46 protein-coding genes and 2 pseudogenes (2 of these 48 running past the window's edge) are annotated in these 57,671 nt (G+C 52.5%); 24 read left to right on the forward strand and 24 right to left on the reverse strand.

Annotated features, from left to right (window positions below):
• On the forward strand, positions 1-1,992 hold the 3' portion of the coding sequence (locus tag ACG1VR_RS15110; protein WP_395489206.1) for a molybdopterin-dependent oxidoreductase. 315 nt of this gene lie to the left of the window's left edge; only the last 1,992 of its 2,307 coding nucleotides appear in the window; its start codon lies beyond the left edge, outside the window; the stop codon is at positions 1,990-1,992.
• Between the two features lies 1 nt (position 1,993).
• On the opposite strand, the gene ACG1VR_RS15115 is transcribed toward ACG1VR_RS15110, so the two are convergent.
• On the reverse strand, positions 1,994-2,188 hold the full coding sequence (locus tag ACG1VR_RS15115; protein WP_395489207.1) for a hypothetical protein: 195 nt from the start codon (positions 2,186-2,188) through the stop codon (positions 1,994-1,996).
• Positions 2,189-2,399: 211 nt separating this feature from the next.
• On the opposite strand from ACG1VR_RS15115, the gene ACG1VR_RS15120 reads away from it, so the two are divergent.
• The 11 genes from ACG1VR_RS15120 (at position 2,400) to ACG1VR_RS15170 (ending at position 13,322) form a co-directional block, all read left to right on the forward strand.
• Positions 2,400-3,857 (forward strand): PLP-dependent aminotransferase family protein, encoded by a 1,458-nt coding sequence (locus tag ACG1VR_RS15120; protein ID WP_395489208.1) that lies wholly within the window; start codon positions 2,400-2,402, stop codon positions 3,855-3,857.
• Positions 3,858-4,395: 538 nt separating this feature from the next.
• On the forward strand, positions 4,396-4,923 hold the full coding sequence (locus tag ACG1VR_RS15125) for a fimbrial protein (RefSeq protein ID WP_395489209.1): 528 nt from the start codon (positions 4,396-4,398) through the stop codon (positions 4,921-4,923).
• A 202-nt stretch (positions 4,924-5,125) separates the two neighbouring features.
• Positions 5,126-7,645 (forward strand): outer membrane usher protein, encoded by a 2,520-nt coding sequence (locus ACG1VR_RS15130; protein WP_395489210.1) that lies wholly within the window; start codon positions 5,126-5,128, stop codon positions 7,643-7,645.
• 13 nt (positions 7,646-7,658) lie between these two features.
• A complete protein-coding gene (locus tag ACG1VR_RS15135) occupies positions 7,659-8,399 on the forward strand; it encodes a fimbria/pilus periplasmic chaperone (protein WP_395489211.1) in 741 nt (246 codons plus the stop codon).
• A gap of 61 nt (positions 8,400-8,460) precedes the next feature.
• On the forward strand, positions 8,461-8,922 hold the full coding sequence (locus ACG1VR_RS15140) for a fimbrial protein (RefSeq protein ID WP_395489212.1): 462 nt from the start codon (positions 8,461-8,463) through the stop codon (positions 8,920-8,922).
• Positions 8,923-8,927: 5 nt separating this feature from the next.
• A complete protein-coding gene (locus tag ACG1VR_RS15145; RefSeq protein ID WP_016535738.1) occupies positions 8,928-9,431 on the forward strand; it encodes a fimbrial protein in 504 nt (167 codons plus the stop codon).
• A gap of 10 nt (positions 9,432-9,441) precedes the next feature.
• The gene (locus tag ACG1VR_RS15150) at positions 9,442-9,972 is read left to right on the forward strand and encodes a fimbrial protein (RefSeq protein ID WP_172567897.1); all 531 of its coding nucleotides are present in this window, start codon (positions 9,442-9,444) and stop codon (positions 9,970-9,972) included.
• A 20-nt stretch (positions 9,973-9,992) separates the two neighbouring features.
• A complete protein-coding gene (locus tag ACG1VR_RS15155; protein ID WP_172567898.1) occupies positions 9,993-10,604 on the forward strand; it encodes a hypothetical protein in 612 nt (203 codons plus the stop codon).
• The gene (locus ACG1VR_RS15160) at positions 10,597-11,814 is read left to right on the forward strand and encodes a phosphoadenosine phosphosulfate reductase (protein ID WP_395491118.1); all 1,218 of its coding nucleotides are present in this window, start codon (positions 10,597-10,599) and stop codon (positions 11,812-11,814) included. The genes ACG1VR_RS15155 and ACG1VR_RS15160 overlap by 8 nt, the downstream gene beginning before the upstream one ends.
• The gene (locus ACG1VR_RS15165; RefSeq protein ID WP_395489213.1) at positions 11,811-12,440 is read left to right on the forward strand and encodes an IbrB-like domain-containing protein; all 630 of its coding nucleotides are present in this window, start codon (positions 11,811-11,813) and stop codon (positions 12,438-12,440) included. Before ACG1VR_RS15160 ends, ACG1VR_RS15165 begins: the two co-directional genes overlap by 4 nt.
• A gap of 33 nt (positions 12,441-12,473) precedes the next feature.
• Complete coding sequence (locus tag ACG1VR_RS15170; RefSeq protein WP_395489214.1) at positions 12,474-13,322, forward strand: hypothetical protein; 849 nt, start codon at positions 12,474-12,476, stop codon at positions 13,320-13,322.
• A gap of 12 nt (positions 13,323-13,334) precedes the next feature.
• Here the strand turns inward: ACG1VR_RS15170 and ACG1VR_RS15175 are convergent, their stop codons facing one another.
• The 3 genes from ACG1VR_RS15175 to ACG1VR_RS15185 form a co-directional block, all read right to left on the reverse strand.
• The gene (locus ACG1VR_RS15175) at positions 13,335-14,990 is read right to left on the reverse strand and encodes an SgrR family transcriptional regulator (RefSeq protein ID WP_395489215.1); all 1,656 of its coding nucleotides are present in this window, start codon (positions 14,988-14,990) and stop codon (positions 13,335-13,337) included.
• 248 nt (positions 14,991-15,238) lie between these two features.
• Positions 15,239-16,420, reverse strand: coding sequence for a sensor histidine kinase (locus ACG1VR_RS15180; RefSeq protein WP_395489216.1), 1,182 nt, complete (start codon positions 16,418-16,420; stop codon positions 15,239-15,241).
• Positions 16,417-17,115, reverse strand: coding sequence for a response regulator (locus ACG1VR_RS15185; protein ID WP_395489217.1), 699 nt, complete (start codon positions 17,113-17,115; stop codon positions 16,417-16,419). The genes ACG1VR_RS15180 and ACG1VR_RS15185 overlap by 4 nt, the downstream gene beginning before the upstream one ends.
• A 125-nt stretch (positions 17,116-17,240) precedes the next feature.
• Here ACG1VR_RS15185 and ACG1VR_RS15190 point away from each other — a divergent pair, with 125 nt between their 5' ends.
• The 5 genes from ACG1VR_RS15190 to galU all read left to right on the forward strand — a co-directional run bounded on the left by ACG1VR_RS15190 (position 17,241) and on the right by galU (position 23,399).
• On the forward strand, positions 17,241-18,029 hold the full coding sequence (locus tag ACG1VR_RS15190) for a MipA/OmpV family protein (protein WP_395491119.1): 789 nt from the start codon (positions 17,241-17,243) through the stop codon (positions 18,027-18,029).
• Between the two features lie 252 nt (positions 18,030-18,281).
• Positions 18,282-18,623 carry a RamA family antibiotic efflux transcriptional regulator gene (locus tag ACG1VR_RS15195; RefSeq protein ID WP_172567906.1) on the forward strand — a complete coding sequence of 114 codons (342 nt, stop codon included), beginning with the start codon at positions 18,282-18,284 and terminating at the stop codon, positions 18,621-18,623.
• A gap of 149 nt (positions 18,624-18,772) precedes the next feature.
• Positions 18,773-19,789, forward strand: coding sequence for a GGDEF domain-containing protein (locus ACG1VR_RS15200; RefSeq protein WP_016535726.1), 1,017 nt, complete (start codon positions 18,773-18,775; stop codon positions 19,787-19,789).
• On the forward strand, positions 19,786-22,368 hold the full coding sequence (locus tag ACG1VR_RS15205) for an EAL domain-containing protein (protein WP_016535725.1): 2,583 nt from the start codon (positions 19,786-19,788) through the stop codon (positions 22,366-22,368). The genes ACG1VR_RS15200 and ACG1VR_RS15205 overlap by 4 nt, the downstream gene beginning before the upstream one ends.
• Positions 22,369-22,517: 149 nt before the next feature.
• The gene (galU, locus tag ACG1VR_RS15210) at positions 22,518-23,399 is read left to right on the forward strand and encodes a UTP--glucose-1-phosphate uridylyltransferase GalU (RefSeq protein WP_395489218.1); all 882 of its coding nucleotides are present in this window, start codon (positions 22,518-22,520) and stop codon (positions 23,397-23,399) included.
• Positions 23,400-23,432: 33 nt separating this feature from the next.
• On the opposite strand, the gene ACG1VR_RS15215 is transcribed toward galU, so the two are convergent.
• Both ACG1VR_RS15215 and ACG1VR_RS15220 read right to left on the reverse strand, forming a co-directional pair.
• Positions 23,433-23,918: a hypothetical protein gene (locus tag ACG1VR_RS15215; protein ID WP_016535723.1), complete on the reverse strand. Its 486-nt coding sequence runs from the start codon at positions 23,916-23,918 to the stop codon at positions 23,433-23,435.
• A 12-nt stretch (positions 23,919-23,930) separates the two neighbouring features.
• Positions 23,931-24,740 carry a transcriptional regulator gene (locus ACG1VR_RS15220; protein WP_395489219.1) on the reverse strand — a complete coding sequence of 270 codons (810 nt, stop codon included), beginning with the start codon at positions 24,738-24,740 and terminating at the stop codon, positions 23,931-23,933.
• Positions 24,741-25,368: 628 nt separating this feature from the next.
• On the opposite strand from ACG1VR_RS15220, the gene ACG1VR_RS15225 reads away from it, so the two are divergent.
• The 7 genes from ACG1VR_RS15225 to ACG1VR_RS15255 are packed head-to-tail and all read left to right on the forward strand — an operon-like array spanning position 25,369 to position 36,492.
• The gene (locus ACG1VR_RS15225; RefSeq protein ID WP_395489220.1) at positions 25,369-25,845 is read left to right on the forward strand and encodes a hypothetical protein; all 477 of its coding nucleotides are present in this window, start codon (positions 25,369-25,371) and stop codon (positions 25,843-25,845) included.
• Positions 25,836-26,624, forward strand: coding sequence for a cellulose biosynthesis protein BcsQ (bcsQ, locus tag ACG1VR_RS15230; protein ID WP_016535720.1), 789 nt, complete (start codon positions 25,836-25,838; stop codon positions 26,622-26,624). The genes ACG1VR_RS15225 and bcsQ overlap by 10 nt, the downstream gene beginning before the upstream one ends.
• A 10-nt stretch (positions 26,625-26,634) precedes the next feature.
• On the forward strand, positions 26,635-28,749 hold the full coding sequence (bcsA, locus tag ACG1VR_RS15235) for a UDP-forming cellulose synthase catalytic subunit (RefSeq protein WP_395489221.1): 2,115 nt from the start codon (positions 26,635-26,637) through the stop codon (positions 28,747-28,749).
• Complete coding sequence (gene bcsB / locus ACG1VR_RS15240) at positions 28,746-31,136, forward strand: cellulose biosynthesis cyclic di-GMP-binding regulatory protein BcsB (protein WP_395489222.1); 2,391 nt, start codon at positions 28,746-28,748, stop codon at positions 31,134-31,136. Before bcsA ends, bcsB begins: the two co-directional genes overlap by 4 nt.
• 4 nt (positions 31,137-31,140) lie before the next feature.
• Positions 31,141-34,968 carry a cellulose synthase subunit BcsC-related outer membrane protein gene (locus ACG1VR_RS15245; RefSeq protein WP_395489223.1) on the forward strand — a complete coding sequence of 1,276 codons (3,828 nt, stop codon included), beginning with the start codon at positions 31,141-31,143 and terminating at the stop codon, positions 34,966-34,968.
• Between the two features lie 8 nt (positions 34,969-34,976).
• On the forward strand, positions 34,977-35,447 hold the full coding sequence (gene bcsD / locus ACG1VR_RS15250) for a cellulose biosynthesis protein BcsD (protein WP_016535716.1): 471 nt from the start codon (positions 34,977-34,979) through the stop codon (positions 35,445-35,447).
• 34 nt (positions 35,448-35,481) lie between these two features.
• A complete protein-coding gene (locus ACG1VR_RS15255; RefSeq protein ID WP_395489224.1) occupies positions 35,482-36,492 on the forward strand; it encodes a glycosyl hydrolase family 8 in 1,011 nt (336 codons plus the stop codon).
• Between the two features lie 465 nt (positions 36,493-36,957).
• Here ACG1VR_RS15255 and ACG1VR_RS15260 read toward each other — a convergent pair.
• From ACG1VR_RS15260 to ACG1VR_RS15345, 18 genes and pseudogenes are all read right to left on the reverse strand, one after another.
• Positions 36,958-37,887 (reverse strand): annotated as a pseudogene (locus ACG1VR_RS15260) (Imm72 family immunity protein); the annotation flags it as partial.
• 769 nt (positions 37,888-38,656) lie between these two features.
• Positions 38,657-38,853 (reverse strand): annotated as a pseudogene (locus tag ACG1VR_RS15265) (type VI secretion system tip protein VgrG); the annotation flags it as partial.
• A 50-nt stretch (positions 38,854-38,903) separates the two neighbouring features.
• A complete protein-coding gene (locus tag ACG1VR_RS15270; protein WP_395489225.1) occupies positions 38,904-40,688 on the reverse strand; it encodes a hypothetical protein in 1,785 nt (594 codons plus the stop codon).
• 5 nt (positions 40,689-40,693) lie between these two features.
• Complete coding sequence (locus ACG1VR_RS15275) at positions 40,694-41,227, reverse strand: hypothetical protein (protein ID WP_395489226.1); 534 nt, start codon at positions 41,225-41,227, stop codon at positions 40,694-40,696.
• A gap of 45 nt (positions 41,228-41,272) precedes the next feature.
• Positions 41,273-42,100 (reverse strand): DUF4123 domain-containing protein, encoded by an 828-nt coding sequence (locus tag ACG1VR_RS15280; protein WP_395489227.1) that lies wholly within the window; start codon positions 42,098-42,100, stop codon positions 41,273-41,275.
• A gap of 2 nt (positions 42,101-42,102) precedes the next feature.
• Positions 42,103-42,567 carry a hypothetical protein gene (locus tag ACG1VR_RS15285; protein WP_395489228.1) on the reverse strand — a complete coding sequence of 155 codons (465 nt, stop codon included), beginning with the start codon at positions 42,565-42,567 and terminating at the stop codon, positions 42,103-42,105.
• A gap of 75 nt (positions 42,568-42,642) precedes the next feature.
• On the reverse strand, positions 42,643-43,725 hold the full coding sequence (locus tag ACG1VR_RS15290; RefSeq protein WP_395489229.1) for a type VI secretion protein ImpA: 1,083 nt from the start codon (positions 43,723-43,725) through the stop codon (positions 42,643-42,645).
• On the reverse strand, positions 43,725-45,182 hold the full coding sequence (locus ACG1VR_RS15295; protein WP_395489230.1) for a hypothetical protein: 1,458 nt from the start codon (positions 45,180-45,182) through the stop codon (positions 43,725-43,727). Before ACG1VR_RS15295 ends, ACG1VR_RS15290 begins: the two co-directional genes overlap by 1 nt.
• Positions 45,179-47,698 (reverse strand): type VI secretion system Vgr family protein, encoded by a 2,520-nt coding sequence (locus ACG1VR_RS15300; RefSeq protein WP_395489231.1) that lies wholly within the window; start codon positions 47,696-47,698, stop codon positions 45,179-45,181. Before ACG1VR_RS15300 ends, ACG1VR_RS15295 begins: the two co-directional genes overlap by 4 nt.
• A 4-nt stretch (positions 47,699-47,702) precedes the next feature.
• Complete coding sequence (gene tssJ / locus ACG1VR_RS15305) at positions 47,703-48,230, reverse strand: type VI secretion system lipoprotein TssJ (protein ID WP_395489232.1); 528 nt, start codon at positions 48,228-48,230, stop codon at positions 47,703-47,705.
• Between the two features lie 69 nt (positions 48,231-48,299).
• Positions 48,300-49,379, reverse strand: coding sequence for a type VI secretion system baseplate subunit TssG (gene tssG / locus ACG1VR_RS15310; protein ID WP_395489233.1), 1,080 nt, complete (start codon positions 49,377-49,379; stop codon positions 48,300-48,302).
• A complete protein-coding gene (gene tssF, locus ACG1VR_RS15315; RefSeq protein ID WP_395489234.1) occupies positions 49,343-51,112 on the reverse strand; it encodes a type VI secretion system baseplate subunit TssF in 1,770 nt (589 codons plus the stop codon). The genes tssG and tssF overlap by 37 nt, the downstream gene beginning before the upstream one ends.
• 98 nt (positions 51,113-51,210) lie before the next feature.
• A complete protein-coding gene (locus ACG1VR_RS15320) occupies positions 51,211-54,582 on the reverse strand; it encodes an ImcF-related family protein (protein WP_395489235.1) in 3,372 nt (1,123 codons plus the stop codon).
• Positions 54,583-54,608: 26 nt separating this feature from the next.
• A complete protein-coding gene (locus tag ACG1VR_RS15325; protein WP_395489236.1) occupies positions 54,609-55,769 on the reverse strand; it encodes a hypothetical protein in 1,161 nt (386 codons plus the stop codon).
• A gap of 2 nt (positions 55,770-55,771) precedes the next feature.
• Positions 55,772-56,029: a PAAR domain-containing protein gene (locus ACG1VR_RS15330; protein ID WP_395489237.1), complete on the reverse strand. Its 258-nt coding sequence runs from the start codon at positions 56,027-56,029 to the stop codon at positions 55,772-55,774.
• 151 nt (positions 56,030-56,180) lie between these two features.
• On the reverse strand, positions 56,181-56,465 hold the full coding sequence (locus ACG1VR_RS15335) for a hypothetical protein (protein WP_395489238.1): 285 nt from the start codon (positions 56,463-56,465) through the stop codon (positions 56,181-56,183).
• Between the two features lie 381 nt (positions 56,466-56,846).
• Positions 56,847-57,035: a hypothetical protein gene (locus tag ACG1VR_RS15340; RefSeq protein ID WP_395489239.1), complete on the reverse strand. Its 189-nt coding sequence runs from the start codon at positions 57,033-57,035 to the stop codon at positions 56,847-56,849.
• Between the two features lie 140 nt (positions 57,036-57,175).
• Positions 57,176-57,671, reverse strand: the 3' portion of a protein-coding gene (locus tag ACG1VR_RS15345) for a hypothetical protein (protein WP_395489240.1). The gene runs 356 nt beyond the window's last position; only the last 496 of its 852 coding nucleotides appear in the window; the start codon falls outside the window, past its right edge; its stop codon occupies positions 57,176-57,178.

Consider the following 57,671-nt stretch of genomic DNA (forward strand, 5'->3'; position numbering starts at 1 on the left):
ATTTTCGGCGGCTCCTACGGCTGGGCCAGCGCAGGACGTTTTCACCACGCTCAAAGCCAGCTGCACCGCTTTCTTAAAGGGTTTGGCGGCTATACTGCCAGCACGAATACCTACAGCAGCGCGGCGGGCGAACGCATCCTGCCGCACATTCTCGGCCCGCTAAGTCCTCTGCATAAGCAGCACACGCATTTTTCGGTGCTGGCGGAGCATTGCGAGATGTTTGTCGCCATCGGTGGACTGCCGCTGCGAAATGCCCAGGTCAACGGCGGCGGCGCGAACGATCATATGCTGAAGCACTGGCTCGAGCGCCTTGAGCAAAACGGCGTGCAGTTCGTCAACATCAGCCCGGTGCAGAACGATCTTAGCGCAATACCTGATGCAAAATGGCTGGCGATTAAGCCCGGCACCGACACAGCGCTGCTGCTGGCGCTTTGCCATACGCTGATCGCCGAATCCCTGCACGATAGCGCCTTTATCGGCAGCCATACCGTTGGTTTTGAACAGCTGCGCGGCTACCTGCTGGGCGAGAAAGACGGCGTGGCAAAAACCGCAGGCTGGGCGGCGGCCATTACCGGGATCGACGAGCAGCAAATCCTGAGCCTGGCACGAACCCTGTCCGGCAAGCGCGCCATGGTCAATATTTCCTGGTCGATTCAGCGCGCCCGCCAGGGCGAGCAGGCCTACTGGGCAACGGTGGCGTTAACCGCCCTGCTCGGCCAGATAGGGACACCCGGCGGCGGCCTGGCCTTTGGCTACGCCTGCACCAACCTTGCCGGTGCCGCTCGAGTTCCCTTCTCCGGCCCTCGCCTGCCCGCAGGGGAAAATAAGGTAAAAACGGTCATCCCGGTGGCACGCCTTTCGGACATGCTGCTCAATCCCGGCGGGGAATACGAGTTCGACGGCAAATTTTGCCGCTACCCGGATATTCGCCTCGTTTACTGGGCCGGAGGCAACGCCTTCCACCATCACCAGGATCTCAACCGACTGGTTGAAGCCTGGCGACGCCCTGAAACCGTGGTTGCCCATGAGCAATACTGGACGGCACAGGCCAAGTTTTCCGATATTGTATTGCCGGTCACCACTTCACTGGAGCGCGATGACATCGGCAGCGGCAGCCACGACGGATTTATGATTGCCATGCGCCAGCAAATTCCCGCCGTGGCAGAAGCGAAAGACGATTACGCTATTTTCTGCGCGCTGGCGGAAAGGCTCGGTTTTCATGAGAAATTTAGCGAAGGCCGCAGCGCCGCCGAATGGCTACCGCATCTCTATGAGTCCTCGCGCGAACGCGCCGGGGAAGATGGCGTCGATTTGCCGCCGTTTGATGACTTTTGGGAACAGGGAAAACTGGAGTTTACCGCCCCGGCTGCCCCGCAGGTCTTTCTGGCTGATTTCCGTGCCGACCCTGAGCGTTTCCCGCTTTCCACGCCATCGGGGAAAATCGAGCTTTATTCTGAAACGGTAGCCGGGTTTGGCTACCGCGAATGCCCGGGCTACCCGTTCTGGGACGAAGAAGAAGCCAGCTTCCAGCAGCGCGAGGCGGAACAATGGCCTTTGCATCTGCTTTCCAGCCAGCCGCGCACGCGCCTGCACAGCCAGTACGATCACGGCAGCGTCAGCCTCCAGACTAAAGTTCAGGGGCGCGAACCGCTGTGGATGCATCCTGAAGATGCTCAGAAGCGCGGAATTAATGAAGGCGAAGTGGTACGGGTGTTTAACGCTCGCGGCGCTATCCTGGCGGGCGTCCACATCAGCGAGCAAATCCTGCAAGGCGTGGTGCAAATCTCCACCGGCGCCTGGTATGACCCACTGGATCCGGCGACGCCGGGGTCGCTTGATAAGCACGGCAACCCAAACGTGCTGACCGAAGACCGGGGTTCTTCACGCCTGGGCCAGGGCTGTAGCGCCCAAAGCTGCCGGGTAGAGATAGAACTTTGGCGTGAAACCCTGCCGCCCGTCACCGCATTTGATCCCCCTGCATTTGTTAGCTGAGTCACACGCCACAGGGTAGAACCCCGGCTAAAATGCCGGGTAATACTTTCGCTGGCTGATAATTAATAAATAGCACTATTTCTGGCGGGCGGCTTTCACCTGCCAAATGTCGATCCTCCGCTTTTATTTTGCTCAATCCCTCGGTGGTAGCTAAAGTTAATATTGCCCCAAAGTTAAATTCACTGCCTTCGAACATGAAAAACTGCCATTATGGCAACAGGTAATAAACTTACTCCTTAAAAGTAAAAAGATACCTCAAAAGCATTAGAATTGACTACGCGATCATAAATTAGCAGTGAATTAAAGGTGATAATTCCTATTGTATAAATATATGTATTGTAGGCTATCCGGCAAAACCGCAATACTTGGCTATTTAGCACGCAGGTCTTTCATATCTTAGGGATAACATGAAGCCTTCTATGCATTTTCCTGATTTTGATTTTCTCAACTCGCCTTTATCCAGGGAGTCAGGCGACTCATTACAGCAACAGCTATATTACCGAATAAAAAATGCCATCAACGAGGGAAAATTAAAGCCCGGGGACAAATTACCCGGCACACGCAAAGTGTGCGAAACGCTGAATATCGGTCGAAATACTGTGATCATTGTTTATGAACTGCTGGCTGCAGAAGGGTTTGTTATATCCGATAATACCGGAACACGTATTTCCGCTATGTCTCCGGAAAGCGCTCCCGTGCTTCCGGCGGCGGTGAATAAGTCCGCAATTTCTATGGGTTCTATTGACATCACCCAGCAGGTCATTAACTCGGCATTTTTTCCCGGCATCCCTGCATTGAATATATTTCCACATAATGAATGGCGCCGGGCTGAAGACAGGGCTTCACGTAAAGCCGGCTCGACCATACTTAACTATGGGCTTCCGGACGGCGAACCGGCCTTAAAACAAGCCGTAGCGTCATTCCTGGCCACTTCCAGGGGCGTTAACTGCATGCCGGAGCAGGTAATATTGTCCAGCGGGCTGCATAAAACGCTGCAAATGTGCCTGCGCCCCATTACCCAAAAAGGTGACCTGGTGTGGGTAGAGAATCCCGGTTATGAGTTTGCCAAAAGCCCATTTCGTAACGCCGGACTCAACGTCTTACCCATCGACGTTGACCGGGATGGCATCAACCCCAGCCTGGAGATGTGGCAAAAATACCCTCCCAGAATCATTTACCTCACCCCTTCTAACCAATACCCAAGCGGCGCAGTGTTGAGTCTTGAACGCAGAGTAAGCCTTGTTGAGAATGCTATAAAACATAATGCGATAATTATAGAAGATGATTATGGCGGGGAATTTCATCATGCAGGCCCGCACATTATCTCTATGCAGGGAATAAATAGTCAGGCCCCCGTGATTTATATCGGCTCATTCAGCCAAATGATGTTCCCCGCTTTACGCATCGGTTTTGCCGTCCTGCCCCCCTCGCTGTCTCCTGAGATCAAAGCATCGCTGCTCACGTTACCGCACGGAGGAAACCGCCTGACTCAACTCACCCTCACCGAGTTTATCGAAAGCGGTCGTTTTATTCGTCATCTCAATAAAATGGGCAAAGCGTACCAGCAAAAAAGAGATAAACTAATAAAAGCCCTTAAAAAGTGCCTGCACTGCTCATATGAAATAAGCGGCCAGCACGGCAGTACCCAACTCACGCTTAATCTTCCTGCAGAAATCAACGACAAATTATTAGTCGAGCAGGCACAACAGCACGGCATAAATATGCTTCCACTCTCGCTATTTTGTGCCCCCGGGACGGCAATAAAAGCAAATGGGGTGATAATAGGTTATGCAAATACGCCGTCTGATTTGTATGAAGTGTATATTGAAAAAATAAATCAGATAATAGAATCGCAAAGAAAATAAACCTGAAGATATACCAGCTTCGCCCGTAAGGACTCTCGTTATGCTTGTCCCTGCAGGGCGAAAGGTGACATTTACGAATGTAAGACGGGATGGGTAGGACACATTATTTTATCAGGTAAGATTAGAATCTAACCAGGCCATGAATCCACTAAGAACATTCCAGACAACCAGAGTTTTATGCTGATAAAAGAGGATGAATATCCTTACCTCACAATATTACACTCCGTTCGTGACCATCATTAAGTACATATTTAAATAAAAAAAATATGTTTTTTAATTTAAATTCAATAAGTTAAAATAGAAAACGCAATTTACACCCTGATTTGACGACTGTCAACATTGATGGAAAACTACCTGTCGTCAGGATTCAGGCTAAAGTAGTTTTCAAACTTGCTTCCTGCGAGGCAATAACACTTATTGCCCGATCAATATAGTTAACGGCGCTCCCCGGTAGAACAGTTTCATCTTCCGCAACGGCGCCCTCAACTTAGCTATATATCATGTTGGTTAAATGGATTTAATTATAAGGAAACTGAAAATGAAGAAATTTATTTTCACCGTAGCTTTTGGCGCAATGGTCTGCGCCAGTGCCGCCAGTGCCGTAGGTATTGGCGGGTCGGGAAAAGTTAACTTTAGTGGTTCTATTGTTGATGCCCCCTGCTCTATGGACCCGAACACCGCCGATCAAACCGTTGAGCTGGGGGCGACCTCAAATTTGCACCTTAGCAACGGCAGTACTTCCACACCTAAGCCATTTAAAATCCTGCTCGAAGGTTGTTCTGGCGAAACGCTTGGCTCCGTGACCACCACATTTAAAGGTCTTCAGGCCGATGAAGATACCACCCTGCTGCGCCTCATTGGTTCGGCCAGTGGCGCTGCTATTGCCATCAATGATTACAAAGGCCGGCAGATTAAAATGGGTGAAGCCTCCCCGGCTTATAAACTCGCCACCGGAAATAACGAGTTGGACTTTTCGGCAAACCTGAAAGGCTTTGGCAGCGAAGAAAAACCGGTAGTGCCCGGTGAATTTACCGCCATTGCCAACTTCACATTAGACTATAACTAATTCATTATTTTATTTAGACCTGCAGGTTAGCGACTGAATTTGCTAATAAAAAATGCGGTTATCACGGGCTGATATTTATCCGCTTGGGTATGGCTTAATTTTTACGTGCCATCATTTAAAAAATGGCATTAAATAACGGAGTTAGACTTTATTTCCACCCGTTTCCCAAAGGAATGCAGAAGTCTACATAATGGTTATTGCCATGGAAAACAATAAAGGCGACAAAGTTAGTTTTCATCCTCATTTTTTAAGTCTGGGTATTTTTATTGCCATAGGCTCCTTTGCAGGTCACGCTATTGGGAAGAGTGAAGAGATTGAGTTTAATCTTGATGTGCTTGACTCAGAAGACCGACAAAACGTTGATTTAAGTAATTTCTCGCACAGCGGTTATATTATGCCCGGCGAATATGAGATGGCGGTATTCCTTAATAAAAGTAGTTTATCTCAACAGCGAGTTGTTTTCTATCAGCCACAGGCTAACCCCAAAGAAAGTGAATTATGCCTGTCTCCTGGATTAATAGATCTATTCGGATTAAAGCCCGAGTACCTGCGGCAGCTCAGTTGGCAGGTCGGCAAAAAATGTCTGCGGGTAGACTCGCTACCGGGAACGGAAATTCGTGCCGATTTAGCACAAAACTCGGTCTACATCAGCATGCCGCAGACTTACCTTGAGTACAGCGCGGAAAACTGGGACCCACCTTCCCGCTGGGATAATGGCCTGCCGGGTATTTTGCTCGACTACAACCTCAACGGCCGGGCGCAAAGCAACCGCCAGGGTGGAGCAGATGCTTACACCCTCAGCGGCAACGGGACTACGGGCATTAATTACGGCGCATGGCGCATCCGCGCCGACTGGCAGGCCACGATCGACTTTAAGCCACAGGGCCAAAATGCCAGCCAGAATCCGTTTCAGTGGAGCCGCTACTACGCCTACCGGGCCATTACTTCTCTACGCTCACGCCTGACGCTGGGTGAGAATTATCTCGACTCGGGCATGTTTGACAGCTTCCGTTATACGGGAGCGAGCCTCGTGTCCGATGACAGCATGTTGCCGCCCAATCTGCGCGGCTACGCGCCAGAGGTTACGGGAGTGGCAAAAACAAATGCAACGGTAGTGGTAAGCCAGCAGGGCCGTGTGCTTTATGAAACCCAGGTTGCCTCAGGCCCGTTTCGCATTCAGGACATCAGCGACGCCACCACCGGGCAGCTGGATGTGCGGGTCGAAGAGCAGGACGGTTCGGTACAGACGTTTACCCTTAACACCGCCAATATTCCCTATTTGACGCGCCCCGGCAGCGTGCGCTACAAGCTGGCCGTGGGCCGCCCGAGCGATATCGATAGCGGCGTTAGCGACTCTGTTTTTGCCAGCGGAGAGTTTTCCTGGGGCGTGAGTAACGGCTGGTCGCTCTATGGTGGTCTGCTCGGCAGTAATGATTATGCTGCCATTTCGAGCGGTGTTGGCCGGGACTTGATGATGTTTGGCGCACTCTCGTTTGACGCCACTCAGTCACGCGCAACGCTACCCTGGCAGGCAGAAACGCTTTCGGGTCGATCATACCGTTTGAGCTATTCAAAGCGCTTTGATGAGCTTGATAGCCAGGTAACATTTGCCGGCTACCGCTTTTCCGAACGTGAGTTCATGAGCATGAGCGACTATCTGACGGCGAAGCGAAACGGAGACTATACCCGCGGCAGTAAAGAACTCTACACCATCTCGCTGAATAAAAGCTTTCGTGACCTCGGCCTGAGCGGCTACCTCAGCTACAACCACCAGACGTACTGGAACCTGACAAACAGCGACCGTTACAGCCTGCTGCTGTCGAGTTTTTTTGATATTGGCAGGTGGCGAAACATCAGCGCTTCAATGTCGCTCTACCGCAACAAAAGCAACAATACCAGCGATGACGGCGCTTATCTCTCGCTCTCCGTGCCCTGGGGAAGACAGGGCCGCATCAGCTATAGCTCAACGGCTAATAGCAACGATACCACGCATTACCTTGGCTATTACGACCGCCTGAACGAGCGAGATACCTATCAGCTTTCCGCCGGGACCGCCCGCAGCGGGGTTAACGGCAGTGGCTTCCTTACCCACGAGGGCGATCGCGCAAGACTCACCGCCAATGCCAGCTATCAGCAGGGGCGCTACAGCTCTCTGGCGCTATCGGCTCAGGGCGGTATCACGCTGACATCTCAGGGAGGTGCGCTGCACCGTGGCGGCATAAACGGCGGAACGCGCATGCTGGTGGATACCAACGGCGTAGCGGGTGTCCCGGTGCAGGCCGGAGGGCGCAGCACCCGCACCAATATGTTCGGCAAAGCCGTCGTCGCGGAGATCGCCAGCTTTTACCCCAGCAAAGTCAGGATCGACCTCGATAACCTGGGCGATAACGCCGAAGCCAAAACCTCCGTGGTACAGGGCACTCTGACGGAGGGTGCCATTGGCTACCGGAAATTCGAAGTGCTTGGCGGTAACCGCGCCATGGCGGTCATCAGGCTGGCGGATGGCTCCACGCCTCCGTTCGGTGCCACGGTAAGCAATGCATATAAACAAGAAACCGGGATCGTCACTAACGAAGGCGACGTCTACCTCAGCGGCGTTAATCCCGGCGAGAAGATGACCGTGCGCTGGAACGGTGGCGAAGAGTGTGAAATCCATCTCCCACAGGCTTTACCCGAGGAGCTACTGAGCCAAAGTCTGCTGCTCCCGTGTGCAAAATCATGAATAAGGAACAAGAATGTCGAATTTAACAAGCAAACCCTTGCTGCTCGCAGCAATAGTGCTGGGAAGCATGCTGGCCGCCGATGCCAGCGCCGCAATTGCGCTGGACAGAACCCGCGTTGTGTTCGACGGCAGCCAAAAAAGCATCAGCCTGAGCGTGAGCAACAGAAACGACAAACTGCCCTACCTCGCACAGGGCTGGATTGAAGACGCCGACGGTAAAAAGGTCAAAGAACCGCTGATGGTACTGCCGCCGATTCAGCGTATTGAACCAGGCAAATCCAGCCAGCTCAGAATACAGGCACTGCCTGACGTGGCGAAGCTGCCAAAGGACCGCGAATCGCTCTTCTACTTCAATCTGCGGGAAATTCCACCGAAGAGCAGCAAGCCCAATACTCTGCAATTGGCCCTGCAAACGCGCATTAAGCTGTTTTACCGCCCGGCATCGCTGGAAATTGCGCCTAACGCAGAGCCGGTGCAAAACCAGCTAACGCTTTCGCGTCAGGGCAACAAATACAGCGTAAATAACCCAACGGGTTATTACATCACGCTGATCAATGCCGCCAGCCATAAAGATGCACAAAACAATACCAGCTTCAGGCCGCTGATGGTTGCCCCGAAAAGCAGCGCCATGCTGTCGGTTACAGCAGACGGTCTGGGAGCCAGTCCGGTGCTGACCTATATAAATGATTACGGCGGGCGTCCGGATCTAAATTTCAGCTGTAGTACCGACCATTGCAAAGTCGTGGACAAGTAATTGCCCTTCCCCGCCCGGCATTAATTAAGGAAAGATGATGGCGCAAAGGAAATTATTTTTATTGGCAGCAGCCATGCTCGCGAGCTGGGCAATGTCGCCCGTACAGGCAGCCGCGCCCTTTATGAATCTTACGGTAAAAGTGGCGCTTGAAGAGCCGCTCTGCGTGCTGAACAACAATAAGCCTATAGAAGTTAATTTTGCAGACGTGTTTATCGAGAAAATTAATCAGGGCATTTATAACCAGCCGATTATTTATGACCTGGACTGTAAAGATAAAAATATGGCGCTCACGCTTACCGTCTCGGGTACCTCCGGTTTTAGCGCCGGGACGCTTGAAACCAGCAGAACCGGGCTGGCGATTGCAATACAGAAAGACGGCCAGCCTCTGCCCGTGAATACCCCGGTTAACTTCACCTTACCGGATACTCCCCGGCTTAATGCCGTGCTGGTTAAGCGGGACAAAGCGCGCCTGGACACCGGGCATTTTACCGCCACTGCCCGGATGGTTGTGGAGTATCAATAGGGAACATGATGATGAAAATAATCTCTCTTCTCCCGATCGTTTTCTCGATCGGGCTGCTGATACCGCCGCTCACCGCCGCCGCAATCGAGGGAGATATAGCCTTCGAAGGGGATTTGTATTCGCTACCGCAGTGCACCATCAGCGAGGGGGCAAGGGTGGAAGTCAACTTTGGCGACAGCGTAAGCATCCGCAAAATTGACGGCAGCCAGTACCGTACGGCAATGAACTACCAGATAGATTGCGAGGAAACAAGCAAAGGTGAGCTCGCGCTAACGCTTTCTCTGATTGGGGAAGCGGCGACTTTTGACGGCGATGCGCTGCGCTCCGATCGGCAAAGTCTTGGCATAAAAATCTACCGGGGCAATACGGTGTTCAAACCCGGGGAGACAATAGAGATAAATAAAGACGCGGCTCCAACCCTGGAAGCGGTTCCGGTAAAAGACCCCAACGGCAAGCTAACGCAAGGCACATTTGAGGCCTGGGCCACGCTCAGCGCCCAATATCAATAAAGGAGGCAAAATGAAAGGACTCATAAAAAGTATCCAGGCACTACTGCTAACCCCGGTCGCGATACAGGCTCAGGCTGCCGGGCTGCCGGGGCAAAACCTCTGGCTGCACGGTTCGCTGGTGGCAGAAGCCTGCGTAATAGCCCCAGGGGATGAAACGGTGGAGCTGAGCTTCGGCACAATTGTTGATAAGTATCTCTACCTGAATCAGAGAACGCCCGGAGTCCCTTTTAAGCTGGTTTTACAGGACTGCGACCCCGATATTGCGCGATTGGTAACGGTGAAATTTAGCGGCAACGCAGATGCTCAGGGGCTCCTGATACCGGACAGCCCGGCATCGTCCGGGATCCTCATCGGCATAGAGCAAGCTAACGGCGATAAAGTCGAGATCAATGGCGCAGGCTCTACCCACGAGCTGCAAAAGGGAGTGAGCGAAATAGCGTTGCAGGCCTACGTGCAGGGTGAGGCAGAAGCGCTCAAAAACAACAGCATCAGGCGCGGCGAATTTACCGCATCTTCAACATTTGAGCTGACTTACCACTGATCGCGCAGGCGGGAAAAATTATGACAAAAGAAATCGAATTTATCATTATCAGCGACAACCCCTTAGCGATGTATGGCCTTAAATTATTAATCCACTCGTTTATGCCGCGCGCCATCATTACCGGGAATACGATGTGGCAGGAGTGTCCCGCAGAGCCTGGAGACAGCGTTCAGGGCATCATCATTGTCGCCAGCGACAGATATTCTCGCCACCGCACGCTTAGCGTCACCCATATGCTCCACAGTATAAAGCCCAAAGTTCCGCAGCTTTTATTGCACAGCGAAGCAAATTCCGTGCTGGCTTCCCTGGTCCCTCAGCGTTTCTCGCTAAAGCTCTCCGCCAGCCTGCAGGAGATTGCGGTAAAAATTGCCCATATCACCTATCGAAGCGGTAAAGAAAATAAAAGAGTGCCGCTAACGCAACTTCAGGGGCAGGTCATAAAGCTGCTTCAACATATGCCACCCATTCAGGTGTCGAAGCGCCTTGGGATTAATATAAAAAAAATAAGCCGCTATAAGCAGCTGATGATTTCTTATCTCGGCATTCAGGGTCACCAGCTCGATTGTAAATTAATCAATCACTACCGGGAAATAAAGATAATAACGACGGAGCAAGGTGAGCCAGTTGAATGATGCAAAAATACCGCTTGGCCTGAATGTATTGCAGGCCACGCGGTTAAGAATTGAATGGCTGTTTGAAGTTTTTCCTCACGTCTGTATTTCTTTTTCCGGGGGCAAAGATTCAACCGTGCTGTTTCATCTTGCCGGGGAGATTGCCCGGCGCCGCAAAACTCAGTTTTCGGTGTTGTTTATCGACTGGGAAATACAGTTTCAGTACACCATCGATCATGTCGTGCGCATGCAGACGCTTTATAGCGATGTTATCTCAAGCTTCTATTGGGTTGCGCTTCCGTTAACCACTATTAACGGCGTCTCGCAGTTCCAGCCGGAATGGATTGCCTGGGAGCGTGATAAAAAGTGGGTGCGCCCTCCTCCCGGGCAGGCAATCACCGATGAAAGCTATTTTCCTTTCTACTACTACGCCATGACTTTTGAAGAGTTTGTTCCGGCATTTTCCCGCTGGCTGTCTGGCGGAAAAGGCGCGGCGGTTGCAACCGGCATGCGGGCGGAGGAATCCTACAAGCGCTACATCGGTATCACCTCTCAACGCAAAACTCGCTACGCCGACGACAAGCCATGGACCACGGCGGCTCAGGAGGGTTTTTACTATACGGTTTCACCTCTCTACGACTGGAAAATTGAGGATATCTGGATTTTTAATACCCGATATAAAGCCTGCTACAACGCGCTCTACGACAGAATGCACCAGGCCGGCGTTCCGGTACGTTCAATGCGGGTTTGCGAACCCTTCGGGCCGGAGCAGCGCCGTAGCCTGTGGTTATTTCATATTCTGGAGCCGGAGACCTGGGGCGAAATATGCTCCCGAGTCAGCGGTGCGCATAGCGGAGCGCTTTACGGCAGCCAGAGCGGCGCCTTTTATGCCTTAAACAAGGTGCTGGTAAAGCCGGAGCATTTTAACTGGCAGGGTTATGCCATGTTCCTGCTCGACTCCATGCCGGAGCAAACCGCAGAGCACTACCGCAATAAAATTGCCATTTACATTAAATGGTTCCAGCAGCACGGCTTCCCGGAAAATATTCCCGACCAGCAGGAAAAAGATCTCGGGTACAAAGATGTCCCCTCCTGGCGTCGGGTCTGCAAAATGCTGCTGAAAAATGATTACTGGTGCCGAATGCTGTCGTTCAGCCCGAATAAGCCCCGGCATTACCAGCGCTACCTTGAGCGCATGAACAAAAAAAGAAGCCAGTGGGGAATACTATGACGCTTAATGAGTTACTTCATGAACTTGATGTCCTGCTGCAAAACATCCCCGGTGATAAAGAAAAAATAGCCGCCCAGAATGCGGTAAAAGAACGCCTGCACCGGCACAGCCCGTTTAAAAATGAGCCGGTTGACTGCGTGCTATGGCTGCACGCGGACGCCATTACGGCCAATGAATATAACCCCAACACCATGGCTCCGGTCGAGAAACGCCTATTGAAACACTCGCTGGAAACCGAAGGTTTTACCCAGCCGGTGGTGGTTTCCCCGCTAAAAGAAAAATACCAGCTGGTAGATGGCTTTCACCGTTACCAGCTCGGGAAAAACATCGTGAAAAGCAGCGGCGGGCTAACCGGCTACCTGCCCGCCACCGTGGTAAACGCCGACTCCCAGGGTCTGGCCGAGCGGGTTGCGGCCACGGTTCGCCATAACCGCGCCAGGGGTAAGCATCAGATAGACGCCATGTCTGGCGTGGTGCGGGATTTATCCCGCCTCGGCTGGGAAGACGAAAAAATAGGCCTGGAGCTGGGAATGGACACCGATGAAGTGCTGCGTCTCAAACAGATAAGCGGCCTGGCGGAGCTTTTTGCCGGGGAAAAATTTAGCGAAGCGTGGACGGTGAAATAAACCCGCCCGGCGTTTACATATAAGGAAATGTTTATGTCTATCAGGATAGTTTTTTCTTTTTTAGTACTGCTGTTTAGCCAGCTTTGCAACGCGTCTTTATTCCCGATGGTGACCAGCGTAAAAATAGATCCATCAAATACCGAATACATTCAGCTAATCATCACCAGTCAGCTTATGGATATTGGCCCATTGGGGGATATTCTTGTAAAAGACTATTACGCTGGGGTAGCTGGAGGTAATAATGGGAATTTTGGCATTGTTACCAAGACAAAAGACAAATCATCTACTACCATTTATGCTTATGGTAGCAAAGAGAATATGCTAACAGGTATTGATGAAAATATGACGATAAGTGAAGCCGGGTTATATGCATGGAACCATGGGCTTTCCGGTCAAAAAACAATAAAACTGGACTCAAATTCAACACATGAGAGATTCAGTGCATTATGCGTTGGTTTTGGCTTTGGCCCCACCCCCGGCGTAGCATTATATGAAGCTGCCGTAAATTATCCTGCAAACGGCTGCTTACAGGCACCACCGCCCTATGAATATTGTGAGTTTGGAATACCGCAGATCACTCAAGATCACAAAAATGTTCTGACTACCGCTAAAACTTCACAAGTCATTTCCGGAATGGCGATTAACTGCACGGCAGAGATTGGCGTTCGCTTAATAATCGGTCAGGATACATTGCAATTAGCACCCGGCGTCATCTCAAAGCTAGTATTTAATAAAAATGGAACTGATTATCCTGGCGGCAGTATATTTAATTTAAAGTCCGGAGCTAACGTAATGAATATAAAAAGCACTTTATCTATCTCCCCCGATGCCGATGCCGGGAGTTATGAAGCCAGCACCATTATCTATATAGAATACCCCTGAACAGCACAGCCGCTAGCAAAATGAGTATGCTCTGGATTGTTTTTGATTCTGGATGACCGGAGCTACATTGAGCCCGGTGTAGCTTTCGTCAATCCACATCCTGGAGTAGTCCGGCCAGCCTTCCGGCGTAAACTGCACGTTTTTTAGCGCCGAAGAAACCTGGACCGAGAAACGGTATGAAAACAGCAATTGCAGGCCATCGCTGTTAAGAAACAGGCGAGCCGCGCGGTTAACATGCTTTTTATAGTTATCGCTCAGCGCCGCAGCGGCAAAAAACTTCTCTACCCTCGCCTTTATATCGCTCGATACCAGCGTCTGAATCATGGTTCCATTTCGGAAACGGTCTTCCACTGAAAATTCCATATCGTGGCCCGGCTGGAAAAACGCCAGGCCAAGATCTTTCTCGTGCCAACCCCGCTCCAGATACCAACGGTCCGGGCTAATAGCCGTGCTTTTCAGGCGGCAACCGTAATATTTAAGCTTATGCTCCAGTCGCCCCACTATCAGGTCGCTCTCCCCGGTATAAAAATAAGCTATCGACAAAGATTCCGGCAGCGGCACGGTAAAATCCGCAGGGGCTTTGCTGTCCTCAATATCGAAGTATTCCGAAGAGGCTGCCAGCTTATTTTCCGCCTGCAATTCGGCAACCGACTGGCTCGCCAGAGCATTCACCAGCGCTCGTTGTTCGGGGGTAATGCCGGGGCGATTCATATTAAAAGCCAGCAGCAGGATCCCCACGGCATTTCGTGAGGCATGGCTGACCATTTCGCGGGCAGGGGTATAATCCTCTATCCTGATTTGAGTCCATTTTTCCGGCAACTGATAGGTCGCCTGATATTCAATTTTTTCAATCACCGGCTTGCGCCCGTAATAATGTTCGCAGGCTCTCAGGTGAAGCGTTTCGCTGGAGTGCGACACAATAGCATAAGGCCCAAGCCCGCATTCTCCTTCCTCCGGGTGCGCCAAAAAGTATGCAGGGTTCGCCAGCCGGGAAGGAAGCCGCGTGTCTGGTGTTTTCAGCCTCAGGATCAGAGTGCTGCTTCCCAGCAGCTCTGCCTGCTCTATATTTGCGATTTCCGGCATTAACCTGTCGCGGGCAAAATTTTCAATTTGTGCCGGGTGCAATGCCTCACCATTATGCCAGACCAGCCCCGGCTGAATATAAAATCGCCACTCGCAAAAGTCATCGCTGTGCTCGAAGGCACAGGCCAGATCGGGCCTCACCCATCCCTCGTCCGAGATACGCGTCAGGCCCGCATGAACCATTCTCAACAGATGGCGCTCCGCCCAGTTGGTATGCAATGAGGGAGTAATAGCCGCAAGCGGGCGATAGAAGGTAATTTTGATGCCAGAATGAAGTGGCAAGGACGCCGACGAAGCCGAAAAATCGGATGTGGATGTTTCCGTTTCCCTGACCGGCTGGCGGTGCTCTATTTCATGCAGCGCGTTTTCATTCAGCAAACACTGGAGATAGCCGCTGTTTCCCCGGCCAGGCTGTGCGGACCAGCCCAACCAACCCTGCTCACTCATGGCGGTTAACAGGGTGCGCGCGTAACGGGGGCTACAGGCGAGAACATCGGAGATATCATAAAGGGTTATGGTAACAGGCATGGTTTGCCAGCGCTGTAGCAGGCGGCGATACTGCCTCGCAAGACGCTTTAATTTCATCTGTGGCCTCTATTAATTGTCGAAATAATAAAGGCCGATCAGTCTTTAAATATTATCACTACACTTAATCACGCCTTTGAATGGCGATATGTTATATTTAGCGCTCATTAAGCTATGGACCCATGGCACGCCTTATTTATAGAACCACCTTATTTTAGGGTTTTTCTTTAGGAAAACCGATAATCATTAACAATTTGTATTACAAATATTAAAAATAAAACAAAAAATATCTTCATAAGATTAATATTTTAATTGTCAGGGATCCATACTGGCAAACCGATCGCTATCAGCAGTCCCTTTTCTTGCGGCAGGCTGGCCGTTATCTGCCCGTGGTGGGCAGCACAAATTTCTTTCGCGATGGAAAGCCCAAGCCCGCTGCCGCCGGAGTCTCGGGCTCGCGAGCGTTCACCTCGCGTAAAACGCTCAAATATATGCGGCAGATAATCTTCCGCTACGCCAGGCCCGGAATCCTGGAAGGTGAGTTCAATCCCCCGCTCGCTTCGGCTCATACAAATCTGCATGCTGTCACCCCGGGCGCAATAACGCAGCATATTTTCGATGATAATATTGAATACCTGCCCGAGCCTGGACTCATCCCCGACATAGTAAAACTCGCCTTCAGCTTCCAGTGAAACCGACATACCGGCGGCCTCCAGCTGGGGTTTAAGCCAGGCCAGCCGCTCATTTAAAACGCTTTCCAGATTTAGTACGCCCATTTGCAGCGTTAACTGCCCTGCGCTTGCGAGAGACAAAAAATGCAGATCATCGGTCAGCCGACCCAGGCTTTTTAACTGAGTCATCACCATATTTAGCTGTTTTTGATCGGCAGGGAAAACGTGATCAATCATCCCCTGAAGCCTGCCCATTGCCGCTGTCAGCGGCGAGCGTAGCTCGTGCGCCGCAGCAACGTGGGCCGCTTTCAGTTCACGTTCGTATAGCGCCAGCTGGCTTATCATTTTATTGAAATTATGGGTAAATCTGACTATTTCTTCCGGACACTCATTCACCAGCTTAGCCTGGCGTTCGAAGCTTCCCTGGGCGACAATTTCCGCCACTTCGGTAAGGCTGCTAAATTGAGCGGCGAGCGGGCGGGCGGCACGTAAACATCTTAAAATCACGAACGGCGTTGCCATGGTAATGAAAATAAATAGCCAGCCCCAGTTAAGCGAACTTAATGACGGCGTGCTGAATTCAAGCCCCCACCCGGCATCGACTATTTCATGAAAACGTAAAAGATCTAAGGTCGGATTTTCCCTGAGCGTTAAAAACTCCGCATAAAGAGCAGGCGACATGCGGTGTACCACCCAATAATATTGCACCGCATAAATACTCCACATCGCCAGCACAATAAAAAATACCACGCTAACCGCAACCACAATAATTCTGGCTGAGATCCATAACAGCAGAGAGTTATGTTTTTTAATTTTCATGGTTTGCAGAACCTGTAGCCGACGCCGCGCACATTAAAAATAACGTCTTCGACGCCTGCGGCCTCAAGTTTTTTTCTTAAGTTATAAACATGAGTATCAACCACGCGTTCGAGGGCATCGCTTTCCGGCAGACACTCTTCAAGCAAGAACTGGCGGCTTAGCGGCCTGGACGAAGCCCGCATCAGGGCAGTCAAAATCGACAGCTCTGTCAGGGTTAAATCGAGACGGATAAATCCACCTTCTCCTGTCAGGACTTTGCCCACCATATTCACGGTATCTATTTCCAGCCGCTCCCGGCGTAAAACTTCTTCTCTGGCTTCCTGATTGACGTTGCTGCGCCTGAGCACCGCCTGCACTCGCGCCATCACTTCGCCAGGATTATAGGGCTTAACAACATAGTCGTCGGCCCCATAGCGCAGTGCGCCTATCTTGTCGTAGGCCTCCCCCATCGCGGTTATCATAATCACCGGGGTGTTGCCCTTGCGCCTGACGGCGGCAAGGATCTCCGTTCCGTTCATCCCGGGCAGCATCACATCCAGCAGGATAAGATCCGGCTTCCAGCTCAGCACCCTATTCATGCCTGCCAGTCCGTCTCCCGCTACCGCAACGCTATAGCCTTCACGCCTGAGATATGCCTCCAGCACGTTAGCCGCGTCAGCGTCATCTTCAATCACCAGGACTCTTTTATTTTGCATTTAGTACGACCTTGACAGTTTCTTCACAAATCCCTGGCATTTCATTGATAAGCCTTACGCATAATTCCCTGGCTGGCGTAATTAATGATGCATTAAAATATAAACAGAAGACAACGAGAATTATTATGTTAACTAAAAAAAGTTTCCTATACATAATACCCACATTAATAACATCAGGTATTTCATCGGCCTGGGCAAGTAATTACCAGGAAGAGCAGTCGGCAGTAACTTTTAGCCTGGGCGCGCTTACTTCCCCTCGCTATAGCGGTTCTGACGAGCAAAACACAAGCGTTATACCGTTAATTCATTGGCAGGAAAATAATTTCTTTCTCGATTCTATAAAAGGGCTTGGGGTTCACCTTCAAAATGACGACGGCTTATATTTAGAACCGACAATAGGTTATGATTCCGGGCGTACCGATAAAAACTCCGGCTGGCGTAAAGGGTCAGATAAATTAAAAGGCATGGGAAATATTTCTGCAACGGTTAATAGCGCTATTGCTCTCGGCTGGGCCGTTACTCCCTGGCTGGTTTTTGAAGGCAAAACGACTTTACCGCTGAGCGACGGCCTGGGCGCCTCTTATTCAACGGCGATAAATTATATTCCCGTTATGGATGACGATAACAGCCTCACCTTCCAGACCAGCGCGCTATTTGGCGATGCTCGCTATCTCAACACCTGGTACGGCGTAAGCCGCAAGCAAAGCGATCGCTCAGGTTACGCCCGTTACAGCACTTCCGGAGGGTTTTACGGCGCGGATACCGGCCTGACGTGGACTCATCAGTTCAGCGAGCATTGGGGCGGATGGTTTAGCGTTAACTATACGTGGCTGGCAAAAAACGCCGCCAGAAGCCCAATAGTGATGCAGCGCGGCGGCACGACGGGCGCTCTGGCAATAAGCTATACCTTCTGAGCTAAGCCAAAAATTGACGTTATTTATATTTATGAAGATCGCACTTCCGATGATTTTCATGTTATTGGCGCTGTGCCCTGGCCAACGCATCAACGATATAAAATCAGATATCAATGAGGCCAGGCCGCAGCCCAACTGCGATTATTTCTCACCTCACTATTTACGATATCTGATCAAAAGACTGAGTCGCTAATATTCATCAAACCTGCCATTCACTTTAGCTGGCAACAATTTTTTGCGGAGAATCGATGCATGAACTTTTCTGCTCTGGTGGTCGAGTCAATCGCCGACTGGATTGACCATAATATTCATCAACCGCTGCGTATTGAGGAGGTGGCTCGCTACGCGGGCTATTCTAAATGGCATTTTCAGCGTTTGTTTCTGGAGTGCAAAGGAACCAGCCTCGGGCGCTATATCAGGGAAAGAAAGCTCTGCCTTGCTGCCGAGGATCTCAGAAACACTCAGGAGAGAATTGTCGACATTTCTATGAAGTACGGCTTCGAATCACAGCAGACCTTTAACCGCCTTTTCACCCGCAACTTCAGCCTTTCTCCGGGGAACTATCGAAAGCAGCAGGCGAAAACTCACCGCTGACGTAACGCGCAGTGCAACATTAAAATCTATAAATTAATTTATAATTAGAATTATATAATAAATATGATGCATTTTACTCTATAAATAACCAAATAAAGCGATCGCTGGTAGGGTGTACCCATTACTTCTAAACGAAATTGGGTCAGTCTATGAAACGCCTTAACGACGTCTATAACAATTCCGCCAGCTGGCACTATTTCATCACTATCACTTCGCTGGTAGTGAGCCTGATTTGCTTCGCACTCTTCTATACCAAAATTGAAAAGATGAATAATGAGATAGAAAGCGTGCTTAATATCTCGATTATGAAGTCTGATTATCTGACTAAGATTAATGACATTATCTTCCGCCATGCAGGAGACTCTGCGGGCTACCAGAAAGAGATAGCCGGACTGTATAGCGATTATGTAAAAAGTGTCTTTAGATCTCCGATTAGCGATGCGGTAAAGTACGAAGAAGAACACTTTGCGGAAAATATATACCTGAAGACCCGCGACCTTGATACCCGCGAGGTCTATCACGAGATTGCCATTAACGACAATCGCTTCTCAATCCTTGCCAAAAGCCTGCTTGACGACACTAAAACCTACTATAATCGTCAACTGCTGATCCTTATTCTTATTCCAACAATCATGGCATTTATCCGCTGCGTGCAGGCAGTTTATTATTTTTACTCCCTGCGCAATTTGCGCGGAAATTATATGATTGACCCGCTGACCGGCGTTTACAACCGTCGATATATGAGTAAAATCCGTGACAGCGAAGGGATTTGCTACATCCTTGCCATTGACGTCGATGATTTTAAATCGGTGAATGACAATTACGGCCATGCTTTTGGCGACAGAGTTCTGCAGGAATGTGCTCATAGCATGAAGCTACATATTCGCGATCACGACAAAGTAGTACGAATGGGTGGGGATGAATTCTCAATATTCCTGTTCAAAACCGATCAAGCGGGCGCGAAAATCGCCGCCAGCCGGGTTATTGATACTATTAACTCACTGAAAATTCCCCTGCCGGAAGGCGGCCACTTCACGCCATCTCTGTCCATCGGCGTTGCCCGCTGCGACGGTAACGTTGAAAAAGCGATGATTCAAGCCGACCAAAATCTGTATATATCCAAACGGGACGGCAAGAATTCATTCACTTTTGAGGGAGACAAATGATGGTCAGGAAGCTTCAGCTGTCACTGCGAACAGCCATATTTATTGTGTTCTTTATCTTTGCATCGGTGACTATCGTCAGCGTGGTATATATCCAGTTTTACCGCGAAAATGATACCCTCAACGTAATGAGTGAACGCATTATAAATACCCGCGGCGAGGCCGTGGGAAACGCGCTTAATTACTATATTTATATCCCGCAGCAGGCTAACTCTATCGCCACGCTGTTCATTAAAACGCTGGATGCGGGCGACAGAGGCAAAGCATTCACCGATATCAGCAACTATTTATATAAAGTGATGACCCAGATGTTTACCCGTGACTCACTGCTGAGCTCCATCGCTTTCGGCAGCGTTGAGGGTAACTATGTCGGCTTTAACCGCGATCTGGAGTCAAACTGGACGTTTCAGATTAAAAAGAACGCCGACACCGATAACAAACTGGTGTTCTATCGCGACGGCACCGACACCAGCCCGGTGATGTACACCGTCGATAACTACAACCTGTTTGAACGCCCCTGGTTTAGCGCCGTCAACCAGGCCCACACCTCGATGTGGAGTAACGCCTACCGCGATGTAAACTCCGAGTCCGGCGTCAGTATCTCCTTTAGCTCCCCTGTTCTTGACCGCAATGGCGCGTATATCGGCGTGGTTTCCAGCGATTTACGCCTTAGTCGCCTGAGCCGCTTTCTTACCAGTCTGACCACCGCAGAACATAGCCTGATTTACCTGGTAAACGACAAACAGCAGATAATCGCCACCTCTGCCCCGGAGCTGATTCAAAACCAAAGAGTTCACGGCCTGGCCGAGCAAAGCGGCGCCGACCTGCCGTTGGTTTCGCAAAGCGAAGAGCCGGTCGTCAAGGCTACCGCCGAGTTTTTGCGCAAGGACGACGGCACCATTAATAAAATTGAAGTGGACGGCACACGCTACTTTTGCAAAGTCATCAAAGTGGGCGATTCTCAAAACCTTAAAGGCTGGCATATGGTGGTGCTGGTTTCTGAAAATGAACTGCTCGGCAAACTTTCCGGCTACCGCAGCATCACTATTCTGATTGCCGTACTGGTCTTTTTAGTCAGCTGCTTCATCGCCCATCGTATTCTTTCTGTTGTGGTCAACCCGCTGAAAAAAATTGCTGAGCAGGCACCAGACATCGCCCTGCGTCGCAAAATTGAGCGTAATCAGGGCTGGTCGTTCCAGGAAGTGAACTCACTCGACAGCGCCCTGCACCAGATGTCTAACGACCTGGACAGCGCTTTTGCCCTGCTCGAAGACCAGATAAACATAGACAGCGAAACCGGCCTGCTGACCCGAAAAGGGCTACTGGCGGCGCTGACCCAGGCGAAACCGACTTTCCAGGGCGTGATTGGCATCGTGAGCCTGAGCAATGTTCAGACCATGATAAACAACCTCGGCAGCAGCTACGCCACGCGCTACCTCCAGGCCTTTATTGACTTTATCAGCCGCCACTTCCCCGAAGATGTGGTGCTGGCCCGCGACGCGGTGGACAGGTTTATCATCTGCTGCCCGGTGAACATGCCGGAACAGCTTGAAACCTACACCGCAAGCCTGATGAGCCTGATGCAAGAAGCGGAAGGGGAGTACGAAAATACCGGGTTTGTCTTTACCGGCCACACAGGCCTTGTCACCTGCCCTGACGATACCGTGCCGTTAAGCACCGCCATCACCCACGCCAACATCGCGCTGCAGTCGGCTCGCCAGAGCGAAAATGTTCACACGCGGGTTTACGATGATTTGCTGCGTGAGCAGGCGCTGAATAACATCACCATGCTTAACCATCTGTATGGCGCCATTCCAAATCAGGAGCTGTTCCTGGTTTACCAGCCGATAGTGCTGCTGGACTCCACCACGGTGAAAGAGGCCGAGTGCCTGCTGCGCTGGAACAACCCTGAGCTGGGCATGGTTCGTCCGGATAAGCTGATTGCCGTTGCCGAAGAGTCCGGGTTTATCATCCAGCTTGGCCGCTGGATAATAAACCAGGCGTGCGGGGAACTCGCGGCGCAGATTGGGCGTGGCTTCTGCCCCGTCGACTTCAAGCTGCACATCAACGTATCGATAATCGAACTGACCCAGCCGGACTTCTGCGATTACCTGCTGAGCACCATCGCCGCTGCCGGGCTGAAAAATAGCAATATCTGCATCGAAATTACCGAAACCAGCATGATCAAAGGCGATAACGAGCTGAAAGAGACCATCGCCACGCTGCGTAAAAACGGCGTCACCCTTTCCATCGACGATTTCGGCTCCGGCTTCTCCAGCCTTTCTTACCTGCATAAGCTGGAGTTCGACGCTCTGAAAATCGACAGAAACTTCGTGATGGACGTGCTTAAAGACAAGAAAAATGAATCCATTATTTCGGCTGTTATTTTGCTGGCTAAAGGGTTCAACGTACCGCTGATTGCCGAAGGCGTGGAAACCGTAGAGGTTGCTGAAAAACTGGCCTCAATGGGCTGCGAGAAAGCACAAGGCTACTACTTCTGCCGACCGATGAAATTTGAAGACTGGCCGGAAGAGATGCTCGACACCGGTAAAAGCTGGCTTGGCCGCAGCGCCAACGCCTGACGAATTTGACGGCGAGAGTTTACCCCACGCGTAACCCGCTTACGCGTCTCTCGTCCGTCATCCCCTTTTAGCTATATCCCCGCACAGCAGGCAAACCTGCTGTGCAGATAAACCACGTTTTATAAGCCTATATCTTTACCGAGGACCTCATGAGTTCAGTTACTAAAGCCATTATTCCCGTGGCGGGTCTTGGCACCCGTATGCTGCCCGCAACCAAAGCCATTCCGAAAGAGATGCTGCCGCTGGTTGATAAGCCGCTGATCCAATATATCGTGGAAGAGTGCATCGCGGCGGGTATCAAAGACATTGTGCTGGTCACCCACTCTTCCAAAAACGCCATCGAAAATCATTTCGATACCAGCTTTGAGCTGGAGGCCATGCTGGAACAGCGCGTCAAACGCCAGCTGCTCGAAGAGGTAAAATCTATCTGTCCGCCGGATGTCTCGATCATGGCGGTCCGCCAGAACGTGGCCAAAGGGTTGGGACACGCGATTTTATGTGCCCTGCCGCTGATAGGCGATAGCCCCTTCGCTGTTCTTCTGCCCGACGTTATCATTGAGCCAGGCCACGGCAATTTGAAAACCATGCTGCAAAATTACCGGCAAACCGGTATGAGCCAGATAATGGTCGCCCCGGTTCCGTGGGATGAAGTGGCGAACTATGGCGTGGCCGACTGCCAGGGTGCGACGCTGAAACCCGGCAGCAGCCACGTTGCCTGCCGCGTGGTGGAAAAACCACGCCCTGAAGACGCGCCGTCTAACCTCGCCATCGTCGGGCGCTATGTGCTCTCACCGGATATCTGGCCGCTGTTAAGCCAGACGCAGCCGGGTGCCGGAGATGAAATTCAGCTTACCGATGCGATTGAAAAACTGATGTCGCTTGAGCCGGTTGCGGCTTTTGCGCTCGAAGGGAAAAGCCACGACTGCGGCAACAAACTTGGTTATGCCCAGGCATTTGTCGAGCACGCGCTGGCTCACCCTGATCTGGGGGGGATATTTCGAGAGTGGTTAGAAACGGCGGTAAAAAATTGAAGGTTTCGGGAGCGAAAACCTGCTCCCGAGACATTAGTTCTTTTTGTCCACGCACATAACAATTGGCGTATAGATGTTGCCGATGCTCCAGGTGTTGTGGTTGGCGTGGCGCACAATGTAGCTGTTGACCACGTTCATACGCCCGGTAATGTTGTTTTCCACCAGTTCGTTCGGCGTATTATCCCCCTGGGTCACCGTGGCGGTATGCAGCGTGATGCCATAAATACCGTCCTCGTCTTTCGGTACCCAGCTAAAGTTGACCTCACGAGAAACGTTATAAATTTTCCCCTGCCGGCCGGCAACGCCCAGCAGGTCGAGGTAGCCCGTCCCGTCGTTTTTAAATCGCGTGACTATTGTGCCATCGAAATCAAATACCGAGCCATCCCTGTCGTTACTCAATTTAAGCGATGCTTCACAAAAAACGTTCAGCCCCCGGGAGGTTAGCGGCGCACGCAGGTACAGCGCCCAAAGCGCAAAAGCGACGTTAATGAACAGCACGGCAACGATTATTTTTCTCATCAGAACGGTCGCTTAGTTAGTGTAATAGCTGCGGCAGCCGGAGAATTCATTCTCTTTGAGTCGGCTGCAAATCGCGATAAACATCGTTGCTTTTTGATGATAAAGCGCACGATCTTCAATTTTAAAAAAGATTTCTCTATCCGGCTTGCAGTGAAAACTGGCTCGCTCCATGCTCTTGCGCACCAGGTCCATATACTTGCTCTGGCTGGAACTGTCCGTTTTGTAGAAGGTATAAACCGGGCAGCTTTCCAGCGTGCCTAGCAGGAAGCGTTGCTCAAACACCGGGGCAGCGGAATTAGGGCGAAGGAAAAACCAGCCGTTAGCCGCGGTAAGCAGCGCTAAGGCTGCCACTATGGCCCATTTCTTAAATTTTGCCGCGCGGGGAACAGCACCTTCTGCCCCTTCACCGGGCGGAGAGGCGACGGGCCGCGGGGAGGAGGATGCCTGAACCCGCGCCCCGGCAGCCGGGGCATCTTCAACGATGACCTGAATATCCTTGCTGAACATAAAGCCCACGGTTGGAATGGTGACAATCACCGTTTCCTCCAGCCCGAGGTCGGCGAAGTTGCGCCTTAATACGCTGATATATTGGTTGAGGCTGTTGTTTGAAGCCCGCAGGCCGTGTGCATCCCAGACATTGTTCAGCAGTTCATCACGCTGAAGAATGCTGCCGTGGTGGCTAATCAGCATAGCTAAAAGGCGGTTTGCCGTCGGCGCCAGAGAAATTTCTCCGGAAGAGATTTCGTTCTCACCGTCGGCGGTAAGCTTAACCGTGCCATCATCAGGCGTATAGATTATCGAGTGATTAATACGATAACGCATAAGCTCACCTTTATATGTAAATTAGCAGTGAGTATAAGGTGCCGGGAAGATATTTATCAAGTAGATAAGTAGCGAATAGAGCTTTATACAATTTAATTTCGTCGCCTTCATCAGATTTATTTAAAATTATACAATAGCATTAACAGTGACGCTCAGAAGTATCAATAGGAGCAATCCCTTTTACCCACAATAAAAATAAGGTAATGGAGTCAAAGGATATTTATTCTGATTCTCAACTACGCACCCTGTAAATATTACACAGCAAAATTGTTATGCATTCGTATCCACTTATCGATGCGTGTTACAGACAGCAGTCACCATGGTCATAAAAAACCACCCAACGGCCAACAAAACGACAAGTTCAAAATATCGAAAATCACCCCAAACAACAACATTAAAACCTATAAACAAATTATAAATTGAAATTAAATCCATAAATATATGTAAATTTAAGGTATATATTCTTTCGTGAGACATCGTCAAATATACTCAACCGCATCCGAAATGGTTATCCGCCACAGCGGTCAAGTTGCATCAGTTCGGCGCGCGGCGAGTAATTATTATCGCAACTTAGTCATGCTTCCTTAATTTTCGCCATTACGGAGCATAATTATTGAAAGGTATATTTATGCAAGGTTATGACGATATCACTGGCTTCACTCTTAAAACCGGCGTCGGCAACTATAAAATATTATCAGAATACAATGCGGATAATGCTCTGGCGAAATGGAGCATCATTGAAAGAATAAATGGGCTTGCACTGAGCGACGCGATTAATCCACAAATCACCGGCACCAGCGAATTTAATAATATTGCTGCGATAGAAAAAAAGATGCCCGCAGCGATAGAGATTCAACCACCAGCGGATTCCCCATCCCGGGTCATCGCTGCAGAAAACCAGCCTTCAGGCCGCGCCGCTGGCGACCAGTCCAGAGTAAGAACCCGCCCATCGGCTGGTGACAAAGCATTCTCAGACCGAGAAATAGAACGCTTCTCCACGCTGTTCAAACCCTCTGGTCATCACCAGACCAATAACCAGCAGGCACAGCCCGAGCGTGAGTTGCCGCTTTCAACCTTGTTCAACAGGATCGCATCATGCCGATGATTTGCATTTGTTCTCCCCAGGGGGGCAGCGGGCGTACCACGATCGCCGCTAACCTTGCCAGCGCTTACGCGACCCGAGGTAATAAGGTGCTGCTGCTGGACTTAAACGAGCAGAACGCGCTGCGTCTGCATTTTAACCTCACGCTGGATGACGCTCACGGATTCGTTCCCCACGCCGTGACTACCCCGGACTGGGGACAGAACATCCTCAAGGTTGATACCAATCTTTATTTACTGCCCTACGGCGAAGCAAGCCGGGAACAGCGCGAGGCTTTTCAGCATCTGCTAAGCGAAAAACCGGAAACCGTGCGCCGCAGCCTGGCCGGCATCACTAAACACCAGGGTCTGGTCATTATCGTGGATATGCCCGCCGGGCCGCATGCCGCACTTGGGGCGCTACACGAGCTTATCGATTTGCATCTTGTCACGCTGCTGGCCGACGGCATCGCGCCGACGCTGCTGGAAAAAATAGACAAGCAGGCGTTCCTCGGCATGCCGCTAAACAAAAACGGGCAGCACTATTTTGTACTCAACAAAATCGATCCTCGCTACGAGATGAACCACGACATCGGGGTATATCTCCGCCAGCGCATCGGCGACAGGCTGCTGGGCGATATACACCAGGACAGCTCCGTCCCCGCCGCGCTGGCGAGCCAAAAGCCGCTGCGTCTTTATCGCCCATCCAGTTCAGCCCTGTTCGACATCGATGCCCTGGAAAAACAGCTCTCACATTTGCTGAACATCACCGTCGGCAACAACGACGTCTTGCCAACCCTTTGACGATGACTCAATGATGAAAAGCCTGCTTTCAACGCTGTTTTTACTGCTGGTCGCACTCCCCGCTGCGGCCTTGATCGTCCTCACTCCGATGACCGCACATAAACAGTTTATGTTTGGCCTGTTGATGATAGGCGTGCTGCTGGTTGCGGGGCGCAGCAGCAATAAAAAGGTTTCGACAACGCTTGTCGCCCTGTCGCTGCTGATGGCGACCCGCTATATCTACTGGCGCGCCACCTCTACGCTCTCCTTTAACTCCTGGGTTGAAGCCGCACTCGGCTGGGGGCTGTTTGCCGCAGAGATCTACGCCTGGACCATTATGCTGCTCGGCTATATGCAGACTATCTGGCCGCTGGAGCGCGAAATTGAGCCGCTACCGGAAGACGTTTCGCTCTGGCCGACGGTTGACGTTTACGTTCCAACGTATAACGAGAGTCTTGATATTGTGCGGGATACGGTTCTGGCGGCCCAGTGCATGGACTACCCGAGCGATAAAATCAAAATCTACATTCTCGACGACGGGAAACGCAGCGAATTTGCCGTTTTCGCCGCCGAGGCCAACGTCGGCTATATCACCCGCGACGATAATGCGCACGCCAAAGCCGGTAACCTCAACAAGGCGATGAAGAAAACAAACGGCGAACTTATTTGCATCTTCGACTGCGACCACGTTGCGACGCGAGGTTTCCTGCAGGCGACCGTTGGTAGCTTCCTGCGTGATGAAAAGCTGGCGCTTATCCAGACGCCGCACTACTTCTATTCAAAAGATCCGTTTGAGCGCAACCTGCCCGCCGCGGGCGAGGCCCCGAACGAAGGGATGCTGTTCTACGGCCCGGTTCAAAAAGGGAATGATAACTGGAACGCCACCTTCTTCTGCGGCTCCTGCGCGGTTATCCGCCGCTGTGCGCTGGAAGAGATCGGCGGTTTTGCCGTCGAAACGGTGACCGAAGATGCCCACACCGCGCTGAAAATGCAGCGTCTGGGCTGGAATTCCGCGTTTCTCGGCCTGCGCCTTTCGGCAGGACTGGCTACCGAGCGCCTTACGCTGCACGTCATCCAGCGTACTCGCTGGGCGCGCGGCATGACCCAAATCCTGCTACTGGATAACCCACTGTTTGGCCGCGGCTTAAAATGGCAGCAGCGCCTGTGTTATCTAAACGCCATTCTGCACTTCCAGTACGGCCTGCCGCGCATTGCGTTTTTAACCGCGCCGCTGGCTTACCTGCTGTTTAATCAAAACATTATTGCCTCTTCGGCCAGCATGATTTTTGCCTATTCGCTGCCGCATCTGGTGATGGCGACGGTGCTTAACTCCCGCCTCAACGGCCGCTATCGCTTCTCCTTCTGGGGCGAAGTCTACGAAACGGTAATGTGCTTCCACCTGGTTATTCCGACCCTCGTAACCTTCCTTTCGCCGCGCAAAGGCAAATTCAACGTGACCGATAAAGGCGACACGCTGGAGAAAGAATACTTCGACGCCCACATCGTAATGCCTCACATGGTGGTCGCCGTGCTGCTGGGTGCGGGCGTGATTGCGGGTATCGCCCGCTTCTTTACCCAAACGCGTCTGGGTATCGAGCCGTGGGTGCTGTTGCTCAACGTCGGCTGGGCCACCTACAGCCTGATTATTCTGCTGGCGTCGATTGCCGTGGCCAATGAGTCAAAACAGGTGCGTAAAAGCATCCGTATAGATATCGCTATCCCGACCATTGTCCATTTCACTAACGGAGCCAGCCTGCGCACCGTCAGCCGCGATTTGTCGATGGGCGGAATGCAGGTGATTAACCCCGACCCGGCGCTGAATAACGAAGAAGTTGAAGCAGTGGAACTGCTGCTCAACAGCGCGGCGGTTTGCATCCCCGGCAAAAAGGTTTTCGCCAACGACGACATTCTGCGCCTGCAGTTTGGCGATATTCCCCTGCATAAGCGCCGCGAGCTGGTGCGCGTAGTGCTGGCAAGGGCGGATGCCTGGCTCGAAACGCCGCACGCAAAAGACAGCCTTCGCCGTTCTATGGCGGGCGTAATGCGCAGCGCGGGTCGACTGTGGGGCATTTTCTGGCGTAGCCGCCGCAACAGAAAGCTCGCGAAATTCGAGGCAAAAAAAGCTAAACCGGAGGCTGCCGCATGAATCTTATCTCTTCAACGCGCGGCAAAGCCCTGCTGTTCGTCTTGCTAAGCGGGCTGTGCAGTGCCGAAGCTCCCGCTTTTGACCTGCCTGAAACATTGCAGATGCCGCGCCCGGCCGAAACCATACCGGATAAAACGCCCGTTCAGCCTGAAACTGAAGTACCGCAGAGCACGGGTGAGGTTTTCACTACCGATGAGCCCTTAACCGTCCCGGAGGCCCAACCTGAGGTTAACGGCAGCCTGAGCCTGAAAGATGCAGGAATTTCCGACGGGCTTCGCCTGGACGGCCACCAGCCACAGAGCGGGTTTACCTTTACTCTGCCCGGCGACCGCGTGGTGGTCAAAGCTCAGTTTCTGCTGAAAATAAACGTCTCCTCCGCCCTGGTCGACGGGCAGCACTATCTCAACGTGATGCTCAACGGCCAGCCGCTGGCGCAGCTCCCCCTGAGCCAGGCCAGCGACGAGACAACCTCTTTTAGCCTGGATATTCCCGCCCCGATGCTGGTTGCCACCAATAACCTGAGCGTGACGCTGGAAAACGCAAAAACGTTGCAGTGCGAAGTCGATAGCGAAAAACGCTACCAATTGACCATCCAGCCCGACAGCAGAATTGACTATCAGGGCCTGCGCCTGGACACCGCGCCGGACCTTTCCCGCTTCCCGTGGCCGTTTATCGACCCGCTGGAAATGGGCAGGCAGCAGGTCGCCATGGTTTTCACCCGCACGCCAGGGCAGGACATTTTAAGCGCGGCGGCAACCGTCAGCTCGTTCCTCGGCTACCATGCCGACTATAAAGACATCAACCTGCCCGTAAGCCTGGGCGAACTGCCGATGAGCAACGCCATTGTGTTTGCTCATCCCGGCGAGTCCATCGGCACCCTGCAAATCCCGCAGGAAAAGGGGGCTTCGCTCTGGATAACCGATAACCCGCTTAATCCGGTGTACAAGCTGCTGGTAGTCAGCGGGCAGACCCCGGATGAACTGCAACGCGCGGCCTACGGGCTGACACACGGCAAGCTACCGGAGGGCGCGAAGCTTAGCGCTATTCCGGCGCAGCGCATCCCTCAGCGCCAGGCCTATGACGCGCCGCGCTGGCTCGATACTCACCACCCGGTGGCGCTGGGTGAGCTGCTTAAAGACGACGCGCGGTTCAACGTTCACGGCCTGAGCCACGAAACGATTCGCGTGGCGTTTCGCACCGCGCCGGATCTGTTTATGTGGGACGGCGATACCCTCCCCCTTCGCCTCGGCTACCGCTTCCCGACCAATAGCTGGGTAGATGAAGACACCTCCGCGCTCGGCGTCTCGCTGAATGGCCGCTTTCTGCGCAACCTGCCGGTGAACAGCAGCGGCGCGGTCGAGCGCCTCTGGCACCTGATGGGCGGCGACACGCGCCAGGAGCAGAAAACGCTGCATATTCAGCCCTGGCAAATCTATGGCGATAACCAGTTCGAATTCTATTTTGCCGTCAAAGCAAAAAAAGAAGCGCCCTGTCAGGTGCTGAACGACACCAGTATGAAAAGCTCGATTGATCCTGACTCGACTCTCGATCTGAGCCACAGCTGGCATTTCAGCGAGCTGCCGAATCTTTCGTATTTCGTCGGCGCGGGCTTCCCCTTCTCACGCCAGGCCGATCTTTCCCAAACGCTGGTGCTGATGCCTTCCCACCCGGATGCGACCGAGATAAGCACGCTGATGACGCTCATGGCCCGCCAGGGAAATGCAACCGGCGTGACCTCTCACGGTGCCCGGGTTCTGCTGGGCGACGATGCGCCGCAGCACGCCGGACAATCCTTGCAGAACAAAGACGTGCTGGCGATAGCCACGCTTCAGCAGCAGGCTTTCATTCAGTCGCTGTTCGCCCAAAGCCCCTTTGCCTTCCAGGAAGGCCAGCTTGAGGTACGCCAGCTCGACTACTTGCAGCAAGCCAAAGCTTTCCTGCTCGGCGACTGGCACCGGCAAAGCAAAGCCGCTTCGCGCTATCTGGCTTCGGCCGCCGACTGGCGAGGGTTCGTTAGCTTCAGCTCGCCGTGGGCGTCGAAGCGCAGCGTTATCCTCGCTACGGCCACGGGAGACGAGCAGTTGGCTCAGCTCCCGGACGATCTGCGCAAACCGGCGGTGAACGCTGCCATTCGCGGCGACCTCGCCCTTATCAGCAAAAGCGACGGCGTGCACAGCTGGCACATTGGCGACCATTACGTTTCCGGGCAAATGCCGTGGTATTTGCAAATTTTCTGGTATGCCAGCCAGCATTTCCTGGTTTTGGGGCTGATGTGCGCCCTGCTGGCGGCGCTTTTGGGGCTTTCCCTCTACTTCTACCTGAGCAACCAGGCGGCAAAACGCCTTGCGAACTATATCGGCCAGCGCCGTAACGGCGGCGACAGATAAGCAAATGAAAAACAAAAAAATTAATAAACCCTTACCGGCTTTTGGGTTAAGCAGCCTGTTCCTGCTGGCGCTTCCCTTCTCAAGCTTTAGCGCCCAGGGCGTGCTGGAGCAATTGTTTGCCCAGGCGCAGTTCTGGCACGAGCGCAATCACCCGGAAGATGCGCAAAGCGCGCTAAAAAAAATTCTTAGCGTTGAACCCAACAACCCGGACGCGCTCTATCTGCTGTCGCTTTACGCTTTGCAGCAGGGGAAAAAAGAGGAAGCACAAGCGTGGAAGGCAAAGCTGCGTAAGGCCAGCCCGGACGGTGCCAAAATCCAGCAGCTTGAGGGTGAAGTGGCAACCTCGGCGATTGCGCCCGGCCGCCTGGCTCAGGCAAGACGACTTGCCAAAAGCGGCAACCCGGCCGCCGCGGTCAAAGTCTATGAAGAACTGTTTATTAAAGGTGAGCCTGCGGCTTCGCTCGCCAGCGAGTATTACCAGACGCTGGCCGCCATCCCGGAACGCCGCGAACAGGCGATTACCGCCCTGACTGAGCGCCACCAGCAAAGCCCACGGGAGGCCGCAACGACGCTTGCGTTAGGCAAAATGCTGACCTGGCAGGAAGAGAGCCGCCGCGAAGGAATTGCATTGCTGGCAACGCTTTCGCCCTCCACGCCCGAAGCGGCAAAGGATCTACGGCAGGCGCTGCTATGGCTGCATCCTCGTGCGGACGACCGCCCGCTGTTCGAAGCCTGGCAACAAAATCACCCTAACGACACAGAAGTAGAAGCGCACTATTCCAGCAACGTCACCGGAAGCACTGTCTCCGAAGGCTACCGGACTGTGGAAAAGGGCAATCTTAGCGGCGCGGATAAAGCCTTCCGACAGGCGCTGAACGCCGACCCGGATAACAGCAGCGCGCTGGGCGGTCTCGGCATTATCGCCATGCGCAAAGAACAATTCGCCGAAGCTCATGATTATTTAAAACGCGCCGCCTCCCGGCCCGGCGCAGACCAGGGAAAATGGGCGAGCCTTGCGGAGAAAGCGAGCTTCTACGCCGCCCTGAGCACGGCAAAAACGCAGGCCGCAAGGGGCAACTGGAACGAAGCGCTGGCCGCAAGCGAGCCTTTACTCAACAGCTCCGGGGACGAAAACCTGGCGGTGAATTTGTTCCGTGCGGACGTGCTGCGCCGCAAAGGTGACCTGCCGGAAGCGGAGCAGGCTTACCGCACCCTCAACGTTCAAACGCCGTCCACGGAAGTGCAGCAGGCGCTTTACTATGTATTAACCCAGCAGCATAAAACCGATGAAGCGGCGAAGCTGCTCCAGACCCTGCCTCCCGCCTTCCGGGCCAAAGTTGTCAGCGGCCAGCCGGTTAGCGTTGACCCGATTCGTAGGCAGGCGGCGCAGGCGCTCGACGCAGGAGACGCCTTGCAGGCAGAACGGCTGCTGCGCGGCGCGATGCAAAAGCAACCGTCAAACGCCTGGGTCAGGCTCGATCTTGCCCGGGTGCTGCTAAAACAGGGTGACGAGGGCCAGGCCGCCCGACTTATCGCCCCTATGGAACAAAGCCCGCGCAAAGACGAACTTTACGTTGCCGCTCTTTATCGCGGGGAAAATAAACAGTGGAGCCAGGCTATCGCGGCGATCAACCGCATCCCGCGCGGCCAGTGGAACAAAGACATCAGCGCCCTGCGCCGCCGCGCCGCCTTTAATCTGGATCTTGCCAATGCGGACAAACTGATTGCCGGAGGCGACAATGCCGGCGCAAAAAACCTGCTGCTCCCGCTCAGCAATGCGGATACGGTTTCCCCGGCAGATGCCGGGCATCTGGCTGCAAGCCTTTATAAGGCCGGGCTAACTAACGAAGCGGATGCCCTGCTGGCAAACCCCGTCCTGCTGGCGAAAAGTTCACCGCGTGAAATTGCCGAAATTAAACTGGGCAGCATTATCAACGAGGCGGATAAGCTCCGCGAGCGGGGCCGCTACGCGCAGGCCTACGACATGCTAATCGTTAAGCTGCATGATGACCCGCATAACAAAGCTCTGATGCTCGCCATGGCGCGTGTTTATCAGTCCGGGAAGATGTTCAAAGAGTCCCGCAGCGTCTATCAATATGTTCTTTCGCAGGAGCCACATAACCAGGATGCGCTGACCGGGGCTATCAATCTGGCATTAGCCTCTGGCGACAATCCGCAGGCCGGTAAGCTTTTAAGCGAGCTGGACGACAAAAACTCTCCCGAAAATTTATTCCTTGCCGCTCGTGTTGCGCGCGGTAACGGCGAGGCACGCCAGGCGCTCACGCTGCTGCGGCAGGCAAAACAACAGTTGCTGGGCATCACCCGCGCCGGAAGCACGGCAACGGTTGGCGGGTTAGACATTGCGGATAATCCGTTTGTAGATGATGTGCAGGAGTCAACGGCGCTACCGTGGCAGACCGCAGCTTCGTTAGCAGGCGCGGGCTCTTCGAGCCAGAAACCTCAGCTTATTGCCCAGGTTAGCAAGCTGCTCGATGAAACACGCGAAAAACTGGCCTCCTGGGTCGAAACCTCTTTAAGCCTGCGCGAGCGGGACGGCGAGGACGGGCTGGGCGGCCTGAGCGAAACCAAAACTTCGCTGGCTTTTTCTACCGTTCCTTTTAGCGAGTCCCGGCTGAAGTTTTCCATAACGCCCGTGATGCTTAATGCGGGCAGTACTTCCGGCCAGGCGAGCAACCGCTTTGGTTCGGGGGCGCTACAGCAGGCCACCGCAGCCTGGCAGGCAACCCAGGCGTCACAGAAATCGGCCGCAGATTCCACCGCCGCCGCCGACGCGGCACGTAAAGCGCTGGCGGACAAATCCAACGCCCGGATTAAAGCGTGCCAGGATCCGACTTCTTCCGCGTGCGAAATCGCGATGCGCGATGAAACCGATGCTCAGGACGCCTTCAACCTTGCGCAGCAGCAGATTATTCAGCCGCATACCTTCGGCCCTGACGACTATGCCGCAGGCTCCAGCGGCGAACAGCGCCGAAGCGGAGCAGAGCTTTCCCTCGCGTTAACCGGCGACCAGTACCAGGCCGACATCGGTACCACGCCGCTCGGCCAGGGTTCACACAACCTTGTTGGCGGGCTGCTCTGGTCGCCAACCGTTGCCGGAAATACCCAGTTAACGCTGAACGCCGAACGCCGCGCCGTGACCGATAGCCTGCTCTCCTACGTTGGCACCAAAGATAAATACAGCGGTAAAAACTGGGGGGCCGTAGTGAAAAGCGGCGGCGGCCTTAGCGTGAATTATGACAACGGCGACGCCGGAGCCTATGGCGGCGGCTCGTTCTATCAATATCAGGGACAAAACGTGCCTGAAAACCAGGCCGTGCTCGGCAACGCCGGGTTCTATTACCGACCGCTGCACGCCGAAGACCGGGAGGTGAAAATCGGCGTGAATACCGACTATATGAACTTCGCGAAAAACCTCGGCAACTTTAGCTTCGGCCAGGGCGGCTACTTCAGCCCGCAAAACTACATTAGCGTATCGCTGCCGGTGGAATACAGCCGCAATGCGGGGAACTGGAATTACAAACTTTCCGGCTCGGTGGGCTACCAGGCCTACTCCCAGAAGCAAAGCGATTACTTCCCAACCGAATCAGAATGGCAGAACAACCTCGACTGGCTGGTTGATGCCGGTTTTGGGCGCGAGTCCCACTACGCCGCCAAAACCTCCACCGGAGTGAGCTACAACCTCAAGCTTCAGGGCAATTACAAACTCAATCCGCAGATGGCGGTTGGCGGCAAGCTTAGCTACGACACGGCCGGAGAGTATTCGGAGGCCAACGCCCTGATTTATTTCAAATACTTACTGGATAACCAATAAGGCAGATCATGAGCATAACTGACACACTCGCCGACTACTGCCGCCGGCAGCAGTATCAGCCCGGCTGGCAGGATCTTAGCGCCCTGCTCTGCACCAGCATTCTTGCGGTAGCCAGCCGTGATGAAGGGCACGCATTCCTGCACCGCACGGGAGCACAGCTGGCGCGCCAGTTCCCGCTCCCGCCCGGCGAAACGCTTGGCGATCTGGAAGACGGGGCCAATAACCTGCTGGCGCAGTTTAACTGGGGCATGGTGCAAATTGCGGCCGATGATCGCGGCCTGGAAGTGACTCATCTCGCCTGGCCACATGCCGGGCAGGAGGACAATTTATCGGCCTGGGCAAACGGCTTTTCATCCCTGATGGAAGGATGCTGGAGCGAGTGGCTCCGGGCGCTGGGCGGCACAGAAGAGATGTTTTTTTGCCTAACGGGACAAAGCCCGGAGGCTCTGAATTTTCGTTACCAGACAGAGGGGAAGTGAAGTGAATATCAAATGGCTTTGGTCGGGAGTTAGCATGTTAATGCTATTTTTCAGCGCGCAGAGCATTGCATCGCAAAACGTTGAAAACTGGCAATCTTATAAACAGCGCTTTATTTACCAGGGGCGCGTTATCGATAGCGGCAACCAGCAAATCAGCCATTCCGAAGGGCAAGGCTACGGCATGCTGCTCGCCGAGATCAACGGCGATCGCGCTACTTTCGACAGTCTCTGGAACTGGACGCATAAAAATTTATACCGGGAGGATATCGGCCTGTTTTCATGGCGTTACGATCCGGCAAAGCATCAGGTTAACGATCGTAACGACGCGACGGATGGCGATATGCTGATCGGCTGGGCGCTGCTGCGCGCCGGTAACCGCTGGAACGAAAAGCGTTATATCGACGCCTCTTTAGGGATCCAGCGCGCGCTGCTTTCACATGCGGTAATTAACTGGGCGGGAAAAACCGTTATGCTGCCCGGCGTTGAAGGCTTTACGCATAAAGATTTTATCAACCTGAACCCGTCCTATTTTATCTTCCCGGCCTGGCGCGACTTCTATAGTTATTCCCATCGCGCGGAATGGCGAAAAATGATCGACGACGGGCTGACGCTCCTCGATGCCATGCGCTTTGGCGAGCATCGCCTCCCTGTCGACTGGGTGACGATCAATAAAGACGGCACGGTTGAGCCCGCCACCGACTGGCCCGCTCGTTTCGGCTTTGACGCGGTACGCATCCCGCTTTACCTGAACTGGTATCAAAAAGACTTGCCGCAGAACCGCATCTTTAGCTCGTTCTGGGAGAAACAGCCGGAATGGAATGCGCCCGCGTGGATCAACGTCTTCACCGGCACCGTTGCCGAGTACCCGCTGCCGGGCGGGATGCAGGCGGTAAGAGATTTTTCCGTAGGAAGTATAAGAGAAGATTACTGGGACAAGCGTTACGTCGGGGAAGATTACTATTCATCAAGCCTGAAGCTGCTGACGAAAGCCGCTGCTATAGAAGTAAACCTCACAGCTCACTCCGGCTCGACCGTCGTTTTTTAGCTGCTTTTATAGGGGCAGAGCGGGAGATAGCGATATCTCCCGTCTACGCACGGAATAATGCTGACACGAAGCGCGACTTATCATTTCCAGGAAAAAATCCGCAATATCAGCCTAGCTTCTGCTCTCAAAAGCACAAGGAGAAGAACGCCGGGCCTGAATTTTTTAAGAAATTTTGTTTTTGCTGACATAATTATCGCTGAACCCTTACGGAATAATTAAAATTATCAAAATTGAAGCAGCACAGACCCGGCGACATAGAACGGCCTTCGAAAATCACTCCGGAATAAGCGTTCACAGTCTTTCGCCTGGCCTCACACCACTCCCGCTTTTTAAATCTTATGATTACTGCCGATAATCATCAGAATGACAGGCCGCACCTCGGAATATAAAACCGCCGAAACCCACAACTGCTGCCTGGAATATTTATTCTTCTACACACTGGCCTAAATCATGGTCTCATCAGCATCCGCTCAGGCAGGTAATACGTTTACCCGGAGCATCATCCAGAAAATACTCTGACTCATCCGGAATAATGCCGTCACAGTAGCGAGTATCTTCCCAGATCAGACGCCAGTGAACGTCGCGGTATCGAATGGGATCGTCAGTGACAAGCATTTCTGTATCACTTTCAATTAATACATCGTAATACACCTGGCGAGGCGCATTCATTCCGCGAATAAAATAGTTATAAGCACCGAGATTTTTAAACCCACTGATACCGTTTTTAATTACCAGCAGCTTATGATGATACTGAATTTTGACCGGTTCCCAGATACCGTCGCAGGGCACCGGGTCATCGGTTTTAATAATGATATCGCTGCGCTCAGGAACGGACGGGAGGTTTTTCGGGAATACCGGGTAAGACAGCCTTTTAAGGCTATAGTTATAGTAACTAAGATCCAGTAGATATGCTGCATCAAAAAAATTACATACATTATTATGCGGTGGGTACAGCAAATTATCGCCCTTGTATTCTGCTTCAATCTTCAATTTATTCAGTTTTTCTATTTCAGGAGGATAGGCTTCCTCCTGGCCACCCCGCTCATGGCAAGGTAAATAAAAAAATGAACTAACTAAATTGACAGGCCGAAAAAGCTGATGAAACTCTCCCGTTAAACGCTGCCACACCTGTCGATTTCCCACGGCCAGTTCCGGTAACCCTTCATCGTAAAGGCGCAGGGCGTCGTAAGCCCAGATTATCACTTCCGGATCGAACCCCTTCGTTATCTCTTCTGGCCAGGTTTTTAACGCCTGCTCATACTGCTGGGTAAAATACGCCCAGGCATCCCGTTTACGCTGCCACAGAGTGTAACTGCTCAGCCGCTGTAACAGCCAGAACAGCTTGCGACGCACCTGTTCATCGCTCATCGGGTATTTCTTTTCCAGAGTCATCATTGTTCGCTTCCTGTCGTGGTCTGCCGCTCAACAAGAACACCGTTGATCATCCTGCGTTGTGTGACTTTGCTCCAGAGTTCATCGTCGTGCAATACACGCGAGCTGGTCGCATAAGGGGGGTAAATTCTTCCAGTGAACTGTATCCATATTTTCCGCTCACCTCTTTCCACTCTGAAGGATAAAATTCAGCCTTCACACCCTGTATATCTACCGTCATTGCACGACCACTGGATTTAACCTGCTTGCCATAATTATTCACCGCCCTTTTAAATCGTTCATCCAGTTCGTGTCAGATTCGGTTGTGTGTTTTTTGTAAATTTATTCTTAATTGCGCTACTAATAATCACGGCTACATAACCGGCTGAGTATGAGAAAAACATCAAAGCGACTCTAAGAGGATTTGTTTCGCACCATGAATAAATCATATATATAATAGCTACACTAGTTATTATCAATGAATGTTTAATCTTTATAAAAGAAGAGATAAACACCACTGGGATAATAATGCACCTCATATATAACATCACAAACCCTAGCGAGACACCTCGGCTACGTGGAGTGAAGTAGCTCATATACAATTCGTATCCAATCTGATGAACCACAATGACAAAAAAACACCCTAAAATTCCTATTAAAGTATTTAATAGCATTTCTTTATTTTTCCCAGACATCATATATCTTCTGCTCACTATCTGTAATTTGGTTGCCGAGAGTTGCAGATACTCAGCACTGGTAAAGTTATCCCCTCAGGCGCTGAGAAGTAGAGCATTTTCAGGATGTTCTGGCTGCAGTTTTCACGGGTGACAACATCCGGGTGTTCAGAGTCATGGAACGCGTAGGCAATATACGGGCGGTCCGGGTCACCACCGTCAAAAACACCCCCCACTTCCGTGCCGTCAATCAGCGGCGTGCGCCAGCCCCAGGTTCCCCGGCGTAGGGTTTGGCCTGGCATATCCACAGATAGTTGAAAATTAGGCTGTTCCTGTTTCACTGTTATCTGGAATTAATAGTGGCTATTATTCAGGCCTTTCCATTGAACGAATAACCAGGAAATCCTCAGAAATCCCACCATCATTCTGTACAGCTTGCCTGTCATGAACAAACCAGGCATACATTTCTGAGGGCGCATTATCTTCGGAAAAAGGTTGAGGCAGGCCACGGTAAGCTGCATGAGCATAATCGAGAAAACGTCTCGCACGTCTCAATGCAGGCCTATAAATATCTGGCATGATTTGAATACGCTTATCATCAGGATTATTTTCCATACTGTTCTTCATTCTTATTGCGGCATCATGGACATCGTCCAACCATCCCCAGTTTTTGTGCAACACATCGAGTTCATTCTGATAGCGCCTTGAAGTTTCTTTTGCCTGTGATGAAATTCCCAACAGCCCGGCAGAAGAGCCAGCAAAGGCTAAAATATCGCCGCGTTGCTTTTCATACTTCATGTACTCGCAGCGATATTGATAATATTGTCGCCCAAGCCACTCGATATAGCTGTCCAGATGACGGTTCTGTGCTCCGATACTGACGGCGTTAAAAGGCACCGCTTGCTGATACAGTTTTGTCCATTGAGCAACAGACTTTTTGTTAACCTTATCCTGCATGATGAAATAAGCAGCAACATCAGTATCCGTCTGATCTAAAGTTTGTAAATCGGGAAAAGGAACACCAGCCATCATCGCTGCCCGGTACATCCGGTGAAGAGCCACCCGACAAAGTTCTGCACTCGGTTTTTGCTCATTCGGTTTCAGGCCGCCCCCTACATCCTCTGCACAACCGGGGAGCAGTTCTTCCTTATGTCCATCATTGCTGCCGCCAAGACAATAGATGCTACGCCATGGCCGGTTTTCATGGGCTGCGACCAGGTGCAGTGCGTTTTTAACCGTATCCGGCAATGCCGATTCCTGGTCAACAGATTTATCGCCCATAAGCACGCTAATGCCTTTTGCTGGCCCCCCGAAAGTTGAAATAAACCAGTCTACTCCATTATTATTACTGGCCGGGGTATGGCGAGCACAGTCAAACAAGCCTGCAAAAACGATCTCTACAGGGATCCCTTGATACATATGTTTATCACCCTGTTTCTGGCAAATACCATCAAGTAATTTATCGATAAAATTACGCGCAAGTGTTGCACCGAGATCGTAGCCGAACAGTGAAATGGAGATCAGTTTGACGGGCACCGGGCTCCGGCTTTTCACATTATTGAAGGCTTCTTCAAACGTCGATTTTGTCGACATTATCCGGGTATCGACACCCGTGACTAACATATCGGTAATAACAGGGTTATCACGTAGCCAAGGAGTCGCCTCGATACTGATTTTTTTTGCTGCACTTTTAGCGACATCAGTTGCTAATGTTTTCCACTCGGTGGGATTAATCAGTTTTTTTCCTGAGTCTTTCAGGATCTCCCACCAGTTACCACCTTTCAGTAATTCTATTCCGGCATCTTTCGCCATCTCTTCCGGTTGCCCCTTTAAATCATCCAGAACAGAACTTTGCGCACCGTCCATTATAGTATGAAGTTTCGAGGTGAGATTTTCCTGAAATGGGGTGCCCAACCCTGAAATATAAAATTTAGAGTAGCTTTCATGAGATTTATTTTGTTGAATACTTGGAAATGCCCTGAATAACCGTGCAACATTACTAAGACATTTCTCCAGCGCATCTTGTTCAAGATTACGATGAATGCCGTCAAAAAAGAAACCAACATGCCAGATACGTGAACAGTTTCCCAGACTGGCCTCCTCTGCCTGCTGCGCACGACTAGCCGCTGCAATAATGTTATCAATATCCATGGCTATTATTCCTGTTGGCTTTCTGAATTTAGAATATCTTTGGCTTCAGGACTTATAAAATCAGTACCCCACCATAAACGGACTTTATCTCCTGAAAAAAAATAAACATGGAGATAATTCTCTTCCCATTTTCTTTTTGGTAATGGCATAACAACCCGACGAGTTTCTTTACGAAGACCCGCATCGTACTGAGCGCGTGTGGTGCTTAATGTCCAGATGACTTCCGCTGTATTACCACTGATACTCCCGCAACAGGTTGAACCACCGGGGCCGGAAGCATACGGATTATTTTTATCATGTGCCGAAGAATTTGCCCCTGACACGCCGTTAACGCTAAACCCCAAAATAGGCCTGTCAATTTCACTGTGAATGATCAATGTTACTGGACCCGTCGGCGGCCCCCAGATTGATGCCCAGATTAGCCAGCCACCGTATGCCAGAACCACTGCCAATAAACTGCCCCAGATCCATTTACCCCAGCGGGCATAGCCACGATTCACAGCATTATCAATGTTGTCGTAAGTCTTAAAAAATCCCATTATTCATTTCCTGATTGAACCCAAAACCATGAACTGTTCAGATTTTCAGTACTGAGTATTCGCAAGGTTAACCAACACCTCTGCCAGCGACTGTGTGCCATTCAGCACATTTGGTAATGCAGCCTTCAGTGCATCTGATTCCAGTTCCTGCCGCCCACCATTAAGGTAATACAGCGCGAACACTTTCTGATCCGCTGCGGACAACAAAACCGATTCTTTGCTTTTCTTCAGCGCCTTAATCACCATCAAGCGTTGCGCACACGGTGAGAACGCCCTGCTAGTCGGCATTTTTTGCCATTCGCTCAACACGCTGGTCACTTCCGGCTTATCCGTAATCTGCTGCCAAGTCGCCTTATCAAGCCTGATAATATGATTAGTGGGCTTATCTACTTCAGAGGGCTTTATGGTAAGCGCCTGCCACTGCGTTTCGCCAGGAAACCACCACTGCGTGATTTCATTGAACAGAAAAGCATGCCAGTCGCAGTCAGCACACTGCGCCAGCAATTCCATGACATGGCTGGCATAAAAGCGCATGAACGCAGTAGCGCCGTCTGGCTGCACGATTGTACAGCCACGGGATAACTGCACTGCCAGCATTGATGGATAACGCGTTGAAACAATAACTGCGGCACATCCCGGCAAAGACCCCAGGTAGTCAGGTAACCGCTCTGCATTATCAATTTCTAACAACCAGGGACCGTAGTTCTGAAACTCTGTCAATTGAGGATGGATATAGAGCGAATGCAGCTGGTTTTCATGGTGCTCTTTAAATGCCAAAAAATCGTCCTCCGGCTGTGCACCAGCTTCAAATAGCAGGCTGATACCCTCGTCTGAATTGTAAGATAACGCTGTAGTGAGTTCTGTATTGTCCATTGTTATGCTCCCTGCACTATCGCATCATTCGCCTGTATCGCTTTAAGCAGGCACGGAATACAGATTTTGTTTTCAATCGGTGGGAACAAGAATGGCATTTCTATCCTCTGCGCGGCACCACCTTCCGTATCCAGCCGGCGGGCCTTGCGGGTGTAAGTCCCGGTGGTCTCGTACTCGGCAAAATGCGCCTGGCCCATGGTCTCCTGGAGGTGCTCAAAGCCGGTGATAATGCCCTGCACGACCCTGCCACTGAGCATGCTGAGGGTGGCATACTTCAACATCGCATCCTGACGACTGATGCCTTTCTGTGGCGTGGTGAATTCAATACGCCATTCGAACGGGGCATTGAGGGCTTCGCGCCCGTGGAAGTTCAGCACATCCGGCTTCAGGATGCTGTCGTTAATCTTAAGGCGGTAGCGGGTCTGCCCGTCAAATAACGCCAGCCAGCTATCCAGGGTGGTGTCCATGTGCTTACTCCTTCACCGGAACCAGGTGTTATTGCTAACAGGAGTGTCCACATAGCGAAGAAGTGTTATGGCCCATTAATCATCGCCCGCATCCGTTTTCACAGCGAAAACGTTACCACCATCATCACGCTCCAGGAGAGTCCAGCAGGCGCGGTGTTTTTTGCCCTGCTGATCTTCAAATTCTGGCATCATCTGTCCGATGTGGGTTTGATTATATTGAGTGGTGCCATTCACAATGGTTGCCCAGCGGCCATTGAACGGTGCAAGAGCGTCGCTCCAGCAGGTAACACGTTCCCTTTCTACCTGCGAAAGTTCCGTTTCACTCTGTGGCCAGTTATAAAGCTCTTCCGGTTTACCTTCCGGAAAAAAACCTTCACGCGGGACGTCAATAAACTCACCTTCAACACGACGGATCAAGGTCCAGCCTGTTTTGGCCCACTCAGAATCTTTCCAGCTATAGCTTCGCTTCCCACATTTATCTACATAATCACTTCGTGATATTCCCTGAAGTGCAGCCGCAGGCTGACCATAATTAGCGGGAATAAAACGAGCAGGTGCGAATTCAATATCAGGTAAATAAATACCTGTCATTACTGGATTTTCTCCTAACTCTATACGAACCGATGGATCGAGTTCATACCGAGGTACCTTAGATGGAATATCTTCGCTGGTATAAACGCCATAGCCACCTTCTCCATACCCGTCATATGTTAAATCACCTTCATCCCAAGTGCCTCTAACGGTAGCTGAAAGCCGTCGGTCTAGTATTGCTGCAATGCCTCCAAGATCAGATATTTTCTCGATTTCCTCTTGTTCCATCCAGCCATCCCAGCATTCTGTAATGCCTTTGTTGATGTTGCTCATGGCGTGACCAATATTAAATGCCTGGATATCATCGTGTGTTCGCAGAACATAAGCTTTTATATAGCGTTCTTTCATCGGGCGAATATTTGGCAATACCCGGTTTCCCCACACCATATCAGCCTGCTGCCAGAGCGGAAGATTGCGATTGTTCCGAGGCATTTCTCTCAGATAACGGGAAAATGCGGCTTCATGAGCGTCAATGTAGGCAATAATCGCATCACGCGTTGCTGCGTAATGTTCAGGGGATATAAACTTTTCCAGCAAATAACATTCCTGAGGATGCAAGACAGCCATTAGTTTTTATCCTTTGGTTCGTACCAGTTATGGGTATTTTCCAGTTTTGGTAATCCCTGATACGGATAAACAGGGTCGTTAGCTACATCACCATATCCCCAGCCAGTTTTCTGACGCGGGCCGGTGAACTCTTTTTTCAGTTGTGACGGGTCAAGTACAATTTGTATTGCACCGCCTTCAAGTGTGAATTCTGGGGCACTTTCATTTATCTGCGTACCCGCCCGGCCTTCCCAGACCTTTAGCGGCTGCCCTGGCGGGATGGTGTAAGTAACAAACTCACCGTTTTCATTCCATTTTTTCCATACGGCAAATCGCCGCCGCCAGTCGCCTTTACTGGTCAGCTTGTCGAACTCAGACCTACGCATCCAGCAGATGTTGTTATCACTCGAGGAAGGATCCACTACACGGTAAATAACCGTGCCAGGCGGGATTTCAACGGGCTGCATGGATTTATCGAAGGTGTTAAATTTACTTCTCAGCGCCGCATTTTTACTGGTTTCACTGATGTCAGGCCAACCTTCAGTGATAGACTGCTTGTCTCTAAAATTTTCTAGTGCCCGGTACTTATTTTCACTAACGCCAACATCTATCCAGTCCGGCCTTTCTCGTTTGAAATACGCAAGTTCTTCACTGGCACGAGCACCACCATACAGGTGAGCGTTATCCCCCACGTGAGCACGGAACGCATTATCACCCTCTACTCTCAAGCGATTCGCCAGATGTTCAAGAATGTCGTTCAGTGGCTTCAGGGCTTTCGCCAGCATGGTGTTTGCTTTGTTACGCACCGACTCAAGCGTTTCCCACAATGCCGCTACCGGACGCTGTAGCGATACCGGTCCCCAGTCAGTAGCTGTATCAAACAAACTACGGGTAACCTTTATCAGCTTGTCCATTACTGCCAGCAGCTCCGACGTACTGAGCATATTTTTCAGGTCGTCAATTTTACCCGCCAGATAGTGATACGGGTTATATATCCGCAACGTTCGCAGCGTGCCCCGTACAGCAGGGGTATCCAGGAAACGGTTAAGCTGTGTAATGCTCCCATCCAGCAGGCGACTGTAGTTACCCGCCTTGCTCAGTTCGTTAAAATGGGCCTTTCGTATCGAAAGGAACATTACTTTAGCACTCCCCTTAACCAGCGAGCCCAACGTCGGGAAACAACCGAGCAACGTCAGTCCAAGGCACACCCACGACCAGACCTCAGCATCATTCTCTTTAATTTTCTTACAGTTGGCGATAAGGTCACGGACATCGCAGACCTGATCCACCAAGGGGATCATCGAGATAACGGTTCCGGTAACAATCTGTCCGGTGGTCTGCTGTTCATTAAAGTCGCCCTGAAGCGTCTCCCACAGCCATTCACCTGCGGCTTTCGCTTTATCGGCAACTTCGTCATTCCAGCTTTTCGGCGGTGCCTGGTAGAACGCCAGTGCGTGCTGAAGCTCCTGATCTATCATTTTTGCCCCTCTCTGATGTCAGTTCTTTCCAGCAGTAAATCCCATGCTGCCCAAGGCTTTTCAGGCTCAGGCGGTGGAAGCTGGTAAGTCACAGTCGCTGACTCAAACGGAACATTTTTGTGCAGGGCGAATCCCTGCTCATCCAGTACGCCAGCGAGTTCGCTTCCACCATCGAAATGAAGGGTATAGGAGGCTTTCGGGATAGCATTCGATCCGTCAAAAAAGTTAAGAGTGAGATCGTATCCTCCCTTGCCCGGCAGATAAGGAAATTTCACCGTCTGCGCGGCACCACCTTCCGTATCCAGCCGGCGGGCCTTGCGGGTGTAAGTCCCTGCGGTCTCGTACTTTATTTGTCCTTGTTCGATAAGGATGGAACTTCCGCCGCCCACCAGCCGTATCCGCTTCTTACCGGCCAGCAGCATCTCTGTTGCAGAGATGAGGGTCAGTTTCTGCTCGGCGCTCAGGTGCATCATGCCGTTCTGCGCCTGAAACTGTACCGGCCCCTGTGCCGAAATCAGGCTCAGCTTGCCGTGTTGGGCAAACATTCCCACGCTGTCGCCTGCCAGTCCGGTGATATGCCCTTCAGCACCGATGCTGATATTCCCGCCCGCATTCAGGGCGAGATTGTCTGCGGCCGCCAGCTGTAGATGCTCAGCGCTGGTAAAAGCCATCCCCTCAGGTGCTGAGAAGTGGATCATCTTATTGAGGGTTTTCAGACGTGTAGCGAACATCACCTGCTGGCTGGCGATATCGGCTTCCAGGGCTTTCGCCTGTCGAGCGGCGCTGGCCAGTCCCTCGATTTGTGCGCGGACGGCCTCAATCTCCTGGAGTGCCAGATCCATATCAAGCACATCGCCTTCGCCGTGCACTTTGCCATCGGCGGTGATAAGCAGCCCTTTCGCCACACGAATGATCCCGAACTCATCGGTGCGCAGCTCAAACCCGGTTCCGCGCGACTCGTTCTCCATGTCCACGATGTGGCCCTGGTTCAGTGCCGTGGCCCCGAACGGGGTGCTGAGCGCGATATGTTCACTCTTGCGCTGGTCTTCCATACGCAGTTCGTTCTGGCCCGCGGTTCGCAGGATGTTCTGGCTGCGGTTTTCGCGGGTGACCACATCCGGATGTTCAGAGTCATGGAACGCATGGGCGATGTACGGGCGGTCCGGGTCACCGCCATCAAAGGCAACCCCCACTTCCGTGCCGTCAATCAGCGGCGTATGCCAGCCATAGGTTTCTCCGGCGTAGGGTTTGGCCTGTCGTATCCACAGGTAATTATGGCCCTGTTCGGCGTCTTCACGGCTGAAGTCCAGCTTCACCCGGTAGCGCCCCATCGCATCAAGATGAGCGTAAGGCGCACTCTTCTCATCGCTTTCGACGCGAGCGGTCAGCGTGCCGGCAATTAACGGGCGCGATGCTGGCTCTGGTCTGAAGCAGAACTGCTCGCTGTAAGGCATGCCCCAAACGGAGACATGCAGACGGGTATCACGAGCCGCCCGGAAGGTGGTGAGCGTAATCACCATTCCCTCTTTCAGCTCCGGTGCGTCACTGTCTCCGGTCTCCAGCACCATCCCCGGCGTCAGGTGGCTGGCATTGCTGAACAGATGCAAACGGATGGCATTATTAAGAGCGTGTTCATGCTGAATGCGGGCGTAAAAGGCTCCGCTTTCGGTTTCCGGCTCAGAGGTGGTGTCATCGCCCGCTTCGCGGTACGGGGCCGCATAGCGGTAGTGCTCACCGATGGTGGCAGCTTCATTTCTGACGCTTGCGCTCGCATCCATTGGCGTGCTGGCGGTGCGATAGTTGTAATCCCGCATGGCCACGCTACCGGTGACGGTGTGGTGCCACACTCTGGCATCCCATACGGCTTCAACCGCGCCATCATGGAGAGCAGAGGGCTCACGGTACGGCAGCTGCACACCAAACTGATAGTGCAGCTGGCTGTCGGCAAACGTCACCGTATCCAGCCCGGTGGTGGTGTTGACCCCGGTGCGAAACCAGATACCGTCTTCGGCGAGGATTCGCTGGATAAACTGCAGGTCGGTCTCCCGCCACTGGGTAATCAGTTCACGTACTGGATAGGCCCGTTCCAGCCGAAATTCAAAATCCGACCCTTCCAGCCCGTGGTTGCGCAGTACCCGCTCCACTAGTTCTGGTACGGAGACATTCTGGTACACCGCACAGCGACGGGTGTGAGCGAGCAGCGCCAGGCGCGAGGAAAGCGTTACGGCAAAATGCGTCTGGTCAACGGTCTCCTGGAGGTGTTCAAAGCCGGTGATGATGCCCTGCACGACCCTGCCACTGAGCATGCTGAGGGTGGCATACTTCAACATCGCATCCCGGCGACTGATATCTTTCTGTGTCGTGGTGAATTCAATGCGCCATTCGAACGGCGCATTGAGCGTTTCACGTCCGCGGAAGTTCAGCACATCCGGCTTCAGGACGCTGTCGTTAATCTCAAGGCGGTAGCGGGTCTGTCCGTCAAATAGCCCCTGCCAATTATCCGGGATTGTATCCATAGCATTACTCCTTCACCGGGACCAGGGTCAGCCCGGTGCTGTTGAGCTGGATGGTGCGCGGCTTGTCCGGGTCGAGGTCATCGAGACTCAGCACCAGCTTCCAGGTGTTGTTGCGCAGATCCGGTCGGTTGAACAGCCCCACCACCGCCACAAATTTCGCCTCTTCATTCATTGGCATATTCAGGGTTACGCTGCCTTTGGGCATCACCAGTAGCGACTTGCTGGCAACAATGTCTTCTTTAAGGGTGTTATCCGCATCGCGTAGCAACTCCTGGTAGTCCGCCGCATCCACCTTCTGGCGGTCCTTAAGCTGGTACACCTGCATCATGGTGGCAAGCGGGATCTGCGCCTCATCGGCATTGATGGCCGAGCGGGGTTCAAAATCCAGATGCAGCACTTTTATTTTTTTGTAGAAGAGGGCTTTAGTTGCGTTGACCGCGCCATCCGACACGGCCTGAGTCAGGCCGCATGCGGTCAACAGGGAACAGAGCAGCATCAGTGCGGCACTGCGCGACAGGGAAGCGAAAGTCATTCGTGGAGTCCTTTTCGGCTTTCAGAAACAGGGGCGTGTTAAATGTGCTGGATGTTGAAGTCAGATATTTCAGTCAAAACGGTAGCCGCCAGGCTCCGCCGGCGGCAAAGTCTCGCAGGTCAGGCCTTCATAGGTGCCAAGGCTCACGGTCAGGTGCGTGCGGGTCGTGGGATAGCCATGCTTCAGACCCAGTACGCCGGTGCGTCCCAGCTGTACCCGGTTGGTCTTACCCAGACGCGGTTCAGGCAGACAACTTACCGGCACCGTAAGGCGAAGACGTACATCGGAGCGGTAACCCATGTATACCCGCAGCAGTACCATCAGGTCGGTGTGTATCTGGCCACCGGGCAACCAACTCTGCGCTTCTTGCAGGTTGTCAGTCGCCAGCATAAGGAGGTTGCGGCTACAGGCCTCTTTGCCGGTTTTGCCTAGCGTGGCGCGCTGTGACAGAGATACCCGGTTGGCTTTGCCGAGCCCGCTGCGCATTGCGACGGGAACCTTTACCGGATCCGGGCTGATAACGGTGGCACGGGTCTCCGGGGCCAGCAGACTCACCAGTTGGCGAATGCCTTCGGCGTTACGGGTCGGCAAACGCATGGTGCCCAGCAGCGCCAGAAAGCGGGACACCGGAGTAGCCACCTGCTCTGCGGTGCCCGGAATACCAAGTCCGACCAGCCCCAGCAGGCACTGTGATGTGGCATCGTGGCCGCCCGCCTCAAAGGTTGCCGGCCAGGCGTACTTGCGCCAGATACGGTAATACTGGGTGTGGATGCGGTGGCTGAAGATATCGAGAAACGCGGTGGTGGCTTCATGCCCTTCCCGGCGTTGCGCAATATCATCGAGGTAGGTTGTCGGCAGCGGAGAATCCACACCGTACATCCCGAGGAACGTGGTGCGCACCGTCGGCGGCAGGTCCGGGTGGCCTTCGTCGGTTTCGGCCGCCTTCAGTTCGCTTACCGGAAACCCCATTCCCGGCCACGGGCGAAAACGTACCGGATCGACCGAGAGTTTCTCGGTACTGCCAAGCTTCGGTGCCTGCGGGTTTTCCTGCTCCAGCAACTGGCAGAAGCGATAGAAATTAACCCGCCAGATATCGTCGCGAAGCGCCTCTGTCAGCCCGGAATGTGCTGGCTGTGATTCTCTTTCCATCGCAGTCGTTTCCCTGTCGGCTGTAGTACCAGCGTCAGTTGGTTAAAGAGGTGCACATCGGCATAGAGTGCAAAGAAGCGGTGCAACATTTCCCCGAACAGGGTGACATCGCCCTCACCGGCAAAGTTATCGGCATTGAGGGTGATTTCAATGTCCACCCCACGCAGCATAAAGCCCTTCTCAAAGCGACGAATAAGGGTGTGCTTCACCGCCACAATCGCCTCCAGGCGACGACGGTTCATCTCATCGTCGGTCCAGTCATACAGCGCCAGTGTCCCGCGCAGCACCTCCGGGTTATCCATCATGCTTAAGAAACTTGAGCCCAGATGGCTCATCACCCGCCAGTGGAAGCGGTCATTTGCCGGCGGATAGAGCGGGAGGGTCGGCACCTTCAGGTTCAGGACTCTGACCGGCACTTTTCCCGCCTTCACCACCCGGTCAAGCAGGGTACTTTCAAGTGAGCGGCGAGGTAGCTGGCCGTTGGTACCGGTGATGCGGATGGAAAGCGACTCAGGGACCTGCGACAACTGCTCCATCTCGAATGACTTTCCACCGAGGATAAGCCAGGTGTCATACAGGCCGGAGGGGCCGCGCTTCACGCGGGTGTGAAAGTAACGCTCAGGCGCGTCGTGGCGCATCATGCCGCCACGGTGGCGGAAACTGGTGAACGGGACATACGGATGTTTACCGTTTTTCACCGCGCCGTGAATGGAATCCACGCTGTAGATTTCGGTGTGCCCGTCCTGCACGCGCATCGGGCGCAGCCGGTATTCGTTTTGCAGTGGATCGGGCGTTAGCGGATCGGCTTCCAGTGAGAACAGGTTAATCACCGGCGCGCAGTGCAGACGGAAGTTGTCGGTCTCAAACGGCATGTCAGATGGCCAGCTGCCGTCGAGCACGATATCGGTCTCAAACCAGGTGGTTTTCTGACTCAGCCCTGCAAACTCCAGACCTTTAAGTTCCACGAACATAAACTTTTCGCGGTAGCTGAAATACTCCAGCAGCAGCTGGTAGCCACTAAACGCTGAGTCCCCTTTCGGCCACAGGCGGTCAGCGTCATCAAAGCCCATCGGTTTACACCAGCCCTCAAAGCGGACCCGCTCTGTACGGGTTTCCGCGTGGCGAACATACATCGCCTGCACCCGGCGAGTCAGCGCCAGGTGCAGTGCCGAGGCCACCGGGCTGTCGGCATCGAGATAAATGGCCACCTTATCAATCCCGGCTTTCGACCAGTCCACCTTTTCCGGGCACTCAAAGCTCAGACGAATGACGGCACGGCCATCCGGCTCCGTTTGCAAGCGAACTTCTGCCAGATGCAACGGCTGGAGGGGCACTTCACGCGTCGTACGGTACTGGCAGACTGTGTTATCGGGACCGACCGGGCGCGACAGCACTGAGAAGCCGTTTTCCAGCACCTCCATTTTGCGCAGCTGTCGCCAGTCCGGCGTGAACGCCACCACGGAGAGCGACGGGATGGTTCGCATGTAGTGCGGCCACAGCAGGCTCACCAGCCCTTCAGTCAGTTCCGGCAGATCATCATCCAGCTTTTCACGCAGGCGCCCCATCAGGAAGGCGAAGCCCTCGAACAGGCGCTCAACATACGGGTCACGGGCCCCGGTTTTATCCAGGTTGAGCATGGCCGCACGGTCGGGATGGGCGCGGGCAAACTCTTTCCCGGCTTCGCGCAGGTAGCGCATCTCGGCTTCGTAATAACGCAGGGTTAAATCATCCATGTACGGAGATCCTGAGTGTAGAAAATATCAAAAAGAAAACGGAAGGCGTCATCAATGAGGACCTGGAATATCAGGAGATGTTTAACCGCAGTCACCATTTATTCGTCTCGGGCAAGGGTGAGCGCGCTATCAGTAGCGCCCACGGAAAAAATGGTCTGCGGCAGGCTGAAGCCCTGCAGTTTAAGCAACGCCAGCGGCCCGTCGCCAAGCTCGCTGCGCAGTATGAATTTCAGCGGATTGCCATCCGGGGTGATCCACACCAGCTGGGTGCGACTGCTGTCGAGCGGAGCGATCAGCGCCTTATCGAGCAGACGGATAAAGCCCCAGTTCCCCTGGTTGCTGGCATAGAGGCGCATTTCAGTGCTGGTTGAGCGCCAGCTCAGATCCACGCCCGGATAGTAAGTGTTGCCCGGCCAGGTGAAACTCTGCCAGCTTTCCATCTGGTTAAAGTAATCCAGTTTCTGGCCATCCAGCGTCAGCTGGGTACGGGCCACATCGCGCGACGGTCGGGCCATCAGTTCAAAATGCATCCCGGCGTCGCCCTGGGCAAAGACGATATCCGAGATATCGGCAAGCTTATTAATGGCGGTAAGAAATGCCGGGCTGATGCTCATTCCCTGACTGGCAGCCGGATCCACCACCCAGTGGCTGCCTTCCTGATGCAGCATGCCTCCGAGGTTGGTTTTGACGAACGCGGCAATGCGACCGGAATCGCTGCGCAGGAACTGAGCCAGCAGCGGCAGTGACGCATCGCTGCCGGTCGCTTTAAACGGATAACGTCCTGCAAAGGCGTTGTTCCACTGAGAAACAATGGTGCTCTGCCAGCGGGCGTTGAGACTGCCCGCCGCCGGGGCCAGCACCTGACGCCAGGCCAGGTCAAGCGGCTGCACAAACAGCGCCTGCCCGAAGCCGTTCCACTCCTGCCCGAGACTTGCCGCCACCAGGGAGCCGTAGTCACGGGTATCCGTCAGGTCAATGGCTTTGCCCTGGAAGACCGTCTGGGCCAGCATTTGAGCCATCGCCTGCGGATCAGGCGCACTGGTCACCTGCTGAAGTTTGAGTCGCACCTGAGTCACACGGGCAAGCCAGGACTGGAAGCTGAGGTTACCGTTCGAGCCGGTACCGTCCTTCCCATCCATCAGGCCCGTGAGTGGCCCAAACACGCCGTCCAGCGGACCTTTAGGCCCCTGCGTCTGTTCTATAAACTGTTTTGCGCTCTTCTTACGCCCCACAAGTTTTTTCGCTGAATCTACCAGAGAGTCAGCAAGCCGCTCTCCTTTAGCCCCGGTCTGTCCCTGCCAGGCAAGTGTATTCATCAATGCCACCAGAGGTGACTGACGCACATCCGCCAGCAGGTTCAGTTGGGCAATGGCCTCCGAAAGTGATGACGCTTCGTGCCACTGAATGCTGTTGGCCATATTGAGCCAGGCGTTGCCAAAGTCGGTGAAGTAGCGCTCCGTCAGACGCTGTTTCAATGCTTCTGGCGACACATCACTACCTGGCTGATACGTTTTATCGGTGAGCACCCAGTCGATTTCATCACGGCGGGTCTTCACCACCTCATCAATAGCATCCTCGACCTGCTCTTCCCATGCCTGGCGGGTGAACATCCCCGGCACTATTTCTTCAGAGGAGAACAAGGATGAGGCATCGGTATCACCGGTCATGTCCGCCAGGGTTAAATCAGGCCAGTTGCGGGCAATACGTCCGAGCATTTCCTGATACAGACCAGATTCGGCGTTACGCTGACCAATCTGTTTGAGCAAAATCTGACGTACTGTTCCCACCATTTCGCGGTCGGGGGTGATTTTCCACTCCGGGTGTGCCGGTAAGTTCTGCGCATAGAATCCGAGCAGCTTCGGCGCCTGGGTCTGCCACACGCTGTCCGGCACGCCGCTGCGGTGCGGCCAGGCCTTCAGCATATTGCCGGCAAGCCAGTCCGCATCCGCTTTATCGGGACGGGCCAGCATCAGGTAGCCTTTAAGCAGGCCGTAGGTCTTCTGGGTAGCGGACGTGCGTGCGCTGCTTGCCGGTGGTAGTTGCACAAAAGCGTTAAGCTGGCGGTGAAGTTCGTCTGCCAGCGCATCGCGCATCAGCTGCTGGTTGTTACTTGCGTACAATGGCCAGAGCATCTTCAGCGTTCCGCTGTCCTGATTCAGACCAAAGCGGGTATACCACGGCGCACCGTGCACTTCACGGTTCTGCAGGCGGGCAATGGTCTGCTGCAATGCTAACTGGTTACGCAGACGCTCAGGCAGCGGCTGTTTTGTGTCGGCGGCAACCCGGGCCGTATTCTGCGCCAGCCAGATTTGTGTACGGTTAACGGATAGCGACAGCAACGTACCAGCCCCCCAGAGTAGAACCAGCCCCAGCAGCACCAGACGCAGTAGCTTTTGCCAGTGGAAGCCGATTTTTCGGGCATGTACCTGCCGACTGTCGTTTTCGAGTTCCTGCCACACCCGCGGTGACAGGCGCGCATGCGGCACCGTTTCGGTCTCCGAAAACGCCGGACTGAACATCATCCCACGCAGACGGTAAGGGGCCGGCCCGGACATTAGTGTGGTTATCAATGGCACCAGGGAGCGTCGTAACGAGCCACGAAGGGCTTTTGACAGACTCAGCAGCCAGTGGTGCCGTGAGTTCTCAAGCAGCGCTGTCACGCCGGGCGTCTGCAATTCTGAGGATAGTGTGGTGAGTGTCGCGCGGGCCTCTTCCGTTGTCGCCCCCGGACCAAACAGCGCGCCGGTTGGGGGCACGCCCTCCCCGTCATGAGACCAGGTGCCTTCACGAACGAGCCACAACCAGACCGGCAACTGCCAGCCCAGCAGGACATCTGTTTTATGGCGCATGCGGGCCAGAGTGTCCTGCTTTGCCGTATCAGGCAAAGCGGCCGCATTCATCACCTGCACCACGCCGTCCAGTGGACGCTGTGGGCGTACCTCTTTCAGAACGGACAAAAGGTCATCATCGGGCACGTTCTCAGCGAGGCCACCATGAATGAGCACAATCCCGTCACTCTCCTGCCAGTGGTCACGCTTAAGACCCGGCACCACTTTCTCAATATCGCTGTCGCTACCTTGTACCAGCAGCAGGCGCACTTTTGCTTTCCAGCGAAGGCGGTAACGCAGGCGCAGATGATCGACCAGAGGCTCGGCCACAAACCGGAATGTGTCCGCGTCGGTATGTTTTGCATCTGGCTGGGATGCAGCAGCCTGCTGTCCGGAGGCTATCACATCCAGTTTTCCCTGCTTCTCACCGTTCTTAGTGAAAATGGTTTCAAGCACCCAACCGATGATCAGCGCCGCCAGCATCAGCAGCAAGCTGATGATCATAATGCCGGTCGTGCTGAACGGCCCCATGTTGAAGGTGTCCTTAACCCACTGCGGCCAGAACCAGAGTGCGCCGCCAATGAGGCAGACAGATAAAGCGCCCAGGAGCAGCGCAAGCAGAAAGGTGGATGCGATTTTCATAACGGAGGAGAGCAATCCCTTGAGAGTTATTCTGGTGTGACAAGACAGAGTTGTCGGTTGTCTTCAGCCAGTTCCGTGACAGTAAGCTGCGCTTTGCTGTCGTTCAGGCACTGGCGGGTTGCCAGCTGTAACGCTTGCCAGGGAGCGGAAATGCCCGCAAACCCGACAACAGTATCAATATGGATAATTTTATCGGCTTTAAGTCCCGGAGCGTGTGCCTCCCGGGCCTTGCTGAAGATATCGCCGGAAGCCATTTGGCCACCGCTGGTCCATGCCTGCTTCAGTGCTGTTTTTTCCAGTCCTGACCACATCATGACGCGCTCAAATGCCTGGTCGAGATTGCCATCGCGGCAAATCTGCGGCCGGTGAACCCTGACCGATACGTCCGGGATATCCTTAAGACGGCAGTTGGTCAGCAGTAACACGGAAATGGCCTCGCCACTGTCCTCTGGCGGGTGTTCGTAAAGCTGGGCGCTGACCACCAGTAACGCAGCAGCACGGTCATAATGGCAGTCCAGCCAGTAGTCGAGGAGTTCCAGCCCTGTCAGGTCGCGAATACGCACCAGCGGGTGAGTAACGCTTTTTTGCAGGAGAGCCGGCAATGCCGAAAACTGTTCACCGGTATCCACCGCCAGATAACAGGTCAGCGTTGACGGGAGAAACGCCACCAGATTCTGGACACGGGCAGTAATTTCCGGGAGATAATGCGCTACCCGGTCGGCCATTTCCCCGGCGGCCGTCAGCGCCCGGTGACGAATCGGGTCGCCACCATTGACTGGCTCGCAGGGCATCATCAGGGGCTTTTTAGCTAACACAGCCTCATGCGTCATCGGACTGGCGGGCCCCAGCCCGTTAATCAGGACTTCGCCGATAAGCCAGGCAAAGCGCTGCCCGCGCGCAACGTCCGCCCGGTACCGGGCGGCAGTCGTGGCATTCTTCTCATCACAACGCCCACGGAGGAGCGCGTAGCCAAAATAGCGTCCGACAACCAAAAAACCCCACAATACGACAGGCAGCCCTGTTGCTAACCCCCAGAAAGCTGCACCTGAGCGCTCGCCTTTCCATAACAGGAATGTGGCCGCGGCCCCTGCCAACAGCATCGCAATGCCCAGGAGCAGCCAGCGTTTGAAGCGTGGCCGAGGTGGTAATTTCTCCCGGGGCGGGATGCGCTCAAGTTCAACCGGCACGTTTACCCCACCTGAGCATTGGGCAGTGAGCTGATAAGTGTACATCCACAGCCACACTTATGGCCGTGGAATGCCACAGGAACACCCCGATCGCGATAATTTGGGTTACCTTCGACGATAGTGGTATCGCCATGCTCCGGGCAGGAAACACGGTCACCTTTACGTGCCACACCGATATCGCCAAAGAACATGGTTGTTGAACAGGACAACACTGCCCCACCGTGTGTGGTTTTATCACCGAGACGGATTATTCCTTGCATAATAGAGCCTTAATTCGATAAATATACGAGCGGAAATCAGCAGCAATCAAATTTATAAAATCGATATAACATGCTTTATTTATCCGCAATATAATTCGCATGATTATTTACGCTAAAATTGAATCATGAGAAACCGTTCTGAACAATCAAGTTATATAAACCCGTCAATTCCCTTTAAATCATTTTTATGCATTCTCTTCCAACCCACAGAATTCAAAGGGAAAAGTTCACTTTTAACTAATACATCCCCATGAGAAGATTTCTTTAGCAAGAATTGAGGTGATGGAGTATCGCAGTCCACCAACGAATTTTCGTCATTAGTTAAACTCAAAGCGAAATAATCACCTTTATCAGTGATCGCATAAATACCATCGCAAGTATATGGAGCATGCAAGGATGAGATATTCACTTCAGCTTTGCCATTAGCGTCAACCACAATCGCTCATGTAACACTTGCCTTGCTTTCATCTATGAGTTCATCCCCGCTTTGAGAATAAGAATATGTACCAACTGGAAGCTTATCATTCGACGCTGCAAATGAGTCATTTCCAAAAATGAAAGCGCAAAACATCACAGACAATAAGTATATTTTCATTTATAGACATGCTCGGAACACGTCGGTTTCACATCATACCCAAGTGAGTAGTAAAGATGCAGATTACTATTTCCAGAGTAAACGTGAACACCTTCTGAACTTATGCAGGAGTAAAAATCTTGCCTTACACCATTACTTTTAAAAGTGATTTCATTTCCCCCATTAAAACTAAAATCAACCTTTTCATTTTCAGGATAAATGAATGACAAGTATGCCCCACTGTTAAGCTCGTAAGTTTTGCTTATCATTATAACCAAATGTATAAATATTTTTACCAGTAGCAACGTCTTCAACTGAATCATCAACAGTCATAATTGAAAATGCTGAACCTTCATAGTTCTTGCACCATGCATCCTTCAGGGAACAGATTGAAATAATATCACCATCAAGAGACTCTTTAGTAGTCGACAATTGAATTCCTGATTGCTCGTATTTTACTATACCTATAGAGACCACAGACGAAATGTCACTTGCATGTGTAGCAAAGGGTAATAAAAGGAATAACCAAAAACCCTTTGATATTATGAATATATCGCCTTATTTAATTCGCGTTAATATTGCGAGTCAGTATCAATCACAAGGTTAGTTCCCGTAGGCTCTTGTTTGAATGTATAACTTACTGTTTCATTCTCCATTTTAACAGTAATTTTAAGAATTCCACCCTCACTCCATTTATAATCAACCACTCCGACGTCAATTTTACGCGTTACATTTTTAGCTGGCAAATCAGGTCGCAAAAGTGTGTTATCTGACTTATCAATTTCCTTGAGCTTATTATATGCATTATTTATGCTCATAGTTGGAAAAGAACACGAAGCTTTAGATGACCCATCAAATTCTTGACCTACCTTATCGTCATGGCAATAACTCGACCAATTATCATCTTTTACACGCCCTACATTTTTACTTAAATCTTCACTTTGCCGTTTAAAAAACAAAACATAGTTCTGTTTGGTAACCGTAAGGTAATTATCAACTTTGAGCATCTCACTATAAGGCGGTGGACACTCTTTACCCGGATAAAGCGAAGTTAAAAGATAAATATTA

The organism is Cedecea davisae (assembly GCF_044095835.1).
GTDB lineage: Bacteria > Pseudomonadota > Gammaproteobacteria > Enterobacterales > Enterobacteriaceae > Cedecea > Cedecea davisae.

Coding starts and splice junctions, on each gene's coding strand:
- ACG1VR_RS15115 (WP_395489207.1), bottom strand. CDS start 2,188: ATGTTCGAAGGCAGTGAATTTAACTTTGGGGCAATATTAACTTTAGCT.
- ACG1VR_RS15120 (WP_395489208.1), top strand. CDS start 2,400: ATGAAGCCTTCTATGCATTTTCCTGATTTTGATTTTCTCAACTCGCCT.
- ACG1VR_RS15125 (WP_395489209.1), top strand. CDS start 4,396: ATGAAGAAATTTATTTTCACCGTAGCTTTTGGCGCAATGGTCTGCGCC.
- ACG1VR_RS15130 (WP_395489210.1), top strand. CDS start 5,126: ATGGAAAACAATAAAGGCGACAAAGTTAGTTTTCATCCTCATTTTTTA.
- ACG1VR_RS15135 (WP_395489211.1), top strand. CDS start 7,659: ATGTCGAATTTAACAAGCAAACCCTTGCTGCTCGCAGCAATAGTGCTG.
- ACG1VR_RS15145 (WP_016535738.1), top strand. CDS start 8,928: ATGATGATGAAAATAATCTCTCTTCTCCCGATCGTTTTCTCGATCGGG.
- ACG1VR_RS15150 (WP_172567897.1), top strand. CDS start 9,442: ATGAAAGGACTCATAAAAAGTATCCAGGCACTACTGCTAACCCCGGTC.
- ACG1VR_RS15155 (WP_172567898.1), top strand. CDS start 9,993: ATGACAAAAGAAATCGAATTTATCATTATCAGCGACAACCCCTTAGCG.
- ACG1VR_RS15165 (WP_395489213.1), top strand. CDS start 11,811: ATGACGCTTAATGAGTTACTTCATGAACTTGATGTCCTGCTGCAAAAC.
- ACG1VR_RS15170 (WP_395489214.1), top strand. CDS start 12,474: ATGTCTATCAGGATAGTTTTTTCTTTTTTAGTACTGCTGTTTAGCCAG.
- ACG1VR_RS15175 (WP_395489215.1), bottom strand. CDS start 14,990: ATGAAATTAAAGCGTCTTGCGAGGCAGTATCGCCGCCTGCTACAGCGC.
- ACG1VR_RS15180 (WP_395489216.1), bottom strand. CDS start 16,420: ATGAAAATTAAAAAACATAACTCTCTGCTGTTATGGATCTCAGCCAGA.
- ACG1VR_RS15185 (WP_395489217.1), bottom strand. CDS start 17,115: ATGCAAAATAAAAGAGTCCTGGTGATTGAAGATGACGCTGACGCGGCT.
- ACG1VR_RS15190 (WP_395491119.1), top strand. CDS start 17,241: ATGTTAACTAAAAAAAGTTTCCTATACATAATACCCACATTAATAACA.
- ACG1VR_RS15195 (WP_172567906.1), top strand. CDS start 18,282: ATGAACTTTTCTGCTCTGGTGGTCGAGTCAATCGCCGACTGGATTGAC.
- ACG1VR_RS15200 (WP_016535726.1), top strand. CDS start 18,773: ATGAAACGCCTTAACGACGTCTATAACAATTCCGCCAGCTGGCACTAT.
- ACG1VR_RS15205 (WP_016535725.1), top strand. CDS start 19,786: ATGATGGTCAGGAAGCTTCAGCTGTCACTGCGAACAGCCATATTTATT.
- galU (WP_395489218.1), top strand. CDS start 22,518: ATGAGTTCAGTTACTAAAGCCATTATTCCCGTGGCGGGTCTTGGCACC.
- ACG1VR_RS15215 (WP_016535723.1), bottom strand. CDS start 23,918: ATGAGAAAAATAATCGTTGCCGTGCTGTTCATTAACGTCGCTTTTGCG.
- ACG1VR_RS15220 (WP_395489219.1), bottom strand. CDS start 24,740: ATGCGTTATCGTATTAATCACTCGATAATCTATACGCCTGATGATGGC.
- ACG1VR_RS15225 (WP_395489220.1), top strand. CDS start 25,369: ATGCAAGGTTATGACGATATCACTGGCTTCACTCTTAAAACCGGCGTC.
- bcsQ (WP_016535720.1), top strand. CDS start 25,836: ATGCCGATGATTTGCATTTGTTCTCCCCAGGGGGGCAGCGGGCGTACC.
- bcsA (WP_395489221.1), top strand. CDS start 26,635: ATGATGAAAAGCCTGCTTTCAACGCTGTTTTTACTGCTGGTCGCACTC.
- bcsB (WP_395489222.1), top strand. CDS start 28,746: ATGAATCTTATCTCTTCAACGCGCGGCAAAGCCCTGCTGTTCGTCTTG.
- ACG1VR_RS15245 (WP_395489223.1), top strand. CDS start 31,141: ATGAAAAACAAAAAAATTAATAAACCCTTACCGGCTTTTGGGTTAAGC.
- bcsD (WP_016535716.1), top strand. CDS start 34,977: ATGAGCATAACTGACACACTCGCCGACTACTGCCGCCGGCAGCAGTAT.
- ACG1VR_RS15255 (WP_395489224.1), top strand. CDS start 35,482: ATGTTAATGCTATTTTTCAGCGCGCAGAGCATTGCATCGCAAAACGTT.
- ACG1VR_RS15270 (WP_395489225.1), bottom strand. CDS start 40,688: ATGGATATTGATAACATTATTGCAGCGGCTAGTCGTGCGCAGCAGGCA.
- ACG1VR_RS15275 (WP_395489226.1), bottom strand. CDS start 41,227: ATGGGATTTTTTAAGACTTACGACAACATTGATAATGCTGTGAATCGT.
- ACG1VR_RS15280 (WP_395489227.1), bottom strand. CDS start 42,100: ATGGACAATACAGAACTCACTACAGCGTTATCTTACAATTCAGACGAG.
- ACG1VR_RS15285 (WP_395489228.1), bottom strand. CDS start 42,567: ATGGACACCACCCTGGATAGCTGGCTGGCGTTATTTGACGGGCAGACC.
- ACG1VR_RS15290 (WP_395489229.1), bottom strand. CDS start 43,725: ATGGCTGTCTTGCATCCTCAGGAATGTTATTTGCTGGAAAAGTTTATA.
- ACG1VR_RS15295 (WP_395489230.1), bottom strand. CDS start 45,182: ATGATAGATCAGGAGCTTCAGCACGCACTGGCGTTCTACCAGGCACCG.
- ACG1VR_RS15300 (WP_395489231.1), bottom strand. CDS start 47,698: ATGGATACAATCCCGGATAATTGGCAGGGGCTATTTGACGGACAGACC.
- tssJ (WP_395489232.1), bottom strand. CDS start 48,230: ATGACTTTCGCTTCCCTGTCGCGCAGTGCCGCACTGATGCTGCTCTGT.
- tssG (WP_395489233.1), bottom strand. CDS start 49,379: ATGGAAAGAGAATCACAGCCAGCACATTCCGGGCTGACAGAGGCGCTT.
- tssF (WP_395489234.1), bottom strand. CDS start 51,112: ATGGATGATTTAACCCTGCGTTATTACGAAGCCGAGATGCGCTACCTG.
- ACG1VR_RS15320 (WP_395489235.1), bottom strand. CDS start 54,582: ATGAAAATCGCATCCACCTTTCTGCTTGCGCTGCTCCTGGGCGCTTTA.
- ACG1VR_RS15330 (WP_395489237.1), bottom strand. CDS start 56,029: ATGCAAGGAATAATCCGTCTCGGTGATAAAACCACACACGGTGGGGCA.